Source organism: Francisella sp. SYW-9 (genome assembly GCF_008711465.1).
Taxonomy (GTDB): Bacteria; Pseudomonadota; Gammaproteobacteria; order Francisellales; family Francisellaceae; genus Francisella.
On sequence record NZ_VXKQ01000007.1, the window covers coordinates 200,247 to 257,917 of the forward strand.

Genomic DNA, 57,671 nt, shown 5'->3' on the forward strand with positions numbered 1-57,671 from the left:
AGTGCTCAAAGTGCTCAAAACAGCTACGATAATGTATCAAGTAATCAAACACAAGTTAATAATACCAATAATACAAACCAATCATCTACCACATTGCAAAATGCTACACTACAACAAACAGTTACAAAAAAATACATATTAACTAAGCAAGCACCTAGTGATCAGCTAGCTTCATCTAGCACAGTAACAAATAGCTCTCAAACCACTCAAAAACACAGCCAAAAAACTAACCTATCCAGCAGTTCAAGTGTAAAAATCGATAATGACCCTACTCCTCCAGTAAAAAACTTCAATCCTAGCTATAATCAATTAATAGACTCGGGTGATAACTTTGCTTTTGATAATAATATTGAACAATCATCTCAGGCTGGAGGTACGCCATCCTAAAGTATCAATTAAATTTAGAAGATTTTTCAGTTTACTTTTTATAAAAAAAACACTAGAATTACCGAGATATTGTATTAATAATAGTTAAATTAATGCCCAGGGAGGGTTTCTAATGTCTAAAGTTTGTATAGTTACAGGTAAAAGACCTGCTACTGGTAATAATGTATCACATGCTCAAAATAAAACTAGAAGAAGATTTTTACCTAATCTTCACACTCATAGATTTTGGGTAGAAAGTGAGAACAGATATGTAAAATTAAAAGTTAGTTCTAAAGGTATGAGAATTATCGATAAGAAAGGTATTGATACTGTTCTTGAAGACCTTAGATCTCAAGGCCACAAAATTTAATAACTTTCTAAAAGGAAAAAGACAATGAGAGAAAAAATAAGATTAGTTTCTTCTGCAAAAACAGGACATTTTTATACAACTACTAAAAACAAAAGAGAAATGCCAAACAAAATGGAAATCAAAAAATTTGATCCAGTAGTTCGTAAACATGTAATGTACAAAGAAGCTAAAATAAAATAATTATAAATTTATTCTAATTTTAAGGCCTTACGCATGAAGCAAGCTTTTCATTTTAAAGGTGGTAACTATACAATCAGTGCCATTAACATTAATGTTACTGAATTTACCCAGATTGAAAGTTTATTAAACTCAAAAGTTTCTCAATCTGAGTCTTTTTTTCATAATACCCCTTTTGCTATAGATGTTAGAGATATCGATAAAGATGAAAAGTGCACAATAAACTTCTTAGAAGATGTCATTGAGACTTTTAAGTCTAACGGGATGATCCCTGTAGGCTTTGTTGTTAATAATAAAGAGTTAAAATCTCAATTAGCAAAAGCTGGTTACAACATTCTTAAAAATGGTAGATCTAACAAAGAAGCTTTGAATAATGAAGAATCTCATACTTCAGCTAAAATAATTACAACACATGTTCGCACAGGTCAATCTATCAATGCTCGAGACTGCGATGTAATAATAACAGCAAACGTTAATAACGGCGCTGAAGTTATCGCAGATGGAAGTGTTATCGTATATGGCAGAATAGGCGGTAGAGTTATCGCTGGAAGCTCTGGAAACAAAGATGCTAGAATAATTTGCAAAGATCTAAAAGCAGAGCTTGTTTCTATCGCAGGTAAATACGTTACTTTAAATAATGAAACAATTGTCGATGATAAAGACACTGATGGGTATATAGTTTATCTACAAGATGATAAAATACATATTGAAGGTTTTTAAAATAATAAGAGGCTTAAATAATGAGTGAAAAAAAACAAGGCAAAGTATTTGTAGTTACCTCTGGTAAAGGTGGTGTTGGTAAAACTACATCAAGTGCTGCTATTGCATATGCTTTTGCTAAAAGAGGCCTTAAGACTGTAGTTATTGACTTTGATGTAGGTTTAAGAAACCTAGATCTTATAATGGGTTGCGAAAGAAGAGTTGTTTATGATTTAATAAATGTTGTTAAAGAAGAAGCTACTATCAATCAAGCAATCATAAAAGATAAAAGAGTCGATAACCTATATATAATACCAGCTTCACAAACTAGAGACAAAGATGCTCTGACTGAAGATGGTGTTGACAGAATCATAAAAGAACTTAAAAACTCTTTTGACATTATTTTGTGTGACTCACCTGCAGGTATTGAAAAAGGTTCCTTGATGGCTATGAGATGTGCTGATGCAGCGATTATAGTTACAAATCCAGAAGTCTCATCTGTAAGAGACTCTGATAGAATATTAGGAATGCTTTCTAGCAAAACTCTTAAAGCTCAAAAAGAAGGTGAATTTAAAGAAGTTCATCTTATACTTAACAGATATGATTCTGCTAGAGCTAAAGCTGGAGCTATGCTTAAGGCTGAAGATGTAAGTGAAATCCTATATACTCCTATAGTTGGTATAATCCCTGAGTCTAGAGACATATTAGAGGCATCTAATAGTGGACACCCTATAACTCATTTAGAAGACACTATAGCATCTAAAGCATTTTATGACTCTGTAGATAGAATACTTGGTAAAGATATACCAATGAGACATACAGAACAAAAAACAAGTTTCTTTAAAAAACTAATAGGTAAGTCTTAATTATGTTTGCTAAACTTTTTGGATTAGAAAAAAAACAAAAGAGTGCTTCATTAGCAAAGGAAAGGTTACAGATAATAGTTGCTCATCAGAGGAGTGAACTACAACCTAAATCTTCTAGAATAAGTAGTCATTTGCTAGCTGAGCTTAAAGATGAAATCATTGAAGTTGTGAAAAAATATATTGCCCTATCTGAGGAAAATATCAGAGATATTGATTTAAAAGTTGAAGATAGCAGCAAAAACTCAACTATAGAAGTTAATATACCTTTTAATTAATTTCTATCATTATGAGTGATATCAGCTTTAATAATGTCTCTTTTTATAGAGATGACCGTTGTATTTATAATGATATTACCTTTACTATCCCATCAAATAAGATAACAACTATTCTAGGTCCTTCTGGTGCAGGTAAAACTACTATTCTTCAATTAATAGCAGGCTTAATAAAACCAGATATCGGCTCAATAGATATAAATACAGCTATCATAAAAAGAAATACTAGAGAAAAAGAGCTAGAGAAATTACGCCGTCGAATGGGTTTTCTCTTCCAGTCAGGCGCCCTATTCACACATTTAAATGTATATGAAAATATAGCATTTCCTTTAAGAAAAAATACTAAGCTTAATGAGAAATTAATTAGAAATATAGTTTTATTAAAACTACAAGCTGTTAGGCTAGTGCACACGATAGACATGATGCCAAGTGAGCTCTCAGGTGGAATGGCTCGTAGGGTTGCTTTAGCAAGATCTATAGCTATGGATCCAGATATTATGATGTATGATGAGCCCTTCACAGGGCAAGACCCTGCCTCATTTAATAAGCTTTTAGAGCTTATTGCTACATTAAATAAATCATTAAATATGACTTCTATTATCGTTTCTCACGATATACAGGAATCTTTAAAAATATCTGACCATGTAATTATTGTTGGAGATAAAAAGGTTATCGCAAGCGACTCTCCAGAAAACATTAAAAATAGTTCAGACAAAAGAATTATAAATTTCTTGTCTGGAAAGCCTTTAGATGATCACGATGAAGATCAAAATAATCTTGATAAAACTTTTTTTGAGAAAGAAATTTTAAGGAACTAATAATGTCTGTTTTTAGTAAGATTTATAAAATAGCTATTTCTCTAATTTATGACACCTTAAAATCCATTCTATTAATAATAAACATCGTAATTAGTAAATTTAGTATAAGAGACTGTATAATTCAGATTAAATATGTTGGTGTTGACTCAATAATAATTATAGTAACATCAGGAATATTTATCGGCTTGGTACTAAGTTTACAAGGATATTATACCTTAGCTAAATTTGGAGCTCATTCTCTACTAGGTGTTATGGTAGCCCTTAGTGTACTTAGAGAGCTTGGTCCTGTTGTAACTGCCATGTTATTTGCGGGTAGAGCATGTAGCTCTATCACATCTGAAATAGGACTAATGAAAGCTACAGATCAAATCAATAGTTTAAAAGTGATGAATGTGAACCCTATAAGCTTTATCTTGTCTACTAGATTTTGGGCTTGTATAATTAGTGGACCAATTTTATCGCTAATCTTTTGTACAGTTGCTATATTAGCTGGGTTTGTCCTAGCTGAAGCTGGGCTTGGTATAAGCTATGGAGGATTTTGGAGCAACATACAGTCATCTGTTATGTTATCAGATATATCTAATGGAATAATTAAAAGCATTGTATTTGCTTTTATAACGGCATGGATTGCCTTATATCAAGGATATTACTGTACTGCTGATTCAAATGGAATAGCTAAAGCTACAACAAAGACTGTTGTTTACTGTTGCATGAGTATCTTAGGGGCAGATCTTATTTTAACATCGATTATGTTTGGAGGAGTTTAATGAGAAACAAATACTTTGAGATCTCGGTTGGAATATTTATAATAATAGGAGTTTTATGCTTACTCTTTCTAACATTTAAAGTTAGTGACACATCTCTAAAATCACTTAGTGAAAAGCAGTTTACAGTAGAAGCACAATTTAAAAATATCGGCTCATTGCGTACTAATGCATCTGTCAAAATAGCAGGTGTAGAAATTGGTAGAGTTACAAATATTTCATTAGAGAAAACTTATAACGGCTTTATGGCGGTAGTAAGCATGTCAATAAATGCCAATGAGAAGATTCCTGCCAATTACTCTGCTGCAGTATCAATGTCTGGCATCTTAGGTGATAACTATATCTCACTTAGCCCTCCAAAAGAAGATATAATGGCAATTGCAGGTATAGGTAATAACCCTAGTTCATCTGAAAAAGATAAATACTTACACCAAGGAAGTGTTATTGCATTAGAAAATACACAGTCAGCGATTGACTTAGGCTCACTTATTAATACATTTGTAGCGGGGAAAAATAGTGATTCTAATAGCAAATAACAATTCTTGTTTCTTTCAAATCTAGCTATTTTATATTAAAATTTAGCTCAATGAATATAAATTAAACCTTTGGAATTTTCAAATGATTCGTAAAACTTCACTACTATTATTTTTACTAATTCTAAGTATATCCAGCGCATGGGCAATAGAAAATCCTGTAGATATGCTTAACAATACAATTGTAAAAACACAAAATAACCTTATTAAAAATGCTGGTGAATATAAAAGAGATCCATATAAATTATTACGCCTAGTAGATAATGAGATTATACCAATAGTTGCACCAAAAGTAATTGCTCAGCTTGTAGTCGGTACTGCTAAATGGAAAAAAGCGACTCCAGAAGAACAAAAACAATTCATCAAGTCTGCAACAGAAATGCTTACTTTCATGTATGCTAAAAACGTTGCCTATGCAGGTAAATATAAGATCACATTATTCCCATTCAATAAGAACGATAACAGTTGGCAGAAAAAACCTATAGTTGTAGTAAATGGAAAGATAACAAACGTAGATAACAACCAGAGCTCTGATTTTGCTGTTAAGATGTTCCAAAAAGATGGTAAATGGCATATTTATGACTTTGATGTTGCTGGGGTAAGTATACTAAGAACATACCAACAACAGTTTGAACCTTATGCTAATGTTGCGGAAATGACAAAAGCAGCTGAAAAAGTTACAACTAGAATCAAGAAAAAGAACTATCCAAAATTACTAGATAAAAACTACAACTTACAAAACGTAAAATGATACAAATAGAGAACCATACTTGGACTATTGATAGTGAATTAACATTAAAGACTGTTGCTTTAATATATAAGGATTTTAATAAAAATCTTAAGAACATATCTAGCACATGGATAGTTGATTTTAAAAATTGTCATAAAGTAGATAGTGGCGGACTTGCATTGATAATTGAGTACATCAAACATGCTCAAAATAATTCTATTAAATTAGAATTAGCAAATGTTAATCCAAAGATATTATCTCTAGCAAAAGTACATGGTGCCAAAGATATTTTAGAACAATTTATTAATCAACATTAAGAGAGAAAAAATGACAAAAGAACAATTGAAAGATATTTTAGAAAATTCATTTGAAAACTGTACAGCTGATATACAAAGTGACGATAATGTACACTTTTCAGCAACTATCATCGCTGATGATTTTAATGACATAAAAAGTAAAGTTAAAAGACAGCAGTTGGTTTATTCTAAAATAAATGAATATATCCTTTCTGGTGAACTTCATGCAATAGCAATGAAGACTATTGCTAAAAATGAAGTTTAAAACTGACAAGTTCTTTTTAAAAAAATTTAGAAAATTAGTAATATTGAATATCAACCAGCCCTATTTAAGTCGTAACTATCTACAATTATATTAGTAGACTATTTCACCACCGACACTCTCGCCCATACTAGGACCAGACCATCTACCATCGATATTCTCACCTATACTAGATTTTTTACCGACCCATTTACCATCAATATTTTCACCTATAATAGGGGTTGTAGACAATTTACCATCAACTTCCTCACCTATACTAGATTTTTTGCCAACCCACTGGCCATCAACATTCTCACCTATATTAGATATTATACTCTCGCTAGGTTTTTGTCCGTCAGTGGTATTAAAATTTGCTCTGAACTAGTATCTCCTACAGCTTCTATAGCTAGACCTAGCCCAATTAACACTACAATTAATTTTCTATAAAACATTTTAAGTTAAAAATATAAGTTTCATAATATTTCATTCTACTTACTAAAACAAATAAGTTCCATATCTTTAAAACTTCTTAAGATTCTAATTTATTGAATAATCACTTAGACCTAACAACTCTGTTTTGAATAACCTAATATTATTTTAATTTAGTAACTAAAAATTATAACGGTGAAGACTATAATAAGCTATATAGATGTTATTTTAACCCTGTTCTTCTAAGGACTGAACAGATGATGATAAAGAATCCGCATCGCCAGGTAAAGCTGCTTTTGCATCTCTTATTTGAGTATTTAACTTACTTGCCTCACTCTGCGTTGTATCATCTTTATCAACATTTGCTAGATCAATCACAGTACTATCTTTAGAGTATGCTTGGTCAAATTCTTCTTGGACTTGTGTGGCTTTATTAACCGTATCAATACTACTCCTGAATAATACAGGTTGCTGAGATTTTTTACTTGATCCTCCAGTTGTTGAAGCCACTTGAGATGCCACATCATCATTATCTAATCCAAGAACTCCTAATACTGCTTGATCTGTTTGCAAAGTTGCATCATCTTTGCGTAAATCTTGCTTAAGAACTCTTGCCATACCATAGTCATAATTTTGTAAATAAGCATTTCTCATAGCTATATATGGATCAATGGAGACTTCTTTTAAATTAGAATACGCTGGCAAATATGACACGCCCTGGTTAACATAGTACGCACCAGTTACACCAGCACTAACACCCCAAGAAATAGCGGCTCCAACAGGAGCAAAGAAAAATATATACGTTAATGGGTTAAATAATGCATCTACACCCATAGTTACATCTTCTAGTGTTCCTGGACCTATAAGAGGCCACACTACATACGGAGATGCTTCACCTTCATCATATGCTCCCCACTTATGTAATGTAACTGCAAAACTTTGATGATATCGCATAGGCTTCTTAAACCAACTATCTGCAACATCAAAATACCCAGCCACACCAAGAGTTGTATTTGTTAAAAATCTAACACCATCATCACCTGCATAATCCCACTCACCTTGAAACATATCATTAACAACCCTAGCAGGCTCTGCCAAATTGTTAAATATATTAAAAATACCAGTTTTTAATGTATTTGGAACTACCTTATCATAAGCATTTGCAGCTGGTGTTAAAGTATCGTATGCTGCATCATTAAAAGCATACATTTTTCTATTATAACTTTCAAAAGGATCTCTTTTTTTAGTAGATGTCTTAAAGCTAGAACAACTACTTAGAGTTATACTAAATATAGATAACCACACAATAGGGCTAGTTTTGAACTTCATTAAAATTATCTCTGTCTTACTTAAATTAAAAATTCACTTAGAAGCAATTATAGTGAATTCCCTCATAAAACTCTAATAAATTTTTTTTAAGCATATATCTTTGATATTATTTACTAAATAAGATTGAAATCTCTTAATTATATAAATGAACAAAGTAAATATAGACAATAATGAAGTAAATAAGTTTTCATCACTAGCAAAAACCTGGTGGGATACAAATGGTGAGCTAAAAACGTTACATCAAGTAAATCCATTACGACTTGAGTTTGTTAGAAAATTTGCAAATCTAAACAATAAAAGTATTATTGATATTGGCTGTGGCGGTGGAATACTTACAGAATCACTGGTTACCAAAGATAATAATGTCTACGGTCTAGATGCATCTTTAGAAGCTATTAACGTTGCAAAAGAGCACTCAAAAGCAAACAGTTTGAATATTAATTATATAAACTCAACTATCGAAGATTTCTCTGATAATAATACTGTTGAGTTTGATATTGTAACTTGTATGGAAATGCTTGAACATGTTCCAGATCCAGAAAGCATCATTGCTTCAATAGCTAAGATTATCAAAAAAGATGGTATATTTTTTGCTTCTACATTAAATAGAAACCTTAAATCATATCTACTATCAATTGTTGCTGCTGAACATATTTTAAAAATGGTTCCTCAAGGGACTCATCAATATAGTAAGTTTATTAAACCTTATGAACTTATTAAAGTTGCAGAAAAATATGGCTTTGAAGCATTAGAAATTACAGGCGTTCATTACAACCCTCTTTTAAATAAATTTAAACTTGGCAATGGTGCTGATATTAACTATATTATCGCATTCAAGAAGGTCTAAAACATGCAATATAATTATTTTCACTACCCAAATGATATGCTGCCTCCTTATGGTTCAGTAATGTATTTTAGCTATCGTAAGCTTGATGACAAAAAAAAAGAGACTTTATATCTACTTGATCAAATAAAATCTCAAATCATTTCTTGTACCGAACTTTATAATAATATTGAAGTAGCTAATGAGAAAATGAACTGGTGGCTAAAAGAGTTAAACAATCTAAAGAACTCTAAAGCTATATCATCACCACAACTTAAAAAGCTTGCTGAAGTATTTGATAATGATTTGCTTTATAAACATCTTGTAGATGATATTAGTCATTCTATTGATAATAGCAGTGCTACAGAGAGAAGCTTTACTGATCATATTGCAAAAAATTTTTTAGGGATAGGAATACTAAAAGCTAATTATCTAAACAATTTCTCAAAAATTGATGAAAATACTATAAAACAATTAAATACTAATAATGAGATAGTTAGACATATTTTCTGTATGCCTAAACATTTTTATAACCAAATATCTTTCGATGATAGAGTCTCTCCTAACATGTCAGATGATGATTTTAAGAATATAACATCTCAATGGCTAAATCTGCATAAGAAACAATCTTTAAATGGATCTCTCAAACCTCTAGAGAAAATAAATAAAGTCCACTACAAAATGATGAAAAAATATTTAAAAAACATTAACAATCCATTTAAAGAAGCTATCGAGTTTTCTCCATTAACACTACTTTTTTATTCAATATAAAATACTTCTGTTAAGAGTCTCAAATATAGAATTAGCAACAGTATCATCTAAAATATCACTCAATTTATCTCAAATTTGGATTAATCTTTTTACACACTTCAAACAAGTATTTTATTGCCAAAGCTATCAATCTGTGTGTATATTTTAATTATATTGTTTTAAATGTAGGAATATTTATGGAAATTAATACTGCTAAAAAAATGTCACTTTTTAGTGCTATTTTAATAGGTGTAACCTCTATGGTTGGTTCCGGCTGGCTATTTAGTGCCCAACTAACAGCAAAGAGTGCTGGTAACTGGGCCTTTTTAGCCTGGATCCTAGCTGCTATTGTAGTTATGATGGTTGGGCTATGTTTAGCTAAAGTAGTTTCTATTTATCCTGTTAGAGGTGCGACAACTCGATCAAGCGCCCTATCTCATAATAGTGTCTTTGCAATGCCTTTTGCTTTTGCAAACTGGTTTGGAATTGTTGTAATGATCTCAACCGAAGCTCAAGCAACTACACAATATCTTGCTGGTATAGATGGCTTTGGCTGGTTAATGCATGATGGCATTATTTCTATGTATGGAATGATGCTATCACTTTTTATATTAGTTCTTTATCTTATTATTAATTTTTATGGTGTAAAGCTACTTGCAAGTGTTAATAATGGTATAACAGTATTTAAGATGTTTGTACCTGCCATCATAGTAATAATTTTTCTTATATATGCATTCACACATAGTGCAAATCATCATAGCTTAATGTCATCAGAAATACCAAACAATAATTTCTCTATTAATAATGCTTTAACTGCTATTGTAGCTGGTGGTTTGATATATACATTTAATGGCTTTCAGATTGTTGTAGCTTATAGTAGTGAGATTAAAAATCCTTCTAGAAATGTACCATTAGCAATCATCTTATCATTATCGCTAGTTTTGATACTATATATGGGACTTCAGTACGCCTTTATGCAAGCAGTTCCTCACAACTATTTAGTATCAAAAGGTGGTTGGGCTGGACTAGATTTTGAATCTCCATTATTACAGCTAGCAACACTTATAGGACTGGGGTACATAGCTTTCTTATTAGTCATTGATAGTATTGTTAGTCCATCTGCAACTGGATATAGCTACCTTGGAGCCTCTTCTAGAATGCTATATGCAATGTCAGCGGAAGGTCAAATGCCAAGATATTTTGCTAAAATTAATAAAAAAGTCAATATCTCGCGAAGATCACTAATTGCTAACTTCCTAATTTGTACAGTTTTTCTAATGTTTTCTGATAACTGGGCTGCTTTAATGCTTATAGTTACTGGATTTAATATAATCGGTTATATGGCTGCCCCTGTAAGTATGGGAGCAATTGCACCTAAGCTGCGAATATTTGGCTTAATTGTCTTTGTATTACTTGCTTTACTTCTAAATACTGTAGAGGTTGCAACAAATATTCACCTAAGCATTATATTAGTAGTGCTTATGACTATCTTTGGAGCTTTTGAATATAGAAGAGTTGGTTTTAAAAACCTATTTATACTAATTGCTCCATTTATAATATTTGTCTGTATAGTATCACCTTTTAACAACTATATTTTTGAAGGAGTCATTGGTGCTATATTTTATTTAATAGTAACTGATAAACGCTATGTCACTTTCTGTAAAAAAACAGCCAATGAAAAGAATTTAGTTGAGGATTAGTCAAATACTCAATTATTTAAATAGAAAATATTAAGCTTATAATCTTAATCTACCATTCTTTCTTACTCTAACTGAGTATGACTTTGAGCCCTCATACCTCTGGCCATCAATTGTATACTCTAATGCTACATTAAGGTTATATGTTCCCTTAGAAAGTCCGCTTGTATCAAAAAGCATAGGTATATCATTTCCATTCCAATTACGAACTAATGTATCTCCCTGTGACGGAGGGTTAGCTATTGACTTCCAACCTTGATCATCAGTAACTGAAATTGATGATATCTGATCAAATAAACTTCCAGATAATTCATAATGAACAGAGGTTGGGTTACTATCACCATATAGTTTAAAATCATTAGGTAAATTCAGTATGTTTGTTGTTATATAACTACCCGTATATACAGACATATTATCAGCCATATCAAACTGTATAACTGTATTAGTTGTAGTTCCCTGTACGCTTGGACCACATGAGCTTAAAACTTCTTCTACAGTTTGAGTATTATATGTTGGTCCTAAATTTTCCCACTCATCCCAGTCAGGACCATTAACATCAAGAGGATCATTGCCAAATTGACCATTTTGACGATTTCTATAAAAATTACCATCTCTAATTACAACATCGTTCTCTAAGTATCTGATCTGATTACTCCATTCATAAATACCATCTATTTTCCAAGCATCTTTATCATTACTATCATACGGGTTATTAGTTTTATTAGTTTTTCTTGTTGTTACAAAGCGTCTACCATCAAAAATTACTTTTGTACCAGTATTATATGAAACATTATTACTATACGGTACAACCCAATCCAAGCCCGTTGAAGCTGAATCTGGTATAGATACTAACCATGCTTTACTATTATTAGGAATATTAAACGGAGATTGACTAATCCACCACTGAGCTTCAAATAGCATATTATTCTCATAACAGATATCACCCGTATTATAGACCTCACCATCAATACACTGTTCAAAAACACTTGTATCTATAGGAGGGTATTCTCCTTGACAATTTAGATACTCTTGAGTAGGATTTTGATTTCTATACGGGAAAACTATCTGTGCTGGAGTCAAATCTAGAGCTGTCATTCCCGCACTTAATATCGCTTGCAACTCTGGCGAAAGCTGATCAATTTCTTCTTGCTCTAAGGTAGGACCTAGATTATCCCAATGCTGAGTTCTAGTAGGCTCTTTTTTTGATGAATTATTTTTCTTACGATAGAACTCTTGCTGGAATAAAACAACACTACCTGCAGGATATTTATCAATATTCTCATTAAACTCATAGATACCGCTTCCTACTTCCCAAGAACCGCCATCATAAGGATCCTGAGTCTCTTCATTTTGAGTAACTCTAAACACAATTCCATCATATACCACTAAGTCACCTATATCATATATCCCTCCCTGGGTATATGGAGATATCCATTGACTATTAGGATAGTATATTCGCCAATTTGTATTATTTGTAAAAGGTAAACCTGTTGCTGATGCATTTGCCTCAAACAATATACCATCTTCTGAACATATATCACCTTGAGAATAACTTTCGCCTTCAACACATATCGGAAAGCTAACAGGATTTGGATATCTAATTCCATCAATATCATCATCACTATTTCTTACAAAGCTTACACATTCTAAAGCAGAAATATCAGCTAAAACACTTTCTAGTGGTGCTTGTATTATGCATGATTGCAAACCAGATGTACTATATACCCCTATAGATAAACGCCAAGAGCCATTATCTAAAGCCCAACCTTGTGATAAAGCAAAATCTCCAGCATCAAGATCATTTGGTAAACTAAGAGAACTAGAAGATGTGCCATCAACATTAGTAAAAGTAAGAATATGGTTATTATTATCTATCGTTAAACTACCTACCTGTCCTACTTGTGCTTGTGTAAAATTACCACTATCTAATTGTGTTGCAGAAAGTGTTTTTGTATTAACTGCTGGGATATTTAAGGTTATAGTCGATTTATTTACTGAAGCATCTCTACTTCTTTGAGTATTGCTAGGAACTCTGATATTTATGTTTTTCTGATTATTATTGGCTGCTAAAGTTAAATAATAATCAATAGTTCTCATAGTATAACCACTTTCTGGCACTATGAATGAATCAAAGCGCTGATTAGCATTATCATCAATATGATTATTTGTAATTTCAAAATTATATGTCCCATTAGCAAAACTAGAGCTTCCAGAACTTATACCTGGCACTGTATTTTGAGTATATTGAAATGAATTATTAGCAACAGCATCTCTAAATACTTGATGGATTGAAACTTTATTTTCTAACTGATTTCTTTTACCACTATCTAGTTTTAACAATGAGCTTGATAATGCAAAAAGCATAAACGACATCAAAAACAACACAATAGCTATTACAATAGCAAAGACTAAAGCCATCCCTTGTTGTTGATTACATTTTTTTAAGTTCATACTTTTGATAAAGATCTACTACCTTCTATAAGTTAAATCAGACAAAAACTAAAAATAATTCTAAAATTTTAAAGAAAATATTACATTAATACTTGATAAAAAGCAAAAAAAATGTTAAATGAAGGAAGATTTACTAAAACATTAATCTAGCTTTAAAAAAACAACAAGAATAAAATAATAAATTTTAGAATTACCTGATATTAAACATCCCAGTGACCATCACTTTCCATTGGTACACAAGTTGCTCTTGTCAGACGGCTAAATGCCTTACCTGTGTTATTATTATATCTTGCCCGACCTTGACTGTAGCTACCACTATAACTTCTTACTCTAAGACCTCCGCTTCTATCTGCATTTGCCCAAAGTGTCATATACGTTTGACCATCATCTGTATAATATGTCTTGCTCTTACGGTTCTTTAAGCTATATGCAACTTTTAAGAAAGCATATCCGCTTGGACAAGTGAAGCGAATATTATCGCCACTAGTAGTATATGCCATTCCATTACTAAGGCTTCCTGATTTTGAACTACTAAGACTATTAGGTGTTTCATAGCTAATTCTATCTGTTGATAGTTGCGACTCTAGAGTATAACTTAAACTTACCGATGGTAAAGATGTTACACCATCACTATCTTGTGCAATTACGTAAATACTATGACTACCAGCAGTATCAAAATCCACTGTTACACTATTTTGCACAGGGGTAGACATAACTAAATCATCATTTTCATCATAGAAATTATAAGTATATATACCAGTCCCGCCAGAAGACTGTGTGGTTATATTAATTACACAATTAAAGCGATCACAACTTCCTTTCTCAATAATTGGTGCTCTGATTATTCCATTACAAAGATCACGAAAATAATCAACAATTTGGCCTTCATATCTTGTACCTAAATCTTCCCAAGCACCCCATTGACCACTTGTTAATGGATTAACGCCATTATGATACCACTTTGCTCTATAGAAGTTAGATTCTGCCATTACAATATTACCAGTTTTATATGTAATATCAGTATTCCAATCATAGATACCATCAATATCCCAACCACCTGTTTCATAAGGAGTTTGCCCCTCAGCAACCCAACCATTATTGACAAAAACCATACCATCAAAAAAGACTCTTGTAATACTATCTCCATAGGTAATATTATTAGAATACGGAATCACCCAATTAAGTGATGGCATCACAGGTCTCCACGCTCCTGAATTATTTGCAGGTGATTGTGTTGTATAATATTGAGCTACGAAAAGTATATTATTCTCATAACAAGTATCTCCAAAATTATAAATTTTCCCATCCTCACACTGAGCATATGTAGTTGTATCTATTTGAGGATATTCCCCTGTGCATCTAAGATATAGTAAATCTTGAGGATCCATTACATTTAAATCTTGTCTATATGGAAACTCTATACCATAAGAAGGGTAACCTGAAGCTGGAATATTCTCATAATCGCTTCCTAATAATCTCCAATTTGTTAGATCTACACTTGGGTTCACAGAGCCTTGATTATCATTAATAGCCTCATAGAACTCATTATTAAATATTACTACTTTATTCCTATCATAGAAAACCCTGTCATCAAAATTATAGACTCCATTAATTTCCCAACCTGAATTTGGCTCTAATGGCGAGCTAGTCTGATCTTTTTGTGTATTTACAAATAGCTTACCTCCATAAACTACCTGATCATTTTTTTGATATATTACTTTATCTGTAAATGGAGAAACCCAATCTGCAGTTGGATAATAAACTTGCCATTTAGAAGGATCCTGGAACGGTAATGTGTTTATTACTTTGACTTTACCTTTTTGCTTAAGAGCTTGAAATAATATCCCATGTTCTAAACATATTGCTCCTTCTTGATAATTACCATATTCTATACATCTACTGTAACCTTGAGGGTTTGGATACCTAGCAAAAAGCTGTTCGATAGAGCCTCCACTACTATCAATAATAGCGCAACTTAAATTAGAAAAACTAGCCTCAAAATTTTGTAGCGTTGATGCTATTACACAAGCCTTCTCACTATCAGCATCATAAACACCTATCAACAATTCCCATGAGCCATTATTTAATCGCCACCCTTGCGCTAGAGATAAGTTCCCTGAACTGAAAGTTCCAGATAAATCAAGAGTTGATGCTACTCCTTGTGTATTTGTAAAAGTTAAAACATAACTATTATTATCTATGGATAAATCCCCTATATGGCCAACACCTGTCTCAGCTAATGTCGCATTAACAGAATCTAGCTGCGTAGCTAAAATATTATCAAAATTAATTGCTGGAATGTTTAGAGAGATGGTAGTCTTATTTATTGAATTAGGACTCCTATGTGTAGTACTAGGAACCCTTATAGTCATATTTTTACTAAATTTATCATAGGAAATTCTTAGATAATAATCTATAGTTCTCATTGTATAACCATTTTCTGGAACTATAAAAGATCCAAAGCGTTGGTTGTCTGTACTTTGAATGTGATTATTTGTAACCTCAAAGGTATATGAGCTACCACTATTAAATAGTACACTCCCTGAATTTGCTGATGGTATAGTGTTTTGATTATATAAAAATGCTTGATTAACAGAAGCATTTCTAAATGCTTGGTGTACGGCTATTTTGTTTTGTAGATGGTCTTTTCTAGATTTCCCTAAAGATAAAGCTGTATGAGATAAAGCAAAAATTAAATACCCCATCATTATCAACACTAAAGCTATTGAAATAGCAAGAATTAAAGCCATTCCTTGTTGATTATGATTAGTTTTTCTTAACCTCATATTACCTATAAATCCAAGTAACTATTTAACTACTTCAAAACACTACAACATCAAATCACCAAACTAAACAATACTATAATTATATCATACTAGATATCCCAGTGCCCATCACTCTCATCTGGAACACATACAGCTCTTGTATAATAGTTCCTATATTTAAATGCTTCTTTCTTACCCTTTAAATTATTTTGATATAACGCAGATGAGCTTGTATAAACAACTGACCCTGCTGAATCGGTATTTTTATCTGCCATAATTCGGACACCTTTTATTAGATATGTAGAGCCATCATATGTTTTATATGTTTTACTCTTTCTACTTTTAATTGCATCTGCTCCTTTTATAAAGCTATATCCAGTTGGACAATTAAATGTAATATAGTCTGTTGTCGCTGTGACAACAAGACCACTATTTGAGAATAGTTTATCTGTATATTTTGGCCCATATCCAGTTGGATCCATATATGTTATAGGATCTTTCGTCAACTGCGACTCAATCGTATAGTTTAGCTCATTAGATTTATATACTTCAGCTCCAGCTAAATTTTTAGCTACCGCATATATTTTATGCTCTCCAGCTGTTTTAAAGGTGAAATCCACGCTGCTACTAGTAGTAGATCCTAGAAGAGATCCGCTTTCATCATATATCTCATAAGTATATAACTGAGTAGTTGATGGTTGCATTATATCAGCTGTACAACTAAATCCATGACAAGATGATTTAAATATTACAAAACTTCTAACAACACTATCACAAGCATCTAAATACGCCTGTGCTGATTTACCTTGGTAGGTTAAACCTAGATTTTCCCATTCACCACTATTGCCACTATTATTTAGTGGATTTTGATCTTTATTTTGCCACTTAGCTCTATAGAAATTATCATATAAAATAACGATATCATCTTTTAGGTATGTAATATCTTTATTCCATTCATAAATTCCATCAACTTTCCAAGCACTATCTTCGTATGGATCTTTGCCTGCATTAACCCACCATTGATTTACAAAACGTCTATGATCAAAAATTACTTTTGTTGGCTTATCTGCATACATAACATTATAACTAAATGGCACAACCCAATTAGAATTTGGTAAATACAATCTCCACGCGTTTGGATTTTTAAAAGGAGAACCTGAAGTCCAATATTGTGCTACAAATAACATATTATTTTCATAGCACATATCTCCTTGATTATATACATCTCCATCGACACATTGCTGATATGTATCTGTATTTATAGGTGGATACTCTCCCTTACAATTTAGTAATGTTTGACTTGGATTTTCCTCTCTATAAGGGAAAACTATCTTCTCTAGAGCGTAACTGTCTACTGCCTTACCTTCATATGTATCACCAAGATCTGTCCATCTCTTAGTATCAGAAGGATCATTTCTTGTTTTTTTATCTGCTTGATAGAATTTACCATTATATGTAACAATATTCCCAGGTAAATACTGGATTCTTTCGCTCCATGGATAAATTCCATCTAATTTGAATTTTGCATTATCAAATGTATGTACCATTTGACCATCACTACTATTCTTATATAATCGACCATCATATACAACCAAGTCTCCGACACTATATCTAGCACCTTGAGTATATGGCTCAACCCACTGAGGATCTGGATAATATACTCTCCAATCACCATCATTCTCAAAAGGTAAAGCATCTGCATTATTTCTGTTTGCAATAAACGAAATACCATCTTCTTGACATATATAACCTTCTGAGTATCTTTGCCCTGCAATACAAGCTGGATATGCTTGAGGATTTGGATATCTAGCTCCTTGGATATCCTCTTCTTCTTCCTCATTAAGATTTACACAGTTTAGACTTGTAAAATTATTTAAAAAGTTATCTAATGAAGAGTTTATAACACAACCTTCTTCGGTATCTGGATTAAAGACACCTATAGATAAGTCCCAAAGACCATCTTTTAGTACCCAACCTTGTGTCAAAACTAATGCCCCTGACTCAAAGCCTGATAGGCTAAGCGTTTTAGGATCTGCATCATCTTTAGCTGTAAACTCAAGAGTTTGAGTATTACCATCAACCTTCAAGCTACCAATATAACCAACATCCTTGTCTATAAGTTCACCATCTGCGCTTAATTGAGAGTTTGAAAGATTATTTCGATTAATAGCAGGAATATTAAGAGATATAGTTGACTTGTCTATTGAACCATCAACACTAGGTTGCGTAATACTAGGCACATTTATTACAATATTTTTTGTACGATTAGCTAAAGTCATTTTGACATAATACTCTCTATTTCTCATAGCATAGCTACCTTCAGGAATTACAAAGGCACTAGATCCACTTGAAGAGTCACTATTAGAGATTTCAACTGTATATTGAGCACTATTATCACTAAGATTTTTTGATTCTGTAGAGCCAGAAGGTATTGTATTTTCATTATAAACAAATTGAGATCCTGAGATGACTCCAGACTTAAATGCCTGCTGAATTTGAATTTTTTTTTCTAAATTTTGCTTTTCAGACTTCTGTATAAAAAAATCAGAGCGGACTAGAGCAAAAAGCAAAAAACTCATTACCATAAACACTACTGCTATTGAAATAGCAAAAACCAAAGCAACACCACTATTATATTTCTTTATTCTAATGTTCATATACAATTCTCTGGCTAACTTAATCCACTTATACCATTAAAAGACAACACAACTTCTTGGTCTTGTCCATCTAATCGATAATCAATCTTTATCCCACGTATTTCACGATACCACTGTCTTTTATTTGTTTGAGCTGTTACAGCTTGCCACTGTTGATTCTGTCCAGCAGTTTTATAGCTTATATGCAAATCACTAACGCCTTTAAGTAACACCTGATCTGTTTCACTACCATTATTACTATATGATTTTTCATATAACTCAAATTCATTATTGCCATTACTATCTGCCACGCCAGTATCTCTAACATAGATTACTCTTATAATATAACCAGTATATAAGGTTGATCCAGCGGGATAGCTTTGACCAATAGGACTTGCTAAATCAAATGTTGTGACTCCATCATCAACCTGAGCAGAATCCCTAAGTAAAAGAGTCTGATTTGTATCATCTGTAAGCATCATATATTGGCTACTTCCAGGATATACTTTGTTGAAAGTTATAGCCTGATCTGTAGCACTAACTGCATTTTCAAGAGTTATTGGAAAGTCTATAGTTTGTAAAACTAGTACATCTGTGCCTTGCTGAGCATCTGATGGAAAATTAGAGCTATCAACTAGTGGTGCAGGTTGAGCATATATTAAAGGATAGTCAAAAGGGTTTGGTTGCGGAGCTGGATTTATAGCTGTATTTCTTCTTTTCAAAATAGAATATGTAGCATTACCAGTGATATAGGCATTATCAATTAAATTGGTAAATATAAGTCTCGCTTCAACATTATTTTTATATGAATCAAGACTTTGCACAGAACTATCAAAGCTTCTCCTAGCATGAAAGAAAGTATCAACTAGTAAAAAAGATACTATAACCATTATAGTAACACTTACTAATACCTCTACTAAAGACATCCCTTTTTGTTTTCTTACAAAGAACATAACTCCCATACTCAATAATTTATAGCATTTCTACAACATGCAGATATAAATTTTATAATATATATTACTACTTTCAAAAGGTTTTATATATTTAAGATAAAATATAATTTATGATATAAGTATGATTAAGGCTTAGTGTATTTAAATTTAATAGTAGACTAATCATTAGTTACATTTGAGAAAGTACATGAGTTATCATAACTACCTAAGTGATTATATTTTATAACTCCTTTAAGTCTCTTTTGATACTCTTGTCCTTCCAAAGATGAATATTCCCCTAAAGTATCTATTAAGCTATCAACATCATTTTTTTGCATACTACTTGATGCTCTAACATGTCTAAACTTAACAAACTTACCGCCTGTATTTAGTTTATAATAATATGCTAAAACACTATCACCAACATCTTTAAATATCTCAACTTGAGCATCTGATCTTTTTGCTTTTACACCACAATCTTTTTCAAAACAATGTAGTCCAAAGTAATTATTATATTTAACAGCGAATCTTGAAGTCCCCCAACCTGTTTCTAATATTGCTTGTGCTATAACCAAGCTTCTAGGAGCTATATTTACTTTAACTAGTAAATCATTCAATTGCTTTTCTAGAGAATGGTTATTGGATATCTTATAAAATTGTGTATATTTTTTAAGTATATCTAGCTGCTGTTTATTTAGTTTTTTTTGCTTATTTAAATCTTTCTGTAAATCTAAAATATTCTTTCTTTCACTACAGATCTCTTTGTTTGCTTCTTTAATTTCTTTTGACATAAAATCAATAAAAAGCTTTTTCTTTTTTGCAACATCCTTAATACTCGCAAAGTCAGGTTTATTATTATCCAACTTAACTGGACTTGTTGCTAGATGATACTTATCAGAATTAGCAAAGCATAAATTAGAAATCAATAAGAAAATAAAAATTAAACACCCTCTATTAAATTTCATAAACATCATATACAAACCTTCAAAACAATAAAATAATATCTACTAAATATAATACACAATATCTATTCTAATAAGAGCTTAAAATAAAGATTTTCTTATCCTTAGCATATACTATTGATATAAGATTTATAAAAAAATAAAAATATATTAAGCTAGAATTTAGTCTATATATTTTTAAATTTATACTAATATTAAAGTAATATTTTTTAGTTAGAAATCTATTTTCTTTGACAAAATAACTCTCTATAATGTCGTAACCTAGGCATCAAAAAATGCATATCTCTTTATGAAAGATAATAATAGCTTTAAAGATTTCTACAATTTAGAGAAGAAGGTTTTTGAAGCAACAGAAAAACAAAGAACTCATGAGTTCCATCAAAGAAAAAAAGGATTTAAAAGTAGATTTGTATCAGCATCAAGAAAAAGCCTGGTTAGTAAAGAAAAACTTTTGCTTATGGTAGCAATTTTTATACTAGGTGTTGTTTCTCTTCCAATGCTCGAAGCATACTTAATTAGATCAAAAATATCTGTTGCAATACAAGAAACTGAAGTAGCTCAAAAAGACATAATAGATAATATTATGTTTAAAAATAGCTCTTCTATAAATGCATTACCAAAACACACCTCCGTTGATAAAAAATTAAATCAAATTAAAATAAATATTGGTGAAAGTGGTAAACAGCTAGTTACCGGTAAGGCATATCTTACTTTAACTCCAACTGTAACTAAAGGCAAAGATACTGTAAAATGGAGATGTCGTGCTTTTGGAGGTGGAATACATGAAGACTATCTTCCAGGCAATTGTAAATTAATAAAAAAGAAATAATAAAGATCTTTATACAAGACCTACAGTGAAAAATATGTTCATCAAGAAATTAGTTAAACTAAAAAAAATCACTATTCTGAGCATATTGCTAACAATGCCTAGCATACTATTAGCATTTGTAAATATTAGTTTTATTCCAACTGAAAATACTATAGAAAATCTAATATCTAAAACTGACTCATCGGGTGACTTAAAGCTAGAGCTTATGTCTCTTGATGGTGATACATACAATTCTATAGCATCTGCGACTATATCTACTGGTTTAACTCTAAGCCGTGTCATAGTAATTCCAATATCTCTAGATAATAATCAGGTCACTGACAAAATAGTTGTTATCCCTACAGAAAAAGGAGCATCTGGTGAGGAATTTTCATCTATTGATATAATGAGTCCTGATCTAGAAAATACAAACTCTTCAACTGTTTCTCCAATTGAAATACAACTAATGCCGATAGTTATTAAAAACAACAATGGAATTTTTCTAATATGCGCATCACATAATAATGTAAGTCAAGATTCTCTAATAATTTACAAGGTTGATATAGATGCAGATACAGTTCAACAAGTTCAAATACCTTCACCAGAGAGCTATCAGGATATCAAAAATATAATACCTCTAGATAAAAATACTATTATCATAGTTGAACAAACAGCTGACTTAAAAATAATTGCTCATGTGTATAGCATTTCAGAACTAAAAACAATTGAAAGTTATAGCTTAAACACAGATTCAAACTTAAAAGTAGAATATAACTCTTCAACTTTCCAAACTAAGCTAGTTTCAGACCTGGATGACAAAAACATAACTGATGCTCCATCACCATATGGAATAATTAAAGCTTATTAAATTCCCTTAACAAGGATTACTAGTAGGATCTCCTACAGTTACATTACCACGGGAGTTAACTTCCATTTCCGAATATGCATCATTTCCTTCACATAAGGTCAAAGTAGCCCTATTATTTGATGCTCGACCTCTACCTTCTATTTCAATTGAGGTTTGTCCATTATTACTTAAACGCGCAGAATAATCACCACTACTAGGAGAATCTACAGCTGTCAATAGAGTATTATCACTAGAAAAAGCTATTATAGCACTACCATTCCATAGTGTGTTATTAAGACAAGTTAAGTTTGTCTTATCATTCGATGAGCATATTGTAACAGTTTCATTATTTTGTAATGCTGTTATTCTTGCAGTCTTTATCAGACTCTCTATCTGCTTTCTTTGGCTTTCCTGAGAGTAACCATCGCTTCTTATATAACTTGTAGCTGCAACAGCTAGTATCACAAAAATTGCAATAACAATCATCATCTCTACAAGAGAGTAGCCTTTAATATTTTTCATAATTACACGCCTAATAATTTTAATTAAATATTCCTTTGATGGATTATACCAAAATCAGAATAGATGCTTAACTTCTGTCTTAAAAGTTTACACTGTTGAGAGTTACCATCGCTATCTGATAGATTAATAGTATCATCACAATCACCTTTTAAAAAACAACTTAAACCTTTTTCTACAATATAGAAGTGATTATCTTTATTTCTATAAAACTGAAAATCATTATTTTTACTATTTTTTGCACTATGTGAATTTTTTATCACTCCTCCCCATAGAACTTTAAAATCACGATTACTATCTTTTTTAGATATTATTGTTAATTCAATAGCTTCATCTTTATCTGCTGTATAATCAAAATCCCTAAACCATGTTTCTATCGATATGTTCACACTAACTTGCTTAATATTATTAGTGATATCATCAATATCAAAATCAACTTTGCCTTCGGAACTTTTTATAGTTTTTATTTTGACATTTTTACCTATTATATAAAATATTAATTTATTATCTTTTAAAGAAGTATCTTCATGGCATTTAAAGATAAGTCTATTATCAACGCGATTTTTCCCTAAACTTATAAAACTACAGTTTAGTGCATATACTGTTTTAGATGCTAATAATGCAAACATAAAAACAATAATGAATCTCTTTAACATCTAAAATACCCTTATATAGAAATCTTACTTAACTGTCTATTTTCGAAATCATTTATATATACATGATTCTTTGTCACAATAAATTTCAAACCATATCTTACAATAATATTTTGTATATTTTCATCAGGATATATTACGGGCTCTATAACATTTATCACATCAGTATTTTTTGTATATTTATATTGAAAATATCGGTCTTCCCCATATGTTAGAATATAATAATCATAGGCATCTTTTTTAACCACTAAAGGTCGATTAGAAACTTTATTACTTAGTATTACAGTTTGTCTTTTAACTTTATAATGACTACTTGTGTTATATACAATCATCTTCTTACCAGCAAATATATATAAAGGGCTTTGTGCTAGTGTATAAGTCGGATCTAAAGCAATTGCATAAATATTACTATTACCTACATCTTCTAAACCACTGATGCTATCTTTTACTGATGTTGAATAAATATTTTGTAACGAATCATATTTCAGATCTTCAATAATAACTGCTAAATTATCATCACTATCTCGACGTGTTATTAAAACTGCTAAACTTGGCTCTGAATTATCCTTCTCAAAATACCATGATATTGCAGCAATATTTGAAGGTGAATCAAAGATTTCAACTGGTATTGAAAGATCTAAAGCTGCTTTACTAAGATTATTTACAAGGCTACTTAATTTAGTTCTAAATATATATAGGTGATCTTTATCATATATAGCCATAAGCATTTGCCACTGACCTTTTTTAAGGTTCCAACCAATATTAACTTTATAATTATGAGATAAATCTAAATTTCTTAAGCTTATAACCTGTGCTTGATTGTTTACTGAAATCAAAAGCCAATCAGATTCTTTTTTTATAAACCCAGTAAAGCCAACTCGATGATCTTTAATTTGGAAGTTTTTGTCTAAACGATAAAACTTCTCTGAATTACTCATTCTAGTAATATCAACATATGGAACATTAATAGGGATAATTGAAGCGTGATAATTTATCATCGAATGTTTTGGTAAGCTTTTATATATAATATCCTTAGTTATATCAAGGTTATTTTTATATGTAAGCTTATGTACTATATTACTAGTAATTGCAGCAGGCTTAGCATGATACAAACTTGCGTCAATATCTTTATTAGAATAGATCGGCTGCCTATTTTCCAATTTATTTTCAAAAGAATAGTTACCTAAAGTTTTATCACCTATCTTGATTGAACCTTTCTTAACAACTTGTTGCATATATTGTTGATCAACAGTTGTAACGTTTTCTTGTAAAATGAGGCTTTTAATACTAAGTAAATTATATCTAAAGATATAAGCTAAGCTTGATACTGTCACTAAAACCACAAAACCAAATATCATAACAGATACTAGTGATGATCCTCTTAGTTTTTTTACGCGGATAAGCCTCTTACCAATCATGACAATAAGATAACCTTTTCAACGCTTTTTTCTTCTAATTTAAATGATATCTTTAATGCTTTTGCTTTTATATTATCTAAATCAATATTTCTAGTTATCTTCCTCCAATGAAGATGCTGTCTATTTAGAATAGAATAACTAATCTTTAAATCTGAAACACCGTCAACAATAGGATATGTGACGCCAGGATTTGAACCATCTTTTGTGTACAAATATAGCGAATACTTTAATCTACCAGAAGTATTTCGACTATTATCAGCAGCTATATAAAATATTTGTATACCATATTTACCTACATAATCTCCCTTATGATATTCACTTTGTGGTGCGATAGCTAAACTAATTTTCTTATGTTTTTTATCTACATGGGCTATTTTAACAAGATTAATATCATCATTATTGCACAATGCAAGATAATCATCTTTTTCCAACTGCTCGGTAGAATTAAGATATAAATTTAAATTTATAGGCTTCATTACCAAGCTAGTAAACGTATCTTCACTCTTTATCATTATATAGTCTGTACCAGGCTGATATAAGCTTCCTCTTTGACCTTTAAAAGAATTCTCTAAGAAGTTACCTATCGATGATATATTTCCTACTCTAACTGGAGAGCTATCATACATAAAATCAAAACTAGTAGTATTTTCGCCCGTTCTATTTATATATTTTTGATTCTTAGCACCATATTTACAGGAGAGTCCTGCATTAGTCACAGCATCATAAAATATTTTTTTAGCAGTTAATTGTCTAATGTCTAAGGATGTTTTTTGTTTTGATTCTTCATACACTTTCTTCGAAGATAGATATATATTGATAGCCATAGTAATAACGATTGCAGATATTGTAATTGCTACTAAAAGCTCTACCAATGTTACACCTTTACTAGAGGTGCCTTTATTTATATCTCTCTGCATAGTATATTAAATATTAACTGAACTTTTGTATTTAATTATCTCTTTTGAAACTGCAATCCCAGATTCTTTATTTTTTCCAACAAATTTTACTAAACTAGAATTTGATGCTTTTGATTTCAAAAATTCATTTCCTTGGATTGAGGTACTATTAAAATTTCCCGTCAAAATATAATGATCAATTTTCTTTTCTAGTTCCTGATTAAGCTGTACTCTTTTTTGTGAAGTAACCGAGGTCATTATAGTTGAGTTTATTACTAAAAAAGACGATGTCAGTATAAATAGACCAATCACAGATGACAGTACACTTTCTATTAAAGATAATCCTTTCTGCCTCTTTATATTTAAGAGATTTATCATCACTAATTAATCTTATTTAAACGAAACCTTTGAATTATATTAACATATCTTCATTTTAAAACTAAATATATGCTAATTTTTTAGTTCTCTTGATCTTGCCTTAATTCTAAAAGAACCTCTTTTATAATGCCTTTTTCAACCTTATATACTTTTATTATAAACTCAGACTGATCCCAAACACTATTACTATTTAAATTATCACCTAGAGCACTTTTTAATAAATCTAGAACAGTGTCTGCGGGGTAATCAGAAAGATCAACCCCAACTAATCTTTCTACTGCATATACCGGAGCCTCTGCTTTTATTAAAAATTTATTAGCTGATATAGTTAACCAAGGCTCTTTCACAAAATGAAACTCATCTGACATTTTACCTATCAAAATAGCTAATAAGTTATCTAGTGTTATAAAGCCAACTAAATTACGATTTTTATATACCAATGCAAAGTGTGGCTTACCTTGTTGAAATTTATGTAATACATTTATTAACTGATCATGATATGAAACCCTTAATATTGGTCTTAACTCTTCCTTTTTAGAATCATCATCTAGAGCACACAAAATATCTTTAGTATGTATTACACCGATAATATTTTTAGCTTTGCCTTTATAAACGGGATACCTTGTATATAAATGCTTTTTAACAGTCTCAAGTTTTGCTTTACTTGATAGATCATAATCTATAGCAACCATTTCCTTAATTGGTCGCATGGCATCAATCGCCTGTAAATTAGAAAACTCAACTATTCTTAAAAGAATATCTCTATGATCTTCTGTCATAGGTTTCTTGAAGTGACTACTTTTAAGTATAAGTTTTATTTCTTCTGTAGTATATCCATACTCTGCATCAGCAACGGAATCTAACCTAAAAACTTTAAGAAGTTTATTTGCAGTTTCATTAAGAACCCATATAAATGGTAACATCACCCAATAAAAAATATAAAGAGGTATACAAGTTAACAGAGATAATCTCTCAGTCTGTCTTATAGCCATAGATTTTGGCATTAGCTCACCTATAACTATATGTAAAAAAGATATTACAGCAAAGCCAACTGCAAATGCTATAAATTTTGTAACCTCTGCTGATACAACTCCTAAATGTAATAAAAGAGGTTCCAGCAGTTCAGAAAAAGCAGGTTCACCAACCCAGCCTAAACCTAAAGATGCTAATGTAATTCCTAACTGGCATGCTGAAAGATATACATCAAGATCATTATGTACTTGATATAAGATCTTGCCTCTTAAACCTTTTTTTTGTTTTAAGATTTTTGCTTGAGAATGTCTAAGTTTAACTAAAGAAAATTCTGCAACAACAAAAAATGCATTTAATAATACAAATCCAAATGCTATAACTAAATAAAATAAATTGTCGTACTCGATCATATCATAAATGATTTTACTGTCTTGCTTTACCTAGTATAACAACACATAGGATTGTGTTCAAAAATAACAATATACTTGGTAGCATACACAGGAAATACATATAAAAGTTTGTTTGAGGATAAAATTTAAAAATTGAATAGGTAGCTACAACTAATCCAAATATTGAAAAAGCTAATTTACCAAAATTATCATAAATAATCTGTGGCCACCCTTCTATTTTATCAAAAACCTTACTAGTAGGCTTCCAACCTTGTGGCTTATTTAAATAATAATTTATCTCTGCTTTTATACCACACCAAAAAACAAATGATGAAAGCATAAACATTGATATATATATCTGTGAAATTTTACTCAGAAAACTACCTTTAATATCTCCACATAAATAGTACCAAAAACTTAATATAAACAATGGGACAAGGGTTATATTTACAATTAAAACAAACTCTGGATCTCCCTTCGGGAAAAGTACCAAAAGTAATGCAAATATAGGAAATCCTGAAGCAACTACTTTAAAGAGAAGATATAACATATCAAGCTTTACTCTAAAGTGAAGGTTGGGGGATTTTATTATCTTTGACATATGTTTATGCATAACTTGCATACCACCAAATGACCACCTTAGCCACATTTTCTCAAACTCTTTTAATGATGTAGGCACCCATTCACCCGTTTTAAGAAACACCGGTTTGCTTGTAAAACCCGCCTCATAACATCTAAAACCTGCCGCAATATCTTCTGTCACCATGACTTGAGATTTATAGTACTCTTCCCACTTTGATATTGCCTTAAGTGCTTTTTTATTCCAAATACCATTATGGCCTTGATAATTACAATAACCATATTTACCTACAAACTCATTAAAATATCTAATTGTATTTTGGAAAATGCTTGCAACTTTTGTAACCAAATTGGTGCCATAATTAGTACTTTCAATAAGAAAACTTATAAACCCTAATTTTGAATCTTTTTTAAATTCAGATAGGCCTACTTTTAGCGCATTTTCTGGCAATGTCGAGTCAGCATCTAAAAATAACACATAGTCAAAGCTAACGTTTTCCATAGCAATGTCTAAATTACGTGGTTTAAAACCTTCGATGCCATTTCTATGTATGAATTTACAGGCTATGCCATCACTCATATGTTTTTGATTAACATACTCACGCCATTTAATAAAATCCTTATTATCCAAATCACTGTTATCAACAATTACTATTTCTTTTTTATCTGCTGGATAATCTAAATCATACGCTGAATCAAAAGTCATTTTACAAACATCAAAAGGCTCATTACGAGTAGTAATAACTATTGAACAATTAAGATCTGATGTTTCTGAGAAAATCTTTGGATTACGTATCTGGTACAGGCTATCTACAAAGCAGTGTAAGCTTAGGATTATCCGATAACCTAATAAAAAGAATGTTGGTAAAAGAATAACGAGTATCACTACAGAAATAAGTGGATGGGAGTTATAGTCAGCTCCTAGAAAAACCTGTGTTACATATGCTACAAAGCCAAAACTTAATAGCGCATATATAATACCAATGAGTTTAAATTGATCCTTTTTAGAAGATAGAAATAGATATAATAAAAATAAAAATAATAAAGATAATAAGGTTATTGAAGCCATAAATCGTCCTGTGAACGAAACACTAAATAGCACACCTACAAAAGCTATTAGGCTTAATGCTCGTTTCATCTAAAAACTGTAAAATTAAATGTAAGAATTCTACTGCAAAATAGTCTAAGTAACAATAACTTTATTATAAAGCTTGTTTATATTTTTCATATTCAAGCTTTATTGACTCTTCCGGCTTTGAAGTTAAAAGACTAACAACTATTATCAATATACTACTACATACAAAACCAGGGACCATAGCATATATCTTGAACCATCCTCCTAAATTTGCAAATAAAGGCCATACTAAAACTATTATAGCTCCAGATAAAATACCTGCTATAGCACCAAACTTATTTATCCTAGACCAAAATAGAGAAAATATTACTACTGAACCAAAAGAGCTTCCTAAGCCAGCCCATGCATAGCCTACTAGCTTTAAGATAGTTGTATCCGGGTTTAAAGATATCACTATTGCTACTATCGTTATTATAAGTACAATTAAACGACTAACATTTAATTGTTCACGATGTGACGCGTTTTTTCTTATAAATTTAGCATAAACATCTACAGAGAATGCGCTTGATAATGCTAATAATTGAGCTGATGATGTACTCATAACAGCAGAAAGAACAGCTGCCAATAAAACTCCTTCTACCCAAGGATTAAAAAATACCGATGATAGCTTTAAAAATACAGACTCTGGATTTATCTGACCTGTATGAAAATAGGCTGCTCCAAGAATACCAACACAAGCTGCTCCAATAAGTGCTAAGATCATCCAAATCATACAGATCCACATAGCTTTATGAGTTTTATTTGGATTTTTTATTGCCATAAATCTTACAATAATATGTGGTTGGCCAAAATATCCCAATCCCCAAGCTAACAAGGAAACAATTGTTATTAATGGCACACCAGAAGTTATATCATAGAATCCTTTAATATCAATATTTGATAAAATACTCGTAGTTCCTGAACTATCAAAATTAAAGTAAACAACAATTGGTACTAACAATAAAGCAAATAGCATCAATGAACCTTGAAAAAAGTCAATCCAGGATATCGCTAAAAAACCGCCAACACAAGTATATATAAATATAATTGAAGCTGTTAGCAATAAAGCACTATGATACGAAATCCCAAACATAGAACTAAATAACACACCTCCAGAGACAAAGCCGGCACCAACATATATTGTAAAGAAAATTACTAAAACAACTGCTGTCAGAGTCCTAATTTTACCAGAATCATCATGAAATCTGTTTTCAAAATAAGCAGGTATAGTTATAGAGTCTTTCGCAATTTCAGTGTATATTCTTAACCTTTTTGCAATGACACCCCAATTGATAAAAGCCCCTATAGTTAACCCTAATGGCAACCAAATCTGATTAAACCCAGAAACCATAAATGCTCCAGGAAGAGCCAATAACAACCAAGACCCCATATCAGAGGCTCCGGCACCTAGTGCCGCAATAGGTGCGCTCAAAGAGCGACCCCCAAGCATATAGTCAGAAACTTTTTTTGTTTGAAAGTAAGAATACAAGCCTATACCAAAAATAATGACTATATATATTACGAAAGTAACCCAAAGAATACCTGTTTGATCCATTTGTTAAATATTTGTTTTAAAATCATTGTAACAATCTACCATTTTAAAAGCAGTTTTTAAACCTAGTTTATTCGTATTATTAGATTTATCTGTTAAATTAACTTTAAAAAAAGCATTTTTAATAAATATTATAATTAAAGCTTAGAATAATTTAATAAGTAGATTTAATACAGATTTTTCTTGAAAATAAATAAGACTTTAAGACATGAATCTCTCTACGCCATCTTTAAAATTAAAGCTATGTTCTGCTGTAATATGACGTACTGTTTTTGTAGTAGAGCGCATAACAACACTATGTGTTACCGCAAAAGAACCTCTAAGTGAGCTTTTAACTCTTTTAACTCCTTGTAGCATATTACCATCTGTAACACCCGTTGCAGCAAATACAATATCTCCTGAAGCTAGCTCATCAATATCATATTTTTTATCAAGATCTGTAATACCTAGACGATGGGCTCTTTGAACTTCCTCATCTGAATGAAAAACGAGTCTTGCTTGCATTTGACCACCTAGGCATTTTAGCGCTGCAGCCGATAAAACTCCTTCAGGAGCACCGCCAGTACCAATAAAGACATCAATTCCTGAGCCCTCAGTAGCAGTTGAAATAACACCAGAAACATCGCCATCATCTATTAAAATAACTCTAGCACCGCACTCACGTGCTTCTTTGACAATATAATCATGTCTTGGTCTATCCATAGTACATACAACTAATGCTGATACATGAACTCCTTTGAATTTTGCAATTCTTTCTAAATTCTCTGTTACAGAATCGTCTAAATCAACTATACCTTTAGGTGCTTTAATCCCACCAACTGCAATTTTTTGCATATAAACATCAGGAGCATTTAAAAAGCCTCCTTTATCTGCCATAGCTAAAACAGTAAGAGCATTTGCGCCACCTTTTGATGTGATAGTAGTTCCTTCAAGAGGATCTAAAGCAATATCAACTTCACAGCCTCCAGCACCAACTTTCTCGCCAATATAAAGCATAGGGGCCTCATCAAGCTCTCCCTCACCTATAACAACAGTTCCATCGATATCGACTTCATTAAGAGATTTTCTCATTGCATCTACAGCAGCTTGATCTGCAGCAATTTTATCTCCTCTGCCCATTTGACTCCAAGATGCTAATGCTGCTAATTCTGTTACTCTAACTGCCTCAAGAGCTACTTTTCTATTCATTACTCTGGTCCTTTTTGTTTTATAGTTTCTTAACTATGGGGGTTAAAAAGTCTTCTATTACATTCTTTAATTGTATCAATTTACCATGAAAAAAATGGCCAACTTGATCCATCTTTACTAAAGTCAGATCTGATTTTACTTTTTTAAGAGTAAAATCAAAAACAGAATTTGGATTAACCGTATCATCATCTATCCCTTGGATAACAAGCCATGGTACATTAGGCTCATTGAACTTAGTAAGATCAAATCTATCAACTGCTGGTGCAATCGTTATTAAAGCCTCGACATTATCTAAATTACTTAAGCCTTTATAAGCAATAGCTCCTCCAAATGAAAAACCACACAATAATATCTTTTTCACATCTGTGTTATCACAGATCCATGCACATACAGATAATAGATCATCTAGCTCACCATCTCCGTCTCCATACTCACCTTGACTTCCACCTACTCCACGGTAATTAAATCTAAATGATTGTATAGAATGAGTCTTCATTGCTCTAGAAATTGTAGTTACAACTTTATTGTGCATACTACCCTGATATAAGGGATGAGGATGACAAATCACTGCTGCAACTTGTGCATTAGAATCTTTGACTTTATCGTGGGCTACTTCAATTTTCCCAACTTTACCTTGTATAAAAAAAGTGTTCATAACAGTTACCAGCTATGACTCAGCAGATAGGTCACAGTCCTCTAGTTTTATCAACTTTGTTTTCTTAGTAAATTTATATACAAAGTATAACATTACAAAAGCAAAAAAACCTATATAAGTGGAAAAGAATTCAAGAATAACACTTGTCCAACTTCTACCAGACATAGTAAGAATATTTACGCCCTGTCCGACTATAACAATACTTACTAAAGCTAAGGCTATAAGAGGAGCCCAAGGGAAAAATTTTGCAACAAATGGAAGATCTTTTAGATCTTTACCCTGTTTAACATATGCTCTTCTAAAACGGTAATGGCTAAGAGCTATTGTAAACCAAGCAATAAAGCCTGCTAAACTAGATATATTAACTAACCATGTAAATATTTGCCCACTACCAACAAATGATACAAAAAAGAATGAACTACCAATTAAACAAGTAACTAGTAGTGCTATCATTGGTGTTCCTTTTGAATTAACTGATGCAAACACTTTCGGAGCCTGTTTAATTTTTCCTAAATGCCATAATACTCTTGTAGCACTATACATACTTGCGTTACACGCTGATAATATTGCTGTTAAAATTATCACATTCATAATAGTAGCTGCTGAGCTTAAGCCAACATTTTGAAACACTATTGTAAATGGACTAATTGAAACATCATTATTTGCGCCTGCTTTAATTAAAGAAGGATTATTATATGGAATCAAGAAACTAATAATAACAACAGCTAAAATATAAAATATAAATAAACGCCAAAATGTTTGTTTGATTGCTTTTGGTATTGATGAACTTGGATCCTTTGCTTCTCCAGCAGTCACACCAATAAGCTCACTGCCTTGAAAAGAAAATCCTGCGATCATAAATACAGAGATAAAGCCCCACCAACCATTATGAAATGGCGCATCACCAATTCTCCAATTTTCAAATCCTACACTTGAATGATTACCTACTAGCCCAAGTATAGATAAAAAACCAACTATTATAAAAATAATAACAGTTGAGACTTTTATAAATGATAGCCAATACTCAACTTCACCATATACACGTACTGAAAACACATTCAAACAGAAGACTAAAACAAAGAAAAAACCACTCCACATAAGTATAGAACTACCTGGGAACCAAAACTGCATAATCAAACCAGCAGCAATAACTTCAGTCGCAACAGTGATAGCCCAGTTAAACCAATAACTCCAACCTGTGCTAAAACCTAATGCTGGATCTACATACCTAGTTGCATATTCGCAAAATGTACCTGTTACAGGACTATGTGCAGCCATTTCTCCTAAACTGGCCATTAAAAAATATACCATTATTGCTATAATCACATATGCTAAGACTGTACCACCTGGCCCAGCATCAGCAATAGCACCACCTAATGCAACAAATAAACCAGTACCAATACAACCACCTAATGCAATCATTGACATATGGCGACTCTGTAAACTTCGCTTAAGTTTTTGGGACATTAAATTTTTTTCTCCAATTTTATAGTTTAAAAAAATTATATAACAAAGTAATTAAGACTTTTGTCTCAACTTTCTTTTATAAAACACAATATTTATTATCTCATTAATGATACATAAATCAATTAACCTTCGAATTCTCATGGAATTTTTAGCATGTTATTCCTAAACTAGCCATTGAGATGCTTGTTTTGCTTCACGTATTATTTGTATTTTATTTTTTGTATAAATGATCTCTGCAGGTAGTGTGTGACATAAGAAAAAAGGCATACTTTCTGTAAAACCATATGCTCCTGTTTGAGTAAACACTAAATAGTCTCCTGGAGCAGTATTATCAGGCAAAGCAATGCTCCCTAAATAGTCAATGCTTGTACATAGTGGACCATGAAGCTCCATAACTGTTTGATCTTCTTGATTAATTTTTGATATATTTTTTACTGGAAATGCTTGGTTTGTTATAAACGGGCGACTTATATGTTGACTTCCGCCTTCTAAAACTAGCAACTGCTTATCATAAACCTTTTTTCTATCTATTATTGGTGTTACATATACACCACACTCACCAACAGCATAACGACCTAGCTCTAGCCAAAAATCAACTTGTGGATATTTAAGTTTCAAGTTATTTAAAGCTTCTGAAACATCTTCAACGTTCAGCTGATTAGTTTGATTGTAGTAAGGTACTCCTAAACCTCCACCAAGATCTATAATTTTTAGATCCATTGAAATTTGCTTTGCTAACGCAACTAAAGTTTCAGTAATAACTCCCCAAAGATACATAAGCTTTTCTACATCTGTAATATTGCCCCATTGGAAGCAATGTAGGCCTATTACATCAACATACTCATTTTCTATAGGATTTTCTTTAAAAAAATTTACCCAGTCTTCAGGTGCTAAGCCAAAAGGGGTTATGCTATCACCACCAAGAACATTTTTCTCATCAGAATTATCCCAATTGATCTGAACACGTAATAATGATCTAACTTGAACGTTATAACTCTTAGTCGCTTTTAAAAGATCTAAATACTGCTGAATACTCTCAAGCACAAAGGTTCGTACACCTTTTTCAATGAAATAACAAATCTGCTTATATGATTTTGCTGGGCCAGTGTTTAAAATATTTTTTGGGTCTACTCCTTGCTTTAAAACCTGATCAAGCTCTCCACTACTTGCAACATCAAAAGATATATCCTGTTTAGCTACACTCTGGATTATGCTTGATAATGGATTAGCTTTAACAGCATACCAAAGCTTTACTGGTAGTTTTTTTAAACTTACTAACTTATTATCTAATGCATCTAAATCATAAAAGAAGAAGGGACTGCCTATATCCTTTGCTAAGTTAAGTAAATTATCTCTATGTAATCCCAAAGGAAACATTAACGCAACGCCTCTTCTAAAGTTAAAGCTTTATCACTCTTATCATCACGATACTTAATAATTACAGGGCAGTAAGATTGTAACCCATGAGATTTTGCCCAAGCTGAATTTATTGGTCGTGATCCAGGTACCACAATAGCGCCTTCAGGAATCTTTTCTCCTTTATCAAGCATTCTTTCATTAACACTATCATAAACTCTAACGCCTCTTGAAAGAGAAACAGATGGTGCGATTACAGATCTTTTACCAACAATAACCCCTTCAACAATAATAGCTCCAGCACTAACAAATACATCATCCTCAATTATTACAGGGTTCATCCCAACAGGCTCAAGAACCCCACCAATTTGCACTCCTGCTGACAGATGGACATTTTTACCTATTTGAGCGCATGAACCAACCAGTGCATTACTATCAACCATTGTCCCCTCATCAACGTAAGCTCCAGTATTTATATACGATGGTGGCATTATAATAACAGATGATGCAACATAAGCTCCTGCTCTAACAGATGATCCCCCTGGAACCATTCTAACACCTTCAGACTTACTAAACTTACGTGGTGCTAAGTTATGCTTATCAACAAACCCGTCATAAGCACCTTCATAATCAACATTCACACCTGCTTTAAAGGCTTCTAAAATAGCTTTTTTAACTTCGACATTTACTTGCCAGCTTCCATCATCTAATTGCTCTGCTGCTCTTATTTGTCCTGATTGAAGCCCATCTAAAGTCTCTTGCCATCCCATAAAACTACTCTCCTATTTTCCTATCCTATAAATTTTATAAATCTGTATAACTCTGTTTAACTAAACTATTAGCCTTTTTTAAATTAGTAATATCTGTTAACTCTTCTGCTACAAGTGGAGCTCTTAAAGTATTAGATCTTATTACACCATTATGTTTAAGCCATACTTTAACTGGTATTGGATTAGCTACCTCAAAGCATGCTTTTGTTGCATCCTTCCAAGTTTGGCGATGACTTTGTTGTATAGTTTTATTTATACTCTCTTTAACATAACTTCTAACTTGCTTAGGCCAAATATTTGATATCACAGATATTAAGCCTACAGCACCATAATTTGATAGCTCTGGAAGTATTCCATCCTCACCACTATACATTCTTATGTTTGGTGCGATCTGAGCATATTTTGCAAAACGTTCACAATCCCCAGAAGCTTCTTTAATTGCCCATGCATTTTTATGATCTTTTATATTTTCTAGTGCTTCATAACTTAAATTCACACCAGTTCTAGATGGAACATTATATAAAACACATGGCTTTTGTGCTGCATCAAGTAAACTTGTGAACCAATTAGTTTGACCAACTGTACCAGGCTTAGCATAAAGTGGTGTTACTAATAAAAAACAATCTATATTTTGAGAATTACAAAACTCTATCCACTTAATTTGCTGATCAAGTCTAGATCCTCCAACACCAACCATTATTGGGGTGTTTAGCTCTAATGAGCACGTAAATTTAACAACCTCACATTGCTCCTCAAAACTTAGAGCCAATGCTTCTCCAGTGCTACCTAAAATTAATATTCCACAGCCAGACTCTGCCTGATATTCTAAAATTCTTTCAAAACTACAATAATCTATTTCACCATTCTCAAGCATTGGTGTTACTATCGCTGTATAAAGATCTTTATTAATATTCATTTGCATACTCCTTAGCAACAAGCTCTTCAAATTGATAAAACCCATATAAATCAGGGTTATTTATTGCATACTTAGCTGCCCAGATAGCTCCTTGAGCAAAAAGTTTTCTATCATGAGCAATATGTTTTAGCTCAATAGTTTCATATTCATAACTAAGTGTCGCTTCATGAATTCCTTTAATATCACCTAATCGTTCTGAAGATATCACACAATGATCAACACCTAACCACTTTTGCCAAGATATTGCTGTACCACTTGGAGCATCTAGTTTTTTTGTATGATGAGTTTCATTTATCATGTACTCTAATTGTGGAATTAAATGCTGAATTTTGCCTAATGAATTTAACGCTTCCTTGATAAAAACCATGGATAAACTAAAATTATTAGCAACAATCCACATATTTTTATTTAGAGAAACTTTCTCGATAACATCTTGTGTATAGTCAAAGCCTGTTGCCCCACAAATAATAGGTGTTTTTGTCTCTAATAAAACAGGTAATATATCTGCCAAAACTTTAGCTGAAACAAATATAATTACAGCATCGGCATTATTAAGCTTTTCAGCTGTAACTGTATTATTTGAGTCAAAAATTTCATATATATTTTGACTTCCAAGTAAATCCAAAACAGCTTGACCTGTGTTACCTTTGCCTACAACTGCAATTTTCATACAACCCTTCCTTTTTCAAAAAATTGATTATAAATTTTTTGCATAACTTGAGATGATTCGTTTTGGTCAACAAGTAGACACATATTATGCCCACTAGCTCCATGACTAAGTAAGCGTATATTGTGATCAGACAACTCAGAAAATAATCTTGAGCTAATATTTTTAGTCTGATGAATATTGTTACCAACTATCGCAACTAAGGATAAATTCTCATCAATCTTTATTTCAACATTACCGATCTCATGTAAATCTTCTAATAAGCTTGGGGTAAGTATGCTATCTCCTATAGATTGACTACCAATAGGATCTAAAGTCAAGGCAAGGCTTACTTCACTAGTAGTTACTAAATCTACACTTATTTTATGATTAGCTAAAACCTGAAAAACTTTAGCTAAAAAGCCTTGGGTATGAACCATATGATAACTCTTTATCGTCAGTAAAACTTGATTTTTACGCTCAGCAACAGCCCGAACAACCGGAAGCTCTTGATCTAGATTTTTTGTAATCCATGTTCCAGGATTATCTGGATTAAATGTTGAGCCAATAAATACATTTATATTGCTTCTAATAGCAGGCCATAGCGTACTAGGATGTAAAACTTTTGCTCCAAAAGTCGCTAACTCAGCAGCTTCATTATAAGACATTTTCTGTATAGATATCGCACTTGGTATTGCTCTAGGATCAGCTTGATAAATACCGGGAACATCTGTCCAAATCAGTAAATCTTTAGCATCTACAGCTTCAGCTATTAAGGCCGCTGAATAATCACTTCCACCACGACCAAGAGTAGTTGTCAGGCCTTGAGATCCTTGGCCGATAAAACCTTCTGTTACTACAATACTATCTTGAATTAATGGTACTAATTTTTCCTGTACATTTGAGCGAATAATTTTGGTAATAGGTTTTGCCTGACCATAATGATTATCTGTTTTCATAAACTCTGTCGCTCTTAGATGTGTGGCATTAACACCTGCTTGACCTAAAAGCTCCGTCATGATCGTTGCTGAGATTAATTCACCAAAAGATAATATTTCATCTGATAATTGAGGAGTTTTCAACCTTAAAGACAACTTCGTAAGAGACTCTAAATCTTTGATAACCGCTTTTATCCTCATCGAAGTTTCAGGGTTTTTAATATGCTCTAGTATTGGATAGACAATCTCTTGTATTTTACTAATCGTCTCTTGTATAGAACTCTCGTTAGAACAGCACGTCACAAGCTTTACTAAAAGATTAGTAACTCCAGACTGGGCACTTACAACAACCACTTTAACTTGAGATGTATTTTTTATAATTTCAATACATTTTGTTATTGATTCAATATTGGCAACACTTGTACCACCGAATTTTGCAACACTTATTTGATTTTCCACAAAGCTCTCCATGTTTTCACTAAGTGGGGAAACTAAAGGCTTTGCAAAATAAATGCTTAGACCGAAGCGCCCCACGTTTAAGTTCAACGTGACAGTTCTGCTACCTTTCAGTATCAGACCCAAGAATATAGCTCATAACTTCTACATTCTTTCGGCATAATCTCTAAAAATCTAATCATCGTTAAGCGTTATGGCTTTCAGATTAGCATTATAGATCATGCACCTCTTCTTTAAATTACGTCAGTAAGATAACTTACTGATTTTGAGTCTAACATAGTAAGTCAAAACCTGTCAAATTGTATTTAGCATTTTATAAAATAAAATTAATGAGATAATATAAAATACTTTAATCTATTAATAGCCTCCTCTAAAACTTCTCTCTCAGCTGCAGCACTAATTCTAATATGTCCTGCCAAACCAAAGGCACTACCGTGAATAACTCCAACAAGAGTCTCTTCTAGAAGTTTTATACAAAAGCTCTCGTCTGTAAGTTGCATCCTTTCTAAAACATCACTTATATCTAAAAATATATAAAAACCTCCGTCAGGCATAAAGACTTTAACGTTAGGAATATCTTTCAAAGCATTAAAAACAAAAGAAACTCTTTTATAATACTCTTGATTCATATACTCAATATCAGCTCTTTCTAACTTTAATGCCTCTATTGCAGCAATTTGTGAAATTGAACAAGCACATGATAAAGATTGAGATTGAAATTTCTTTATAGCATTTATAAAAGCCGAAGGTGCTAGAATATGCCCAACTCTCCACCCTGTCATTGCATAATTTTTAGAAACCCCACTAGCTACTATAACACGATCTTTAAGTTCAGGAGAAATTTTTGTGACAGGAATAGGAGCTCTATCCCAATAAATCTGATCATATATCTCATCACTAATCAATACGATTTGAGGATATTTTTTCATTAGGTCAACTAAAGCTAACATCGTAGGCTCTGAGTAAATAGCTCCTGAAGGATTATTTGGGATATTTATTAAAATAGCTTTAGTCCTCGAATTTATTAAACTTTCAAGTTTCTCAACATCAGGTTCAAAACCATTTTCAATATTTGTTTCTAAGACAACTGGTACACCTCCAGATAATTTGATCATATCTGGATAAGAAGCCCAATATGGTGCCATATAAATAACTTCATCGCCATCATTAATAATACAATTAAATATGTTATGAAGACTATGCTTAGCTCCAGTTGTAACACAAACCTCATCAAGCTCATAATTAACACCATAGTCGCTACTATAACGATTTACTATAGTCTGTCTTAGATCTCTATAACCATCAACGGTTGTATACTGAGTATAATTATTTTCAATTGCTGTAATTCCTGCTTTTTTTACAACATCAGGCGTGCTAAACCCAGGTTCACCGACATTTAATGAAAGAATCCTTTCTCCCCTATCAACAAGCTCTTGTACTTTAGAAGACATTAATGCAGTTGCTGAAGGTTTAATATTTGTTACGCGATTACTAATTTGTATAGTCATTTATTTTCCCATTCTTTCGCTAATAATGGAGAGCTGAGACTTTGCAAAATTAATGCTTAGACCGAAGCGCCCCACGTTTAAGTTCAACGTGACAGTTCTGCCACCTTTCAGTATCAGACCCAAGAATATAACCCATAACATCTATACTCTTTCGGCACAATCTCTAAAAATCTAATCATCTCTAAGCGTTATGGCTTTCAGATTAGCATTATAAATTATGCTCCTCTTCTTTAAATTGTGTTAGTAAGAAAATTTACTAATTTCGAGCCTAACACAGAAACTCAAAAACTGTCAAACTCTATTTAGCATTTAAAAAAATAATTGTAAGAAGGTTTGAAAAAAATCCTCTGATAGTTAAAGATTAAGAAAATATAAGTATAAATATTGAACAAAAAAATTTAACTAGAATGTTTTTCTATTTCGAGAGGCTTTTTATTACGCTCATACATCACCCAGTACACAATCCAGGTACAGATATAAACAAATATCCCACAGAAAATTACATCACTAAAAAAGTGTCCTCCTTGAGCCATTCTCATTAGACCTAAGCCTCCTCCTGCTAATACTGCAATAGCAAAGGCCAAAGCCTTTTTTCTACGTGTGGCAGCTAAAGGCATAAAAGCAAAAAGCCAAAATCCCATAGATGCATCACCACAAGGGAAAGAACAATTAGTAGTACATTGATTTGATATAACAAATGGTTTTTGAAAAATTTTATCACCATTAAACTGTTGCACCATATATGGTCTAGGTCTACCCCAATGATTTTTAAATACAGCATTTACTACCAAACCTGGACCTACCCATAAACATACAGCTATAAAAAATATAGCTTTTCTATTTTTTATTCTAAAAGCTTTAATAAATAATGAACCAAGTAAAAATAAAATAACCACTATAGAGAAGATAACAGGGAATCTCATAGCAAAAGTATGCATAAATCCAAAGAATCCATGGCTTGGACTAACTGCGAAGCCATTTGTTGAACTGTAAAAGTCACCAGCTAGAGTCAAATCTAAATGTGGGAATATCAGAAAAAATACCCAAGCACAAAAGCAAACAATTAAGCCTACTATTATATGAAATTTTGCCAAAATTTATCCTTAATTATACTTATACTCAACAAATTATTATTTTAGTTTAACATTTTTAAACTTTTTTTTGTTAGAATTATGAATTGGTTTTATGATTAAGTTTAATATTTTATTTATAAATTAGTATGGCAGATAATAATACGAATAACACAAACAAAACTCATGCTGTTGGCAGATTAAAGATAACATTAGTTGTTATTCTAGCAGCAGTTGTAATATATCTATTTATAGCATTATTTAGTTTTAATATAAATGATCCAGGTTGGAGTAGTATATCTTCAGAAACTACTATTAAAAATTATGCTGGTCCTGTTGGAGCATATATTGCAAGTTTTATACTCTCAATATTTGGAGTAGTTGGATTTGTACTTCCTTTTATCCTTATTGATTTTATTAGAGTACTACTAATAAAAAATAAAGAACAAAACCTTAGCTATTTAATGTTCACAGTTAAAACTATAGGCATCATATTTTTTATACTATCATGTTGTGGCCTAGCGGAGCTATATCTTGTCTTTGCTAATTACTGGATGCCTCAACGCTCTGGTGGAATTTTTGGCTATGAAACAGCAAAAATGTTTATCAAATATTTTGGTTCAGTCGGAGGTGCATTTGCATTAGTAGTATCATTATTTATTGGCTTAACTCTTTATTGTGGTACTACATGGCTACATTTAATCAAAAAAATCTTTTCAGCATTTGGAAAGTCTATTAACTATGTATCAAAGCCTAAAGATAATGATAAAAAAGATATCACAAGCTTTAATGACTTTGATGATTTTAACAATAAACCTAGTGCATCTGCATTAGCTAAAGATAAAAAATCAACATTAATACCTCTTAAGGATGAGAAAAAAGAAACTCCTCGAGAAGACGTTTTCAAAGAAGTTCTAAAAGATAGTAAAAACAATAGTGAGCTATCTTTTAAAGACTTTAATAATAAACCTAGTCAAGATGAGCTATCTTTTGCAGAACTAGAAGCTGAAGCAAAAGAAAATAAATCCTCAATAAGAACTATTGAGAAAGCAAAACCACAACCTTCTAAAACAAACAATCTAAATAAAGATTGTCTACCATCTATTGACCTTCTCATCGAACCTGAAGCAAAAAAAGTTGCAGTATCTCAAGAACAGCTTAATGAAACATCATCTCTACTTGAGCAGACCCTAAATGACTTTAATATAAATGCTAAAGTTGTCGCTGCATATCCTGGTCCAGTTATCACTAGATATGAAATAGATCTAGCTAGAGGTACAAAAGTTAGTAAACTTACAAATATAGCCCAAGATTTGGCAAGAGCCCTTTCTACGACAGCAGTTAGGGTTGTTGAAGTAATTCCTGGTAAACCTTATGTTGGGCTAGAGCTACCAAACCCAACTAGACAGATGGTACGTATAAAAGAAGTACTCTCTGCACAAGAGTTCTTAAAATCAAGAGCCCCAACTCTAATGGGAATCGGTGTTGACATTTCTGGAAAACCGACTTTTGCTGAGCTTGCAAAAATGCCTCACCTTTTAGTAGCTGGTACAACTGGCTCTGGTAAGTCTGTTGGTGTTAACTCTATGATTATCAGTATGCTATATAAGTGTACACCTGATGAATTAAAATTTATCATGATTGACCCTAAGATGCTTGAGTTATCTATTTATGACGGTATTCCTCACCTTTTAACTCCTGTTGTTACAGATATGACAGAGGCCGCGAACTCTTTACGCTGGTGCGTTAAAGAAATGGAAAGACGCTATGCCCTTATGTCAGCAGCTGGAGTTAGAAATATTGCACTATTAAATGATAAAATTGAGCAAGCTGAGAAAGCTGGTAAACCACTAAAAGATACAATGTTTATCAAGATGAATCCAGAGCGTGCTCATGAAGCTCCAACTCTTACAAAGATGCCTTATATAGTTGTCGTAGCAGACGAGTTTGCTGATATGATTATGGTGGTAGGTAAAAAAGTTGAAGAGCTTATTGCAAGGCTTGCTCAAAAAGCTCGTGCTGCTGGGATTCATATAATACTTGCAACACAAAGACCTTCTGTTGATGTTGTAACTGGACTTATAAAGGCGAATATCCCTACTAGGATGTCCTTTCAGGTATCATCTAGAATAGATTCTAGAACGATCCTTGATCAACAAGGTGCTGAGCAGCTACTTGGCCAAGGTGATATGCTATATTTAAAACCTGGTTTTGGTGCTCCTATGCGTATTCACGGAGCTTTTGTGGATGATAATGAGGTGCATAGAGTAGTTGAGTCATGGAAAGAATATGGCCAACCAGAATATGTTCAAGATATCCTTGAATCTACTGAAGAAGCTGAAAATGGCTCACCTGGAGGAGAAGGTGATAGTGAAGATCCTCTATACAACGATGCCGTTGAAATAGTTATTAAAACTCAAAAAGCATCAATATCAGCTGTTCAACGTAAGCTAAAAATAGGCTACAACCGCTCTGCTAGATTAATGGAAGAAATGGAAGAAAATGGTATAGTCTCAGAAATGAATCAAAATGGCATGCGTGACGTGCTAGTTAAAAGAGAATCCTAAATGAAAAAATTAATCGTATTACTAATAATAGTTTCCATTAGTGTAAATATCTGTTTTGCTGATGCAGCTGGAGATTTAGTAAAGAAAATTAAAAGCATCAACTCTATGACGGCTAACTTTAGCCAAAGACTTATTAATAGTCAGAATAACATGAATACTCAAGGTAAAATGAGTCTTAAAAAGCCTCATTTTTTTAAATGGGTTACAACTTCACCAAATAACCAAAAAATCATCTCCAATGGTAAGAAACTATGGATTTATGATGGTGACCTTGAGCAGCTTATAATTAAGAAAGTTTCAAATAATATTGCCCAATACCCTTATCTTATACTTTTATCAAAAAACACAGATAACATTGATAAACTATTTACTGTAGAAGAAAAAAGTAACAATAGCTATATTCTTAAACCTAAGTACGATGAAATGATAAATAGCATTGTAATTCAGTTTGACAGTGACAATAGACTAAGGTCACTTGAAATTTCAACTTCATTAAATCAGTTTACGCAAATTAAATTTTCTGATGTCAAAGATAACGTATCTCTTGATAATTCGCTATTTAATTTTAAAGCGCCTAAAGATACCGATGTAATAGACGAGACTAAATCTTAGAAAAACTCTTTATTTCTTATCAACCATATATGCTCCAGCAGCACCTCCAGCAGCTGCCACACCTCCAACAGCTAGCCAAAAACAGCTATTTAAAGATAAAGTTAACGAACACAATAATAATAACGATATAAACTTCTTTTTCATCTATAGTTTTCCTAAAAAATAATATTTAGTATATCAATAAAAATTCTTTTTTTAACTATCAACACATATACTTTTATAAAAAAGCAAAGAGGCTAACTCCCATATATTAAGCTACTCTTGAGTAAACTAACTGGTTAGTATCAGCATCATAAACCTCAACTGTTTCAAAGCTTCTAATACGCAACCTGACCATCACTAAACTCAACATTTGTTTCGTACGCCCCTACATCGTTATTAAAGGCATTTAGAATCTCCTGAAGGTTTTGTCCATTTGCCTTTAGTTTTAAATTATCATTACCAGCTGATCCAAAATAGTCACCTGAGTATGACTGACCACTATTACTCCAGTCAACTACAACATTATCATCTCCTGGACCTGCATTTAAAACATTAGAACCATAGCCAACATTAACTGTGTCATTACCAGAACCTGACCTTATACCATTACTATAATCTGAAACATCTCCAGATAAATCACCGCTATTGCCAGAGACAACATTAATAACATCATCACCATCACCCGTAGTTATATTATCAGAGTTTACAGAACCCAAATTTATAGTATCATTTCCTTCTAAAGCCGATAGTTTTAGCTTTTCTCCACTATTGATATTAACAGTATCATTACCTCCTCCAACAAGTATCTCATCATTTGTACTTCTACCAATTGTTAACTCATCATCTCCATAAGCAGCTAGAGGCTCGTCAGTAAGAGTTGTTGAAGAGGGATCTAAGACATAATAGTTACCTGAACTTTCTAAAATCTCAACAATATCTGAATCACTAAACGTTGCAACATCTGAGTTACTAAGAGTATCTGCCTTTATAGTATCATCTCCATATGATGGTCGTACCGCGATATTATTAGCTGACATTAGCTCAATATAATTATCTGCTTCAGATTTCCTAATTGGATCAAGGAGTAAGGCATCTTTTAACTCTTGTGATAGGAACATTCTAATTTCACCATTTGAAATATCATCAGAAGCAATCAAGGATTGAGTATTTCCGTCTAAATTTAGTAAAGGAGTACCTTCTTCACTATACCTTGTCTCAACGCCACTATCCCCAACTTCATCAGTAAATAAGCTTTTCACCAGATCAATAGCATTATCATATAAACCACCACTACCTTCTTCTAAACCTTGATTTTGCTCACCTAGCAGAGATTCACTATCGCTATCTTGATCTTCCTCACTAGTGGTTTGCTCTCCAGAATCGCTATAGTTTCCATCTAAACTTTGATCTTCAGATCCACTAAGGCCTCCACTTGTGTTTTGAGATCCAGATAAACCAAAAACCTCCTCTACCATTTTGACTCGTTAAAGTACTCACATGATTACATTGTAATGGCATATAGCTACTATCAATGTCTGTTTGACATTCCCATCTAATTAAAGAGCCATCTGCTACAGGAGTAAGCTCTATCTGATGGTCTTTCAACTCTGAATAATTAGAATCATCAAACCTTATGTCTATATCAGGTTTTGAATACCCAAAGCTAACTTCACTACTACCATCTGATAAGTGTGGTAAATCATTAACACTTTCAGGAAAATCAGAGTTTGACGTATATCCCTCAGCAATTTGGTGCTTTACTGGCGATATTAAACTTAATGCTTTTGAAACTTCAGCTTTTGCAGTATTCTTACTATAGATACTAGTGAAAACAGCTGCTAATACAACAATTAACTCTAAAAGCGTTAAGCCTTTATGTTTAAATTTACCAAGCATGTTTTAAAACAGATATATAAAAGGGTACAAAACCTCTCAGATTATAGCCTTTCAATCCTAGAAAACAAGCCAGATTACAAACATTTAATCCAAAAACTTAGCATATAATTTAAATTAAAAGTTTATATAATAGAGCATTAATTTTTAGTAAATTTCCAACCTTATTATTTTATTAAAAACTCATTAATATTTATTAGGTAGATACAGAATCTAATAAAAACTACTGTTCTATACGGAGAATATAGATAACTAACCCTAAACAAATAACAGGAGGTATGATAGATATCAACATAAATTTCCAAATATATTCAAACGGTATATAACCCATTACAGATACTCCTATTAAAGCAGTCAACATATTTATAAAATTCATCCCTGTAGAAGCATTTGACTTACATTCAATAGCCGTTGAGGCAAGGTATGATGCCGCAGGATATATGAAATTACATACGAAATACATTAGGGTTGCCAATATAAACAATACAGCTGGTGTAACCTCATTAGAAATTTTCATTATAGCCAAAATAACTATTAAAATGATGAGACAAATTAAAGATACAACAAGTATCTTACGACTATCATATATATTTATTATCCTAGATACTATTATAGAACCTAATATAATTCCTACAATGGTCATAGAATTCCATATACTATATTGCGCACCCCCAAAATTAAACATTGAATGTGCAATAAAAGGTCCTGCTGTAGAATAACAATAACTAAAAACTGTCATCACCCCTAATGTTAATGCAAATGCTATTAACTTAAAACTGCTAAAGGCTTGTTTATAGCCATCAAGAATAGATGATATTTTCAAGTTAAAATCAGAGTCTTTTTTATTATCATAAAGAAAACTCGCTCCAAACATTATTAATGCATGAAGTAACAACACATAAAAAGTATAACTCCAATAACTATAGCTGGTAATTATTCCTCCTATCAATGTTGATAATGTTATGGATATTGCAAAAGATAACGTTGCATACGACAATGCTACCTTTGCTCGATGAGGAGCAACTGAATTATTTAATATTATAAAAGTACATACTAATCCTGCTGATGAGCCTATAGCTGTTATAAATCTACCTATAAGCAACATAACCATAGATGATGCCCCTACAAGGCAAACAATAAGACCTATAATATTTATAATCATTCCTATTCTTAGTGTTTTAGCATCTCCATATTTTTTTGCTATTGGTCCATATATTATTTGCCCAATAACATATCCGATAAGAAAGATACTTACTAACCACTCAACTGAACCATTTGAGAGACTGAATTCCTTTGCAATTTGAGGTAAGGCAGGATTTATAATAACAGATGACGCACTAGCTATACTTATATAACTTAGCAAAATTGCTATTTTATAATTTTTCAACTTTTCATTAACCTATTTTTCAATGAATGTCTCATATATTACTCCTATAAACAATATCTAACAATTAAGTTTCATAGCAGTTTATAAATTTTTAAAATACTTAATTCTATTTGTATAAGAATACCGCTTAAAGGTGTGCTATTACTTTCTCATTGATGATTAAGCAAAGTATCAATATAATGAATTCAATCTTTATTTTACATTTATTTAACTATTATGCATTTCGGTGTTGACTACTATCCAGAGCAATGGGATCACTCACTTATTGATGAAGATCTTCAACGTATTGTAAATTCAGAACTTAATTGTATCAGAATTGCTGAATTTGCTTGGCATCTAATGGAGCCTCAAGAAGGCCAATTTGATTTTTGCTTTTTTGAGAAAATATTGGATAAAGCTTATAAATTAAATCTCAAGGTAATGCTTGGCACACCAACAGCAACAGCCCCTGCATGGTTATACAAAAAAGATCCCAAAATTTTCTCAGTAGATGAAAATGGTCTACAAAGACATTTTGGCGGTAGAAGACAAGCTTGCCTAAACTCCCCGACATACAACAAGTATGCTGATCGTATCACTCAGAAAATGGTAGAGGCATATCATCAACACCCAGCTTTGTTACTTTGGCATATAGATAATGAACTAGGTCATGAAACTAGTAATATGTGCTACTGCGATCAATGTGAGTTAGAGTTTAGAAGCTATCTAAAACAGCAATTTAATAATGATGTTAACCTGTTTAATGATGCTATTGGTGCGGTCTTTTGGTCACAAACATACAATAATTTTGATGAGATCAATATACCTCGCCCAACTATTCCAGCACCAAACCCAGGAATGATGTTGTACTTTAATCGCTTTAGATCTCAAACAACTACTAACTTTTTAGCAAGACAAGCTAAAGTTATTAAAGACATAGCACCAAACCAACAAACTTTACATAACTTTACTGGAGATTATTTCTCTAAGGCTCAAGACCATACAGATCTAGCTGAGCAAATAGATCTTGTAGCACTAAACAACTACCCTGTTTGGGGAGGTCAGCAAGTTCCAGTAGATGCTTATAAGACTGCGATGAAGCTAGATCAAACAAGAGGGTTCCAAAGAGAGAACTATTGGATTACTGAGCAGCTTATAGGAGCTCAAGCTCATAATATAATGGGATTCGTGCCTCGACCTGGTCATGCTAAATTATGGTCTTTTCAAGCAATGGCGAGAGGATGTGATAATCTAATCTATTTTAGATGGCGTACGGCAACAAAAGGCGCTGAACAATTCTGTTATGGGGTTTTAGATCATGATAACAAATATAACCATCGCTATGATGAAATGTTAGATATCATTAAGTTAGCCAAACAAAACCAAAAGGCAATACAGGCTCCAACACAATCAAAAGTAGCTCTGTTATATTCAATGGATAATATTTATAGCTGGCGGATTCAACAACAATCAACTGCTTTTGATATCCAGCATGAGCACGCTAGACTTTATAAACCTTTCTTTGATAACAATATTAATGTTGACGTACTAGATATACGCCATGATTTTAGTAAGTATTCAATATTGCTACTTCCGGTATCTATGTTAATCACAGATAAAAATATTGCTAGAATAAAGGCATTTACTGAAAAAGGTGGTACTGTTATAGCTACATTTAGAGCAGGACTTAAAGAATACCACAATGAGATTCGCTTTGGTGTTGATAACCCTATTCACGAACTTGCTGGTGTAAAAGCTGAATATTTTGAGCCTCTCCCTACAGGGACAAATTGTAAAATCAAATATCAAGATAAAAACCTAACTGCCACTGTATGGCGTGATATGCTCACACTTAAAGGATCTAGTCAATCATTATGTGATTATGCTGATGAATTTAAAAACTATAGTGCAGCTGTAAGAAATAGCCTAGGTAAAGGATCAATTTATTATATTGGTACAGGTATTGATGATAGCTCTTTTTGGAATGACTTAGTGCTAGACATCACTAAAAAACATAATGTTAATAGCTTTCAATCTCCAGATGATGTTGAGGTTATCATAAAAGGTAGTGATGATTCTAAAATTGTCATTATTTTAAACCATAATAGCTCTAGTGTTAATTATTTAGGATTAAAACTTAATCCTTATGATACTCAGATAATAAGCTTCTTAGACTTCTCTAACTTATATTGCAAATATTATTAAATCAAAGGTAAATCATAATGAAATATAATACTCGTCGTTGGAATCCTTTTTTGATTGCTATACCAGATATTGGCATAGGAATGTATTGGTCATTAACTGGAACTATTGGTTCATGGATAGTTTATCAACACACAAACTCCTCTTTTCTAGCTGGTCTTTTATTATCTATGGCTGCTTTTACTGGACTATTTATGCAAACACTCTCAGGAATTGCCTCAGATAAAACACCTTCGCACAGATTTTTAGGTAAAAGAACTACTTGGTTATTAGTAGGGTTAGTGAGTACTTGTATATTTCAGATGCTCTGGCCTTTTGCACCTAACTATATTTGTTTATTTATAATTGCTTTTTTAACTTATGCTAGTATCAACTTCTTCCAAGGTCCTTACTATACAATGGTTGTAGAGGTTGTTGATCGTGATCAAATTCCTTTTGCTACTCTACTAGCTAGGACTACTGCACAAATAGGAACAATTATAATTGGTCTAATTGGTGCAATCATTTGGAATATTGGAGGTGCTTTTCTTAGTTGCGTAATAGTATGTCTACTACTAATAATACCTACACTATCTGTAATACCATTTATTGTAAAAGAGCGTCCAGAAAATCAAATGACCTCAGCTTTTAAACTAAGTTTTGATATCTTTAGTGATAAAAATATCAACCTTCTTTTTTTAGCCACATTCTGTATGTTAACTGGCTTTGGTGCTTTTATGCCTTTAATGGGTGGATATATGAATCATCATTTAGGCTTTAGTAAAGATTTTACAGCTTCATTAGTTATGACTTTTGGAATCGGATCTGTAATTGTTGGACTCTTAGCAACAACTATTATAAATCTAATCAAAGTTGAGAACATCTTTAAAATCGGCTTACTAATATTTGCTATAGCCTTAATTTGTGGCTCTTTTCTAACAAAAGAAAATTTCCTTTGGTACATTATCACATTTGTTGTTGCTATGGGCTTTATCCTATCTCAAGTATCTTGCTATACTCTGATTGCTAAACTAGCACCTAAAGATAGACTAGGAGAATATATGGGCTGGCTAAATATGTTTTTTTCACTACCACAGCTAATTATTCTTATTTGTGGAGGTGTACTTATAGATAGTCATTTAGCACCGTATTTATATTGGATAGCAGGTATTATATTGCTAATAGGATTTGTTGCTGTTACACAGATTAAGACTAACCATCAAGAAAACTAGTTTTTGGTTTTGCTTCTCTCTTATAAAGATTTCTATGCTTCAAAATTTCTTTTTTTTGTGATTCTGATTTGTTTGGGTTTGTATTATCAAACTCTTGCAAAAGCTTATCTGCCTCACTTACATATGCTCTATCTTTTTTGTTATCAAATAGGTGAGCTAACCTTAATATAAGTTTCATCATAGTAAAAACCTCTCTTAGATACTAATAATTTACCTTGTAGCTTAGACATAATTATACTAAACTAAACATCAAAGTCACCACTAAAGATATAGCTTTTAAGCATTACGTCAATGAGGTTAAGCCAAAACCCTAAGATAATCGGTATGTTCTTAATGTTTTTAAGTCTTACCATGCTTACACCTATTGTTGTTGACTATATCTATAATGAATCAAACACATACCCATTTTTACTAAGCTTTGCGATAACTTTTATCTGTGGTTTTTTACTATGGTTTATCGGTCGTAATGCCAGCAAAAAAATCACAAACAAAGATGGCTTTGTCATCGTTACACTTGTTTGGGTTTTTGTTACAGTCTTTGGTGGGATTCCTTATATGGTGTTTCCTGGGTTAGATTTATCTTTTACTCATGCTGTATTTGAATCAATTTCTGGATTTACTACTACAGGTGCAACTGTAATAACTGGTTTAGATAAGTTACCACACAGTATATTATACTATCGTCAACAGACACACTTCTTCGGCGGGATGGGGATTGTTGTATTGACTGTTGCAATTTTACCACTTCTTGGTGTTGATGGTATGCAGCTATACAAAGCTGAAGTAACAGGTCTAGGCAAAGATGAAAAAATTGCGCCAAGGATATCAACCACCGCTAAAGCAATGTGGCTAGTATATGTCTTATTAACATTTATCTGCTTTATTGCATATTTACTAGTTGGCATGGGACCTTTTGATGCCATCTGCTATGCATTTTCAACTATTTCAACAGGTGGATTTGCTCCTACTGATGCTGGTATGACTGCTCAATCAAAGCCTGTAATCTATGTATGTATTTTTTTCTTATTTTTAGGTGCCACAAACTTTAAGGCTCATTACATAGCTTTTTCAAAATTCAGTATCAAACATTATTTTAATAATATTGAAATCAAGGCTTATTTTTACTTCTTATTTCTTTCATCTTTGATAATTGCTGTAACTTTAATCGCATATTCAAAAGACTTATCAAAGATTCCTGATATGGTAACTAATAGTATCTTCATGGTTGTATCTATAAGCTCAACAGCAGGGTTTGTTTCTGATGCGAATTATTATATCTGGCCTAGTTTTATACCCTTCTTTTTGATGTTTATAGCTATTATCGGTGGCTGTGGTGGATCTACTGCTGGAGGGGTAAAAATGATAAGAGCTATTTTATTTAAAGAAAAAGCTACCCTTGAAGCAAAAAGAGTAATCCACCCTCAAGGAAAATTTAGCGTAAAATTAGATGGGGTAGTTATATCCGAGCAAGCTCTTAATAGAGTATCTGGGTTTGTTTCTGTTTATTTATTATTATTTGCTGTTTGTTGGCTAATGCTAATAGCGTGTGGGCTAAGTCCAGATACTTCTTTTTCAGCAATTGCAACTACCTTATCAAACGTAGGTCCTGGCTTAGATCAAATTGGTTCAAATTTTAAAACCGTACCTGATGATGCTCTTTGGATATGTAACTTTGCGATGATCGCGGGGCGTCTTGAGATATTTACGGTATTAGTTCTTTTTATGCCAGATTTTTGGCGAAAATAGCTTATATAAATCTTTTAAAGCTCATCTTATTCTTAATAGAATCAAAGACTTTTACTAATTAAGACTTATTATATACTAAATGATAAACTTGTAGCTTTAGAATAATTGTACTAAACTAAACATCAAAATCACTAAAGATAGAGCTTTTAAAGCATCAATCAATGAACTTAAGCCAAAAACCTAAGATAATTGGTATATTTCTAATGTTCCTAAGTCTTACTATGCTTAGTCCTGTTGTCATTGATTATATCTATAGTGAGAATGATGCATATCCTTTCATCCTAAGTTTTGCGATTACATTTTTATGCGGTTTTTTACTATGGTTTATTGCTCGAAAATCAAATAAAAAGCTCTCAAATAAAGATGGCTTTATAATTGTTGCATTAGTTTGGGTGTTTGTTTCAGTATTTGGCGCCATACCATATATGACATTCCCAGGTTTAGAATTATCTCTAACACACGCAATATTTGAATCTGTCTCTGGGTTTACTACTACTGGTGGCACTGTAATTGAAGGGTTAGACCAACTTCCCCATAGTATATTATTTTACCGCCAACAGACTGAGTTTTTTGGTGGTATGGGAATCGTTGTTCTAACCGTTGCTATCTTACCACTTTTAGGGGTTGGTGGTATGCAGCTATACAAAGCTGAAGTAACAGGTCAATGGAAAGATGATAAAATCGCACCAAGAATCTCTAGTACTGCAAAAGCATTATGGTTGGTATATCTGCTACTTACATTCCTATGCTTTATCTCTTATATAATAGTAGGCATGGGACCATTTGATGCTATATGCTACACCTTCTCGACGGTTTCAACGGGAGGATTTACCCCTAGTGATGCTAGCATGACGAACAAATCAACAGGTGTTCTTCTTGTTTGCGGGATATTTCTATTTTTAGGAGCAACTAGTTTTAAAGCTCATTATATAGCGTTATCAAAATTTAAAATTAGCCATTATTTTAGGAATGTTGAGTTCAAAGCATATTTTTTCTTTCTATTCTTCACATCTATGATAGTCAGCATTACACTGATTGCTAATGCAGATAGTCTTTCAAATACGTTTCACATAATTTTAAATAGTATATTTCAAGTAATATCAATTAGCTCAAGTGCTGGATTTGTATCTGATACAAACTATTACTTATGGCCTACATTCCTGCCTGTTTTACTTATGTTTATAGCAATTATCGGTGGTTGTGGTGGTTCTACAGCTGGTGGTCTAAAAATGATACGCGCGATCCTTTTCAAAGAAAAAGCTATGCTTGAAGCAAAAAGGGTAATTCACCCTCAAGGGATGTTTACTGTAAAGCTAGATGATATAAATATATCTGAGCAAGCCTTAAATAGAGTCTCTGGATTTATTTCTGTCTATATTATTGTGTTTGCTATTGGTTGGCTGGCTCTATTAGGATGTGGTCTAGATATTGCAACCGCATTTTCAACTATTGCCACAACCTTATCAAATGTAGGTCCTGGTCTAGGAGAGATAGGCTCCAACTTTAAAAATATCCCCAATGGAGCTCTATGGATATGTGATTTTGCAATGATTGCAGGACGTTTAGAAATATTTACACTTCTAGTACTTTTTATACCAGAATTCTGGAGAAAATAAAAATACCTTAAAGAGCACCTGACTCAACAAGATATGAAAGATTTCCTATATTGTCATACTCTACGCCATTTGCATACGCTATTATTTTATAATCAATATTTGACTGCTTACCTGTACACTCCAGTTTCAACAGCTCATTCCTACCAGATAGATATGCTGTAAAAGATTGCGTACTGTCAAACTGACCTTGGTGAGCACCTTTTCGATCTTTAGTATAAGTAAACTTACAACCTTCATTATCTGCAATATATACATTAACTATAAATTTAGTTGGCTCTTTGTTGACTACATTATATATACCATTAGGAGTAGTAGCATAATCAAAACCAAAAACTTGATATGCTGTATGCTTTGATTTTGAAAAGCTGTGCTTTATTATAGGTAACTCTTTAGCCTTTTTATCATTTGCACAGCTTGATAATAAACTAGTAATCAATAAAACTAAAAACCACAGATAAAATATAGTTCTCTTTTGTTTTAGCAATTTTATATAAGACATTAGCAATAACAATTATAGATTGTAATTAGTCAAATAATAAACCTAAAGATAAAAATAGACAATAATTTCAGTAAACTTTCTAGAAGAAAGTTTACTGAAATTATTTATTCTTCTGTGTCAACATCTTCTTCTGACTGTTGCTTTTTGTACTCATAGTAATCTTTCATAGTCAGGCCTTTTGCTCTAAATTCTGCTTTCTCAGCAATTTCATCTAGACGCTTTTTAGAATACTCAATATGCTCTGGTGAATAATCTTCAACAGGTTGACCTTGTAGATTAAACCTTTGTTTTAGTTCAAAAACAGCTTTGTGATAACGAGTATCACCAACATAACGACGTAAAACATTTCTAAGCACTAGTTTATCAACTGGAGCAAAATGCTCATTTTGATAGATTATTTCAATTTCAGGACTTATTCCTATTTTAAGAGGCTTCTTGTTAATAGGATCAAAACATTTTGGAAAACGCTTACATAACCACTTAAATAGCTTAGCTTCTTCTTTTTGTCTTTCTTTCTCAACATCAACTGTTATTACTATTTCTTGATCATCCTCTAATTGGGGATTTTGTAACTCATTGACTATTTTATTATTTATTCTATGTCCATATTGAGGAATACGAATAAATGAAGTATCTCTGTCTTCTACCTTTTTAGCGGGTGCCTTAGGCGTGTTCTTGTTCTTAGAGATATTTTTATCTCTTGCTTGTTTCATTCTAGAAGTTTTTTCTTCTATCTTAGAAGAACCACCTAGTAAAGATTGTAATAGCGAAAAATCGTTTAATTTATTTCTACCGTCAGACATTTTATTTTTTTATCATTTTATAGAGGGATCAATCCCTTTGTACACTTGGCTAATATCGTACTACAAAACCAACCCTTTTAGCAAGTAATAAAACATTAGTAATATTTTTTTTAATATAGCGTTTAATTAATATTGACAATTATCATAATTTAAATATAATATGCTACATCATTTGTGGCTATGTAGCTCAGTTGGTTAGAGCACAGCATTCATAATGCTGGGGTCGGTGGTTCAAGTCCACTCATAGCTACCACAATTTCCACCACATACCTTATAGCAAAAACTTACTAAATAGTTAACGCTAAGATAATACAATTTATTATAATTCAGTATTAACAGTAAAATAATTAGATTTTTATAGACTTGTTTAAAAAAAATATTAATAAGAATATGCTCTTCTTGCTGCTTGCTTAGCTCTTTTTATTGCGGCTCTTTTCGCAATTTTTCTTTTTTCTGTTGGTTTTACAAAAGTTTTTCTGTCTCGAAGTTCTTGTTTAATACCAGCTTTTTCACAAGCTCTTTTAAAGTTTCTCAAGCTAATATCAAAAGGCTTTCTTGGGTCAACGATTATTCTTGGCATATTATCCTCTCTTAATTTTAGAATATTAAGAACTATTAAAGTTCTCTTAGGTTATAAGATTATTACTAGCAAAATAGTGAATGAAGTATCTAAAGAAGGTTTAGAGGCTTTATTTTATTTATACCTGGTTAATAGTAATACAAACTAGCCACTAAAGATACATATTATAAGACATATATGAATATAATTAAAATTATGGCCTTATTTAAGAGTATAATAGTCTTATATTTAATAATATTGATATAAGATGATTGACCCTAAAACTAAATTTATTAGCTTTGAAAACAATAATATATTAGAGACTATTTTTCATGATATAACTAATTTAGTTAAGAAAATAGAAAAATCAAAAAAAATAAGCATTGCTCAAGCTGCCGAAATGAGCATATTAAATACCGAAATTATGGAGCAATTTATTAATTTGATAAACCATATGACAGATAGCAACTTTAGTGATAATAAAGAGTCTTCAATGGTAGAAAGCTGTTTAGATTTTCAAGATTTATGTTTATATCTAAGAGATATAGATAAATATGAAGAAGATTTTGATTTAACTAAAATGCCTAGTTTTCACTAAAAGGCTTCCAATTAAG

Annotated in this window: 57 protein-coding genes, 1 tRNA gene and 2 riboswitches; of the genes, 25 read left to right on the plus strand and 33 right to left on the minus strand. The window is 32.1% G+C overall.

Translation table 11 applies throughout. The annotated features are described in order from the left end of the window. The 12 genes from F3D62_RS02940 to F3D62_RS02995 all read left to right on the plus strand — a co-directional run. On the plus strand, positions 1-387 hold a 387-nt coding region (locus F3D62_RS02940), incomplete at its 5' end, for a hypothetical protein (protein ID WP_191092519.1). Between the two features lie 112 nt (positions 388-499). Then, a complete protein-coding gene (gene rpmB / locus F3D62_RS02945) occupies positions 500-736 on the plus strand; it encodes a 50S ribosomal protein L28 (RefSeq protein ID WP_072711370.1) in 237 nt (78 codons plus the stop codon). Positions 737-760: 24 nt separating this feature from the next. After that, positions 761-916, plus strand: a complete 156-nt coding sequence (rpmG, locus tag F3D62_RS02950; RefSeq protein WP_004286519.1) for a 50S ribosomal protein L33 — start codon at positions 761-763, stop codon at positions 914-916. Positions 917-949: 33 nt separating this feature from the next. Further along, on the plus strand, positions 950-1,633 hold the full coding sequence (gene minC, locus F3D62_RS02955; protein ID WP_150466758.1) for a septum site-determining protein MinC: 684 nt from the start codon (positions 950-952) through the stop codon (positions 1,631-1,633). 20 nt (positions 1,634-1,653) lie between these two features. Continuing rightward, entirely contained in the window at positions 1,654-2,478 is an 825-nt protein-coding gene (gene minD / locus F3D62_RS02960) for a septum site-determining protein MinD (protein WP_150466759.1), read from the plus strand. Between the two features lie 2 nt (positions 2,479-2,480). Beyond that, positions 2,481-2,753, plus strand: coding sequence for a cell division topological specificity factor MinE (gene minE, locus F3D62_RS02965; RefSeq protein WP_150466760.1), 273 nt, complete (start codon positions 2,481-2,483; stop codon positions 2,751-2,753). Between the two features lie 11 nt (positions 2,754-2,764). Further along, positions 2,765-3,568, plus strand: coding sequence for an ABC transporter ATP-binding protein (locus tag F3D62_RS02970; RefSeq protein ID WP_150466761.1), 804 nt, complete (start codon positions 2,765-2,767; stop codon positions 3,566-3,568). A 2-nt stretch (positions 3,569-3,570) separates the two neighbouring features. Further along, on the plus strand, positions 3,571-4,335 hold the full coding sequence (locus F3D62_RS02975; protein ID WP_150466762.1) for an MlaE family lipid ABC transporter permease subunit: 765 nt from the start codon (positions 3,571-3,573) through the stop codon (positions 4,333-4,335). Continuing rightward, on the plus strand, positions 4,335-4,868 hold the full coding sequence (mlaD, locus tag F3D62_RS02980; protein WP_150466763.1) for an outer membrane lipid asymmetry maintenance protein MlaD: 534 nt from the start codon (positions 4,335-4,337) through the stop codon (positions 4,866-4,868). Before F3D62_RS02975 ends, mlaD begins: the two co-directional genes overlap by 1 nt. A gap of 82 nt (positions 4,869-4,950) precedes the next feature. Further along, positions 4,951-5,616, plus strand: a complete 666-nt coding sequence (locus tag F3D62_RS02985) for a phospholipid-binding protein MlaC (protein WP_150466764.1) — start codon at positions 4,951-4,953, stop codon at positions 5,614-5,616. Then, positions 5,613-5,912, plus strand: a complete 300-nt coding sequence (locus F3D62_RS02990) for a lipid asymmetry maintenance protein MlaB (RefSeq protein ID WP_150466765.1) — start codon at positions 5,613-5,615, stop codon at positions 5,910-5,912. The genes F3D62_RS02985 and F3D62_RS02990 overlap by 4 nt, the downstream gene beginning before the upstream one ends. Before the next feature lie 10 nt (positions 5,913-5,922). After that, the gene (locus F3D62_RS02995) at positions 5,923-6,156 is read left to right on the plus strand and encodes a BolA/IbaG family iron-sulfur metabolism protein (protein WP_150466766.1); all 234 of its coding nucleotides are present in this window, start codon (positions 5,923-5,925) and stop codon (positions 6,154-6,156) included. Positions 6,157-6,246: 90 nt separating this feature from the next. Here F3D62_RS02995 and F3D62_RS12710 read toward each other — a convergent pair whose 3' ends face one another. Together F3D62_RS12710 and F3D62_RS03000 are read right to left on the minus strand one after the other, a co-directional pair. Beyond that, positions 6,247-6,384 (minus strand): hypothetical protein, encoded by a 138-nt coding sequence (locus F3D62_RS12710; RefSeq protein ID WP_191092520.1) that lies wholly within the window; start codon positions 6,382-6,384, stop codon positions 6,247-6,249. Positions 6,385-6,789: 405 nt separating this feature from the next. After that, positions 6,790-7,890 carry a VacJ family lipoprotein gene (locus F3D62_RS03000; RefSeq protein ID WP_150466767.1) on the minus strand — a complete coding sequence of 367 codons (1,101 nt, stop codon included), beginning with the start codon at positions 7,888-7,890 and terminating at the stop codon, positions 6,790-6,792. Between the two features lie 145 nt (positions 7,891-8,035). Here F3D62_RS03000 and ubiG point away from each other — a divergent pair, with 145 nt between their 5' ends. From ubiG to F3D62_RS03015, 3 genes are all read left to right on the plus strand, one after another. Beyond that, positions 8,036-8,737: a bifunctional 2-polyprenyl-6-hydroxyphenol methylase/3-demethylubiquinol 3-O-methyltransferase UbiG gene (gene ubiG / locus F3D62_RS03005; protein ID WP_150466768.1), complete on the plus strand. Its 702-nt coding sequence runs from the start codon at positions 8,036-8,038 to the stop codon at positions 8,735-8,737. A gap of 3 nt (positions 8,738-8,740) precedes the next feature. After that, on the plus strand, positions 8,741-9,484 hold the full coding sequence (locus F3D62_RS03010; protein WP_150466769.1) for a hypothetical protein: 744 nt from the start codon (positions 8,741-8,743) through the stop codon (positions 9,482-9,484). A 176-nt stretch (positions 9,485-9,660) separates the two neighbouring features. Then, entirely contained in the window at positions 9,661-11,163 is a 1,503-nt protein-coding gene (locus F3D62_RS03015; RefSeq protein ID WP_150466770.1) for an APC family permease, read from the plus strand. A gap of 36 nt (positions 11,164-11,199) precedes the next feature. Here the strand turns inward: F3D62_RS03015 and F3D62_RS03020 are convergent, their stop codons facing one another. From F3D62_RS03020 to F3D62_RS03040, 5 genes are all read right to left on the minus strand, one after another. Continuing rightward, complete coding sequence (locus tag F3D62_RS03020) at positions 11,200-13,611, minus strand: hypothetical protein (protein WP_150466771.1); 2,412 nt, start codon at positions 13,609-13,611, stop codon at positions 11,200-11,202. A gap of 200 nt (positions 13,612-13,811) precedes the next feature. After that, the gene (locus F3D62_RS03025; protein ID WP_150466772.1) at positions 13,812-16,397 is read right to left on the minus strand and encodes a hypothetical protein; all 2,586 of its coding nucleotides are present in this window, start codon (positions 16,395-16,397) and stop codon (positions 13,812-13,814) included. Between the two features lie 89 nt (positions 16,398-16,486). Beyond that, positions 16,487-19,033: a hypothetical protein gene (locus F3D62_RS03030; RefSeq protein WP_150466773.1), complete on the minus strand. Its 2,547-nt coding sequence runs from the start codon at positions 19,031-19,033 to the stop codon at positions 16,487-16,489. Positions 19,034-19,047: 14 nt separating this feature from the next. Further along, complete coding sequence (locus F3D62_RS03035) at positions 19,048-19,965, minus strand: type II secretion system protein (protein WP_191092521.1); 918 nt, start codon at positions 19,963-19,965, stop codon at positions 19,048-19,050. Between the two features lie 158 nt (positions 19,966-20,123). Beyond that, positions 20,124-20,909: a glucosaminidase domain-containing protein gene (locus tag F3D62_RS03040; RefSeq protein ID WP_318010094.1), complete on the minus strand. Its 786-nt coding sequence runs from the start codon at positions 20,907-20,909 to the stop codon at positions 20,124-20,126. 286 nt (positions 20,910-21,195) lie between these two features. Between F3D62_RS03040 and F3D62_RS03045 the strand changes: the two genes are divergently transcribed. Together F3D62_RS03045 and F3D62_RS03050 are read left to right on the plus strand one after the other, a co-directional pair. After that, positions 21,196-21,735: a pilin gene (locus tag F3D62_RS03045; protein WP_150466775.1), complete on the plus strand. Its 540-nt coding sequence runs from the start codon at positions 21,196-21,198 to the stop codon at positions 21,733-21,735. 94 nt (positions 21,736-21,829) lie between these two features. After that, positions 21,830-22,582 (plus strand): hypothetical protein, encoded by a 753-nt coding sequence (locus F3D62_RS03050; protein ID WP_150466776.1) that lies wholly within the window; start codon positions 21,830-21,832, stop codon positions 22,580-22,582. Positions 22,583-22,588: 6 nt separating this feature from the next. On the opposite strand, the gene F3D62_RS03055 is transcribed toward F3D62_RS03050, so the two are convergent. The 18 genes from F3D62_RS03055 to lpxF form a co-directional block, all read right to left on the minus strand. Then, positions 22,589-23,083 carry a GspH/FimT family pseudopilin gene (locus F3D62_RS03055; RefSeq protein WP_150466777.1) on the minus strand — a complete coding sequence of 165 codons (495 nt, stop codon included), beginning with the start codon at positions 23,081-23,083 and terminating at the stop codon, positions 22,589-22,591. 23 nt (positions 23,084-23,106) lie between these two features. Continuing rightward, on the minus strand, positions 23,107-23,736 hold the full coding sequence (locus F3D62_RS03060) for a hypothetical protein (RefSeq protein ID WP_150466778.1): 630 nt from the start codon (positions 23,734-23,736) through the stop codon (positions 23,107-23,109). An 11-nt stretch (positions 23,737-23,747) separates the two neighbouring features. Next, entirely contained in the window at positions 23,748-25,151 is a 1,404-nt protein-coding gene (locus F3D62_RS03065; RefSeq protein ID WP_150466779.1) for a hypothetical protein, read from the minus strand. Further along, complete coding sequence (locus F3D62_RS03070; protein ID WP_150466780.1) at positions 25,148-26,068, minus strand: PilW family protein; 921 nt, start codon at positions 26,066-26,068, stop codon at positions 25,148-25,150. Before F3D62_RS03070 ends, F3D62_RS03065 begins: the two co-directional genes overlap by 4 nt. A gap of 6 nt (positions 26,069-26,074) precedes the next feature. Beyond that, entirely contained in the window at positions 26,075-26,425 is a 351-nt protein-coding gene (locus tag F3D62_RS03075) for a type II secretion system protein J (RefSeq protein WP_150466781.1), read from the minus strand. An 80-nt stretch (positions 26,426-26,505) separates the two neighbouring features. Further along, complete coding sequence (locus tag F3D62_RS03080) at positions 26,506-27,807, minus strand: hemolysin family protein (RefSeq protein ID WP_150466782.1); 1,302 nt, start codon at positions 27,805-27,807, stop codon at positions 26,506-26,508. A gap of 13 nt (positions 27,808-27,820) precedes the next feature. Then, positions 27,821-29,503 carry a glycosyltransferase gene (locus F3D62_RS03085; RefSeq protein ID WP_150466783.1) on the minus strand — a complete coding sequence of 561 codons (1,683 nt, stop codon included), beginning with the start codon at positions 29,501-29,503 and terminating at the stop codon, positions 27,821-27,823. A gap of 64 nt (positions 29,504-29,567) precedes the next feature. Next, positions 29,568-31,034, minus strand: a complete 1,467-nt coding sequence (putP, locus tag F3D62_RS03090) for a sodium/proline symporter PutP (protein WP_150466784.1) — start codon at positions 31,032-31,034, stop codon at positions 29,568-29,570. 198 nt (positions 31,035-31,232) lie between these two features. After that, the gene (glpX, locus tag F3D62_RS03095; RefSeq protein ID WP_150466785.1) at positions 31,233-32,219 is read right to left on the minus strand and encodes a class II fructose-bisphosphatase; all 987 of its coding nucleotides are present in this window, start codon (positions 32,217-32,219) and stop codon (positions 31,233-31,235) included. A gap of 19 nt (positions 32,220-32,238) precedes the next feature. Continuing rightward, positions 32,239-32,874 (minus strand): alpha/beta hydrolase, encoded by a 636-nt coding sequence (locus F3D62_RS03100; RefSeq protein ID WP_150466786.1) that lies wholly within the window; start codon positions 32,872-32,874, stop codon positions 32,239-32,241. 12 nt (positions 32,875-32,886) lie between these two features. Then, positions 32,887-34,341 carry an amino acid permease gene (locus tag F3D62_RS03105; RefSeq protein ID WP_150466787.1) on the minus strand — a complete coding sequence of 485 codons (1,455 nt, stop codon included), beginning with the start codon at positions 34,339-34,341 and terminating at the stop codon, positions 32,887-32,889. Positions 34,342-34,503: 162 nt separating this feature from the next. Beyond that, positions 34,504-35,718: a PLP-dependent decarboxylase gene (locus F3D62_RS03110; RefSeq protein WP_150466788.1), complete on the minus strand. Its 1,215-nt coding sequence runs from the start codon at positions 35,716-35,718 to the stop codon at positions 34,504-34,506. Continuing rightward, complete coding sequence (locus F3D62_RS03115) at positions 35,718-36,467, minus strand: 2,3,4,5-tetrahydropyridine-2,6-dicarboxylate N-succinyltransferase (RefSeq protein ID WP_150466789.1); 750 nt, start codon at positions 36,465-36,467, stop codon at positions 35,718-35,720. Before F3D62_RS03115 ends, F3D62_RS03110 begins: the two co-directional genes overlap by 1 nt. Before the next feature lie 34 nt (positions 36,468-36,501). Beyond that, positions 36,502-37,383, minus strand: a complete 882-nt coding sequence (gene dapA, locus F3D62_RS03120) for a 4-hydroxy-tetrahydrodipicolinate synthase (RefSeq protein ID WP_224732627.1) — start codon at positions 37,381-37,383, stop codon at positions 36,502-36,504. After that, on the minus strand, positions 37,373-38,053 hold the full coding sequence (locus F3D62_RS03125; protein ID WP_150466791.1) for a dihydrodipicolinate reductase C-terminal domain-containing protein: 681 nt from the start codon (positions 38,051-38,053) through the stop codon (positions 37,373-37,375). Before F3D62_RS03125 ends, dapA begins: the two co-directional genes overlap by 11 nt. Beyond that, complete coding sequence (gene lysC / locus F3D62_RS03130) at positions 38,050-39,426, minus strand: lysine-sensitive aspartokinase 3 (protein ID WP_224732628.1); 1,377 nt, start codon at positions 39,424-39,426, stop codon at positions 38,050-38,052. Before lysC ends, F3D62_RS03125 begins: the two co-directional genes overlap by 4 nt. 56 nt (positions 39,427-39,482) lie before the next feature. After that, positions 39,483-39,662: riboswitch (Lysine riboswitch) on the minus strand. An 87-nt stretch (positions 39,663-39,749) separates the two neighbouring features. Beyond that, positions 39,750-40,931 carry a pyridoxal phosphate-dependent aminotransferase gene (locus F3D62_RS03135; RefSeq protein ID WP_150466792.1) on the minus strand — a complete coding sequence of 394 codons (1,182 nt, stop codon included), beginning with the start codon at positions 40,929-40,931 and terminating at the stop codon, positions 39,750-39,752. Positions 40,932-40,987: 56 nt separating this feature from the next. Beyond that, positions 40,988-41,167: riboswitch (Lysine riboswitch) on the minus strand. A gap of 162 nt (positions 41,168-41,329) precedes the next feature. Further along, on the minus strand, positions 41,330-42,025 hold the full coding sequence (lpxF, locus tag F3D62_RS03140; protein ID WP_150466793.1) for a lipid A 4'-phosphatase LpxF: 696 nt from the start codon (positions 42,023-42,025) through the stop codon (positions 41,330-41,332). 125 nt (positions 42,026-42,150) lie between these two features. On the opposite strand from lpxF, the gene F3D62_RS03145 reads away from it, so the two are divergent. Then, on the plus strand, positions 42,151-44,568 hold the full coding sequence (locus F3D62_RS03145) for a DNA translocase FtsK (protein WP_150466794.1): 2,418 nt from the start codon (positions 42,151-42,153) through the stop codon (positions 44,566-44,568). Beyond that, positions 44,569-45,180 (plus strand): outer membrane lipoprotein chaperone LolA, encoded by a 612-nt coding sequence (gene lolA / locus F3D62_RS03150; protein ID WP_150466795.1) that lies wholly within the window; start codon positions 44,569-44,571, stop codon positions 45,178-45,180. A gap of 9 nt (positions 45,181-45,189) precedes the next feature. Here the strand turns inward: lolA and F3D62_RS13030 are convergent, their stop codons facing one another. The 4 genes from F3D62_RS13030 to F3D62_RS03165 form a co-directional block, all read right to left on the minus strand. Then, a complete protein-coding gene (locus F3D62_RS13030; protein WP_263478750.1) occupies positions 45,190-45,324 on the minus strand; it encodes a hypothetical protein in 135 nt (44 codons plus the stop codon). A gap of 173 nt (positions 45,325-45,497) precedes the next feature. Continuing rightward, the gene (locus F3D62_RS03155; protein ID WP_150466796.1) at positions 45,498-46,637 is read right to left on the minus strand and encodes a hypothetical protein; all 1,140 of its coding nucleotides are present in this window, start codon (positions 46,635-46,637) and stop codon (positions 45,498-45,500) included. Next, positions 46,582-47,058, minus strand: coding sequence for a pilin (locus F3D62_RS03160; RefSeq protein ID WP_150466797.1), 477 nt, complete (start codon positions 47,056-47,058; stop codon positions 46,582-46,584). Before F3D62_RS03160 ends, F3D62_RS03155 begins: the two co-directional genes overlap by 56 nt. Positions 47,059-47,278: 220 nt before the next feature. Further along, complete coding sequence (locus F3D62_RS03165) at positions 47,279-48,442, minus strand: MFS transporter (RefSeq protein ID WP_150466798.1); 1,164 nt, start codon at positions 48,440-48,442, stop codon at positions 47,279-47,281. Between the two features lie 216 nt (positions 48,443-48,658). Between F3D62_RS03165 and F3D62_RS03170 the strand changes: the two genes are divergently transcribed. Both F3D62_RS03170 and F3D62_RS03175 read left to right on the plus strand, forming a co-directional pair. Next, positions 48,659-50,626, plus strand: coding sequence for a beta-galactosidase (locus F3D62_RS03170; RefSeq protein ID WP_150466799.1), 1,968 nt, complete (start codon positions 48,659-48,661; stop codon positions 50,624-50,626). Between the two features lie 17 nt (positions 50,627-50,643). Further along, positions 50,644-51,834 (plus strand): MFS transporter, encoded by a 1,191-nt coding sequence (locus F3D62_RS03175; RefSeq protein WP_150466800.1) that lies wholly within the window; start codon positions 50,644-50,646, stop codon positions 51,832-51,834. Here the strand turns inward: F3D62_RS03175 and F3D62_RS03180 are convergent. Next, a complete protein-coding gene (locus F3D62_RS03180) occupies positions 51,815-52,015 on the minus strand; it encodes a CBU_0585 family protein (RefSeq protein ID WP_150466801.1) in 201 nt (66 codons plus the stop codon). The two genes, F3D62_RS03175 and F3D62_RS03180, sit on opposite strands and share 20 nt — an antisense overlap. A 110-nt stretch (positions 52,016-52,125) precedes the next feature. Between F3D62_RS03180 and F3D62_RS03185 the strand changes: the two genes are divergently transcribed. Together F3D62_RS03185 and F3D62_RS03190 are read left to right on the plus strand one after the other, a co-directional pair. Then, complete coding sequence (locus F3D62_RS03185; RefSeq protein WP_150466802.1) at positions 52,126-53,580, plus strand: TrkH family potassium uptake protein; 1,455 nt, start codon at positions 52,126-52,128, stop codon at positions 53,578-53,580. Positions 53,581-53,741: 161 nt separating this feature from the next. After that, on the plus strand, positions 53,742-55,196 hold the full coding sequence (locus F3D62_RS03190; RefSeq protein ID WP_150466803.1) for a potassium transporter TrkG: 1,455 nt from the start codon (positions 53,742-53,744) through the stop codon (positions 55,194-55,196). Positions 55,197-55,203: 7 nt separating this feature from the next. On the opposite strand, the gene F3D62_RS03195 is transcribed toward F3D62_RS03190, so the two are convergent. After that, the gene (locus F3D62_RS03195) at positions 55,204-55,695 is read right to left on the minus strand and encodes a hypothetical protein (RefSeq protein WP_150466804.1); all 492 of its coding nucleotides are present in this window, start codon (positions 55,693-55,695) and stop codon (positions 55,204-55,206) included. 104 nt (positions 55,696-55,799) lie between these two features. After that, positions 55,800-56,498: a ProQ/FINO family protein gene (locus tag F3D62_RS03200; RefSeq protein ID WP_150466805.1), complete on the minus strand. Its 699-nt coding sequence runs from the start codon at positions 56,496-56,498 to the stop codon at positions 55,800-55,802. Positions 56,499-56,674: 176 nt separating this feature from the next. Here F3D62_RS03200 and F3D62_RS03205 point away from each other — a divergent pair. Beyond that, a tRNA-Met gene (locus F3D62_RS03205) sits at positions 56,675-56,751 on the plus strand. 126 nt (positions 56,752-56,877) lie between these two features. Here the strand turns inward: F3D62_RS03205 and rpsU are convergent. Further along, positions 56,878-57,078, minus strand: a complete 201-nt coding sequence (gene rpsU / locus F3D62_RS03210; protein ID WP_150466806.1) for a 30S ribosomal protein S21 — start codon at positions 57,076-57,078, stop codon at positions 56,878-56,880. Between the two features lie 247 nt (positions 57,079-57,325). Here rpsU and F3D62_RS03215 point away from each other — a divergent pair, with 247 nt between their 5' ends. Then, complete coding sequence (locus tag F3D62_RS03215) at positions 57,326-57,655, plus strand: hypothetical protein (RefSeq protein WP_150466807.1); 330 nt, start codon at positions 57,326-57,328, stop codon at positions 57,653-57,655. Positions 57,656-57,671 lie beyond the last annotated feature (16 nt).

Excerpts from the sequence above, each read along its gene's own strand:
- rpmB (WP_072711370.1), top strand. The coding sequence starts at position 500 with ATGTCTAAAGTTTGTATAGTTACAGGTAAAAGACCTGCTACTGGTAAT.
- rpmG (WP_004286519.1), top strand. The coding sequence starts at position 761 with ATGAGAGAAAAAATAAGATTAGTTTCTTCTGCAAAAACAGGACATTTT.
- minC (WP_150466758.1), top strand. The coding sequence starts at position 950 with ATGAAGCAAGCTTTTCATTTTAAAGGTGGTAACTATACAATCAGTGCC.
- minD (WP_150466759.1), top strand. The coding sequence starts at position 1,654 with ATGAGTGAAAAAAAACAAGGCAAAGTATTTGTAGTTACCTCTGGTAAA.
- minE (WP_150466760.1), top strand. The coding sequence starts at position 2,481 with ATGTTTGCTAAACTTTTTGGATTAGAAAAAAAACAAAAGAGTGCTTCA.
- F3D62_RS02970 (WP_150466761.1), top strand. The coding sequence starts at position 2,765 with ATGAGTGATATCAGCTTTAATAATGTCTCTTTTTATAGAGATGACCGT.
- F3D62_RS02975 (WP_150466762.1), top strand. The coding sequence starts at position 3,571 with ATGTCTGTTTTTAGTAAGATTTATAAAATAGCTATTTCTCTAATTTAT.
- mlaD (WP_150466763.1), top strand. The coding sequence starts at position 4,335 with ATGAGAAACAAATACTTTGAGATCTCGGTTGGAATATTTATAATAATA.
- F3D62_RS02985 (WP_150466764.1), top strand. The coding sequence starts at position 4,951 with ATGATTCGTAAAACTTCACTACTATTATTTTTACTAATTCTAAGTATA.
- F3D62_RS02990 (WP_150466765.1), top strand. The coding sequence starts at position 5,613 with ATGATACAAATAGAGAACCATACTTGGACTATTGATAGTGAATTAACA.
- F3D62_RS02995 (WP_150466766.1), top strand. The coding sequence starts at position 5,923 with ATGACAAAAGAACAATTGAAAGATATTTTAGAAAATTCATTTGAAAAC.
- F3D62_RS03000 (WP_150466767.1), bottom strand. The coding sequence starts at position 7,890 with ATGAAGTTCAAAACTAGCCCTATTGTGTGGTTATCTATATTTAGTATA.
- ubiG (WP_150466768.1), top strand. The coding sequence starts at position 8,036 with ATGAACAAAGTAAATATAGACAATAATGAAGTAAATAAGTTTTCATCA.
- F3D62_RS03010 (WP_150466769.1), top strand. The coding sequence starts at position 8,741 with ATGCAATATAATTATTTTCACTACCCAAATGATATGCTGCCTCCTTAT.
- F3D62_RS03015 (WP_150466770.1), top strand. The coding sequence starts at position 9,661 with ATGGAAATTAATACTGCTAAAAAAATGTCACTTTTTAGTGCTATTTTA.
- F3D62_RS03020 (WP_150466771.1), bottom strand. The coding sequence starts at position 13,611 with ATGAACTTAAAAAAATGTAATCAACAACAAGGGATGGCTTTAGTCTTT.
- F3D62_RS03025 (WP_150466772.1), bottom strand. The coding sequence starts at position 16,397 with ATGAGGTTAAGAAAAACTAATCATAATCAACAAGGAATGGCTTTAATT.
- F3D62_RS03030 (WP_150466773.1), bottom strand. The coding sequence starts at position 19,033 with ATGAACATTAGAATAAAGAAATATAATAGTGGTGTTGCTTTGGTTTTT.
- F3D62_RS03035 (WP_191092521.1), bottom strand. The coding sequence starts at position 19,965 with ATGTTCTTTGTAAGAAAACAAAAAGGGATGTCTTTAGTAGAGGTATTA.
- F3D62_RS03040 (WP_318010094.1), bottom strand. The coding sequence starts at position 20,909 with ATGAAATTTAATAGAGGGTGTTTAATTTTTATTTTCTTATTGATTTCT.
- F3D62_RS03045 (WP_150466775.1), top strand. The coding sequence starts at position 21,196 with ATGAAAGATAATAATAGCTTTAAAGATTTCTACAATTTAGAGAAGAAG.
- F3D62_RS03050 (WP_150466776.1), top strand. The coding sequence starts at position 21,830 with ATGCCTAGCATACTATTAGCATTTGTAAATATTAGTTTTATTCCAACT.
- F3D62_RS03055 (WP_150466777.1), bottom strand. The coding sequence starts at position 23,083 with ATGAAAAATATTAAAGGCTACTCTCTTGTAGAGATGATGATTGTTATT.
- F3D62_RS03060 (WP_150466778.1), bottom strand. The coding sequence starts at position 23,736 with ATGTTAAAGAGATTCATTATTGTTTTTATGTTTGCATTATTAGCATCT.
- F3D62_RS03065 (WP_150466779.1), bottom strand. The coding sequence starts at position 25,151 with ATGATTGGTAAGAGGCTTATCCGCGTAAAAAAACTAAGAGGATCATCA.
- F3D62_RS03070 (WP_150466780.1), bottom strand. The coding sequence starts at position 26,068 with ATGCAGAGAGATATAAATAAAGGCACCTCTAGTAAAGGTGTAACATTG.
- F3D62_RS03075 (WP_150466781.1), bottom strand. The coding sequence starts at position 26,425 with ATGATAAATCTCTTAAATATAAAGAGGCAGAAAGGATTATCTTTAATA.
- F3D62_RS03080 (WP_150466782.1), bottom strand. The coding sequence starts at position 27,807 with ATGATCGAGTACGACAATTTATTTTATTTAGTTATAGCATTTGGATTT.
- F3D62_RS03085 (WP_150466783.1), bottom strand. The coding sequence starts at position 29,503 with ATGAAACGAGCATTAAGCCTAATAGCTTTTGTAGGTGTGCTATTTAGT.
- putP (WP_150466784.1), bottom strand. The coding sequence starts at position 31,034 with ATGGATCAAACAGGTATTCTTTGGGTTACTTTCGTAATATATATAGTC.
- glpX (WP_150466785.1), bottom strand. The coding sequence starts at position 32,219 with ATGAATAGAAAAGTAGCTCTTGAGGCAGTTAGAGTAACAGAATTAGCA.
- F3D62_RS03100 (WP_150466786.1), bottom strand. The coding sequence starts at position 32,874 with ATGAACACTTTTTTTATACAAGGTAAAGTTGGGAAAATTGAAGTAGCC.
- F3D62_RS03105 (WP_150466787.1), bottom strand. The coding sequence starts at position 34,341 with ATGTCCCAAAAACTTAAGCGAAGTTTACAGAGTCGCCATATGTCAATG.
- F3D62_RS03110 (WP_150466788.1), bottom strand. The coding sequence starts at position 35,718 with ATGTTTCCTTTGGGATTACATAGAGATAATTTACTTAACTTAGCAAAG.
- F3D62_RS03115 (WP_150466789.1), bottom strand. The coding sequence starts at position 36,467 with ATGGGATGGCAAGAGACTTTAGATGGGCTTCAATCAGGACAAATAAGA.
- dapA (WP_224732627.1), bottom strand. The coding sequence starts at position 37,383 with ATGAATATTAATAAAGATCTTTATACAGCGATAGTAACACCAATGCTT.
- F3D62_RS03125 (WP_150466791.1), bottom strand. The coding sequence starts at position 38,053 with ATGAAAATTGCAGTTGTAGGCAAAGGTAACACAGGTCAAGCTGTTTTG.
- F3D62_RS03135 (WP_150466792.1), bottom strand. The coding sequence starts at position 40,931 with ATGACTATACAAATTAGTAATCGCGTAACAAATATTAAACCTTCAGCA.
- F3D62_RS03145 (WP_150466794.1), top strand. The coding sequence starts at position 42,151 with ATGGCAGATAATAATACGAATAACACAAACAAAACTCATGCTGTTGGC.
- lolA (WP_150466795.1), top strand. The coding sequence starts at position 44,569 with ATGAAAAAATTAATCGTATTACTAATAATAGTTTCCATTAGTGTAAAT.
- F3D62_RS13030 (WP_263478750.1), bottom strand. The coding sequence starts at position 45,324 with ATGAAAAAGAAGTTTATATCGTTATTATTATTGTGTTCGTTAACTTTA.
- F3D62_RS03155 (WP_150466796.1), bottom strand. The coding sequence starts at position 46,637 with ATGGTAGAGGAGGTTTTTGGTTTATCTGGATCTCAAAACACAAGTGGA.
- F3D62_RS03160 (WP_150466797.1), bottom strand. The coding sequence starts at position 47,058 with ATGCTTGGTAAATTTAAACATAAAGGCTTAACGCTTTTAGAGTTAATT.
- F3D62_RS03170 (WP_150466799.1), top strand. The coding sequence starts at position 48,659 with ATGCATTTCGGTGTTGACTACTATCCAGAGCAATGGGATCACTCACTT.
- F3D62_RS03175 (WP_150466800.1), top strand. The coding sequence starts at position 50,644 with ATGAAATATAATACTCGTCGTTGGAATCCTTTTTTGATTGCTATACCA.
- F3D62_RS03180 (WP_150466801.1), bottom strand. The coding sequence starts at position 52,015 with ATGATGAAACTTATATTAAGGTTAGCTCACCTATTTGATAACAAAAAA.
- F3D62_RS03185 (WP_150466802.1), top strand. The coding sequence starts at position 52,126 with ATGAGGTTAAGCCAAAACCCTAAGATAATCGGTATGTTCTTAATGTTT.
- F3D62_RS03190 (WP_150466803.1), top strand. The coding sequence starts at position 53,742 with ATGAACTTAAGCCAAAAACCTAAGATAATTGGTATATTTCTAATGTTC.
- F3D62_RS03195 (WP_150466804.1), bottom strand. The coding sequence starts at position 55,695 with ATGTCTTATATAAAATTGCTAAAACAAAAGAGAACTATATTTTATCTG.
- F3D62_RS03200 (WP_150466805.1), bottom strand. The coding sequence starts at position 56,498 with ATGTCTGACGGTAGAAATAAATTAAACGATTTTTCGCTATTACAATCT.
- rpsU (WP_150466806.1), bottom strand. The coding sequence starts at position 57,078 with ATGCCAAGAATAATCGTTGACCCAAGAAAGCCTTTTGATATTAGCTTG.
- F3D62_RS03215 (WP_150466807.1), top strand. The coding sequence starts at position 57,326 with ATGATTGACCCTAAAACTAAATTTATTAGCTTTGAAAACAATAATATA.